The sequence below is a fragment of the Paraburkholderia domus genome (genome assembly GCF_905220705.1).
GTDB classification, from domain to species: domain Bacteria; phylum Pseudomonadota; class Gammaproteobacteria; order Burkholderiales; family Burkholderiaceae; genus Paraburkholderia; species Paraburkholderia domus.
The window spans coordinates 1,033,095-1,087,501 of record NZ_CAJNAT010000001.1 but is presented as its reverse complement, the minus strand read 5'-3'; the positions used below and the strand labels follow the sequence as shown (position 1 = coordinate 1,087,501).

57 protein-coding genes, 6 tRNA genes and 1 pseudogene (2 of these 64 cut by a window edge) are annotated in these 54,407 nt (G+C 61.6%); 28 read left to right on the top strand and 36 right to left on the bottom strand.

The window, feature by feature from the left end:
* The 4 genes from KHO31_RS04835 to KHO31_RS39810 all read left to right on the top strand — a co-directional run.
* On the top strand, positions 1-899 hold the 3' portion of the coding sequence (locus KHO31_RS04835) for a 3-(methylthio)propionyl-CoA ligase (RefSeq protein WP_201084723.1). 742 nt of this gene lie to the left of the window's left edge; the window shows 899 of its 1,641 coding nt (coding positions 743-1,641); its start codon lies beyond the left edge, outside the window; it ends in the stop codon at positions 897-899.
* 77 nt (positions 900-976) lie between these two features.
* The gene (locus KHO31_RS04830; protein WP_201070715.1) at positions 977-2,131 is read left to right on the top strand and encodes a porin; all 1,155 of its coding nucleotides are present in this window, start codon (positions 977-979) and stop codon (positions 2,129-2,131) included.
* Between the two features lie 30 nt (positions 2,132-2,161).
* The gene (locus KHO31_RS04825; protein WP_201084722.1) at positions 2,162-2,545 is read left to right on the top strand and encodes a BON domain-containing protein; all 384 of its coding nucleotides are present in this window, start codon (positions 2,162-2,164) and stop codon (positions 2,543-2,545) included.
* 160 nt (positions 2,546-2,705) lie between these two features.
* Positions 2,706-3,299, top strand: coding sequence for a PAS domain S-box protein (locus KHO31_RS39810; protein WP_201070710.1), 594 nt, complete (start codon positions 2,706-2,708; stop codon positions 3,297-3,299).
* Here the strand turns inward: KHO31_RS39810 and KHO31_RS39130 are convergent.
* Positions 3,205-3,545, bottom strand: a pseudogene (locus KHO31_RS39130) (polyamine ABC transporter substrate-binding protein); the annotation flags it as partial. The gene KHO31_RS39810 and the pseudogene KHO31_RS39130 sit on opposite strands and share 95 nt — an antisense overlap.
* Here KHO31_RS39130 and KHO31_RS39805 point away from each other — a divergent pair.
* Positions 3,457-3,714, top strand: coding sequence for a LysR family transcriptional regulator (locus KHO31_RS39805; protein WP_321207300.1), 258 nt, complete (start codon positions 3,457-3,459; stop codon positions 3,712-3,714). The pseudogene KHO31_RS39130 and the gene KHO31_RS39805 sit on opposite strands and share 89 nt — an antisense overlap.
* Before the next feature lie 342 nt (positions 3,715-4,056).
* Here the strand turns inward: KHO31_RS39805 and KHO31_RS04810 are convergent.
* Both KHO31_RS04810 and hemN read right to left on the bottom strand, forming a co-directional pair.
* A tRNA-Leu gene (locus tag KHO31_RS04810) sits at positions 4,057-4,141 on the bottom strand.
* A gap of 106 nt (positions 4,142-4,247) precedes the next feature.
* Positions 4,248-5,633, bottom strand: coding sequence for an oxygen-independent coproporphyrinogen III oxidase (gene hemN / locus KHO31_RS04805; RefSeq protein ID WP_201084721.1), 1,386 nt, complete (start codon positions 5,631-5,633; stop codon positions 4,248-4,250).
* Positions 5,634-5,854: 221 nt separating this feature from the next.
* Here hemN and KHO31_RS04800 point away from each other — a divergent pair, with 221 nt between their 5' ends.
* From KHO31_RS04800 to KHO31_RS04790, 3 genes are all read left to right on the top strand, one after another.
* Positions 5,855-6,184, top strand: coding sequence for a YkgJ family cysteine cluster protein (locus tag KHO31_RS04800; protein WP_201070704.1), 330 nt, complete (start codon positions 5,855-5,857; stop codon positions 6,182-6,184).
* Between the two features lie 91 nt (positions 6,185-6,275).
* The gene (locus KHO31_RS04795; RefSeq protein ID WP_201070702.1) at positions 6,276-6,869 is read left to right on the top strand and encodes a DUF1439 domain-containing protein; all 594 of its coding nucleotides are present in this window, start codon (positions 6,276-6,278) and stop codon (positions 6,867-6,869) included.
* Between the two features lie 81 nt (positions 6,870-6,950).
* Positions 6,951-7,787 carry an undecaprenyl-diphosphate phosphatase gene (locus KHO31_RS04790; RefSeq protein ID WP_201084720.1) on the top strand — a complete coding sequence of 279 codons (837 nt, stop codon included), beginning with the start codon at positions 6,951-6,953 and terminating at the stop codon, positions 7,785-7,787.
* Positions 7,788-7,869: 82 nt separating this feature from the next.
* Here KHO31_RS04790 and trmB read toward each other — a convergent pair whose 3' ends face one another.
* Positions 7,870-8,658: a tRNA (guanosine(46)-N7)-methyltransferase TrmB gene (trmB, locus tag KHO31_RS04785; protein WP_201084719.1), complete on the bottom strand. Its 789-nt coding sequence runs from the start codon at positions 8,656-8,658 to the stop codon at positions 7,870-7,872.
* Positions 8,659-9,054: 396 nt separating this feature from the next.
* On the opposite strand from trmB, the gene KHO31_RS04780 reads away from it, so the two are divergent.
* Together KHO31_RS04780 and KHO31_RS04775 are read left to right on the top strand one after the other, a co-directional pair.
* Positions 9,055-9,438 (top strand): aggregation-promoting factor C-terminal-like domain-containing protein, encoded by a 384-nt coding sequence (locus KHO31_RS04780; protein ID WP_201070696.1) that lies wholly within the window; start codon positions 9,055-9,057, stop codon positions 9,436-9,438.
* Positions 9,439-9,441: 3 nt separating this feature from the next.
* Entirely contained in the window at positions 9,442-9,921 is a 480-nt protein-coding gene (locus KHO31_RS04775) for a hypothetical protein (RefSeq protein WP_201070693.1), read from the top strand.
* Positions 9,922-10,096: 175 nt separating this feature from the next.
* Here KHO31_RS04775 and KHO31_RS04770 read toward each other — a convergent pair.
* The 4 genes from KHO31_RS04770 to KHO31_RS04755 all read right to left on the bottom strand — a co-directional run bounded on the left by KHO31_RS04770 (position 10,097) and on the right by KHO31_RS04755 (position 12,381).
* Positions 10,097-10,170 (bottom strand) — tRNA-Gly (locus KHO31_RS04770).
* Between the two features lie 83 nt (positions 10,171-10,253).
* Complete coding sequence (locus tag KHO31_RS04765) at positions 10,254-10,817, bottom strand: YggT family protein (RefSeq protein ID WP_074282459.1); 564 nt, start codon at positions 10,815-10,817, stop codon at positions 10,254-10,256.
* A gap of 218 nt (positions 10,818-11,035) precedes the next feature.
* Complete coding sequence (locus KHO31_RS04760) at positions 11,036-11,356, bottom strand: EthD family reductase (RefSeq protein WP_201070685.1); 321 nt, start codon at positions 11,354-11,356, stop codon at positions 11,036-11,038.
* 77 nt (positions 11,357-11,433) lie between these two features.
* Positions 11,434-12,381, bottom strand: a complete 948-nt coding sequence (locus KHO31_RS04755; RefSeq protein WP_201070684.1) for a Rossmann-like and DUF2520 domain-containing protein — start codon at positions 12,379-12,381, stop codon at positions 11,434-11,436.
* Between the two features lie 766 nt (positions 12,382-13,147).
* Here KHO31_RS04755 and KHO31_RS04750 point away from each other — a divergent pair.
* Positions 13,148-13,459 (top strand): hypothetical protein, encoded by a 312-nt coding sequence (locus KHO31_RS04750; protein WP_201070683.1) that lies wholly within the window; start codon positions 13,148-13,150, stop codon positions 13,457-13,459.
* Between the two features lie 146 nt (positions 13,460-13,605).
* A complete protein-coding gene (locus tag KHO31_RS04745) occupies positions 13,606-14,571 on the top strand; it encodes a threo-3-hydroxy-L-aspartate ammonia-lyase (RefSeq protein WP_201070682.1) in 966 nt (321 codons plus the stop codon).
* 81 nt (positions 14,572-14,652) lie between these two features.
* Here KHO31_RS04745 and KHO31_RS04740 read toward each other — a convergent pair whose 3' ends face one another.
* A complete protein-coding gene (locus tag KHO31_RS04740) occupies positions 14,653-15,330 on the bottom strand; it encodes a LysE family translocator (RefSeq protein WP_201070680.1) in 678 nt (225 codons plus the stop codon).
* Between the two features lie 125 nt (positions 15,331-15,455).
* Positions 15,456-17,024, bottom strand: coding sequence for a 4-hydroxy-3-polyprenylbenzoate decarboxylase (ubiD, locus tag KHO31_RS04735; RefSeq protein WP_201070677.1), 1,569 nt, complete (start codon positions 17,022-17,024; stop codon positions 15,456-15,458).
* A 605-nt stretch (positions 17,025-17,629) separates the two neighbouring features.
* Here ubiD and KHO31_RS04730 point away from each other — a divergent pair.
* On the top strand, positions 17,630-18,802 hold the full coding sequence (locus tag KHO31_RS04730) for a lytic transglycosylase domain-containing protein (RefSeq protein ID WP_201070674.1): 1,173 nt from the start codon (positions 17,630-17,632) through the stop codon (positions 18,800-18,802).
* Positions 18,803-18,996: 194 nt separating this feature from the next.
* Here KHO31_RS04730 and KHO31_RS04725 read toward each other — a convergent pair whose 3' ends face one another.
* The 4 genes from KHO31_RS04725 to ribBA form a co-directional block, all read right to left on the bottom strand.
* Positions 18,997-20,193, bottom strand: a complete 1,197-nt coding sequence (locus KHO31_RS04725) for a pyridoxal phosphate-dependent aminotransferase (RefSeq protein ID WP_201070672.1) — start codon at positions 20,191-20,193, stop codon at positions 18,997-18,999.
* 196 nt (positions 20,194-20,389) lie between these two features.
* The gene (gene nusB / locus KHO31_RS04720; protein ID WP_054037337.1) at positions 20,390-20,824 is read right to left on the bottom strand and encodes a transcription antitermination factor NusB; all 435 of its coding nucleotides are present in this window, start codon (positions 20,822-20,824) and stop codon (positions 20,390-20,392) included.
* Entirely contained in the window at positions 20,821-21,327 is a 507-nt protein-coding gene (ribH, locus tag KHO31_RS04715; RefSeq protein WP_006050161.1) for a 6,7-dimethyl-8-ribityllumazine synthase, read from the bottom strand. Before ribH ends, nusB begins: the two co-directional genes overlap by 4 nt.
* A gap of 50 nt (positions 21,328-21,377) precedes the next feature.
* Positions 21,378-22,514, bottom strand: a complete 1,137-nt coding sequence (gene ribBA / locus KHO31_RS04710; protein WP_201070669.1) for a bifunctional 3,4-dihydroxy-2-butanone-4-phosphate synthase/GTP cyclohydrolase II — start codon at positions 22,512-22,514, stop codon at positions 21,378-21,380.
* A 207-nt stretch (positions 22,515-22,721) separates the two neighbouring features.
* Between ribBA and ilvD the strand changes: the two genes are divergently transcribed.
* Positions 22,722-24,584 carry a dihydroxy-acid dehydratase gene (gene ilvD, locus KHO31_RS04705; protein WP_201070666.1) on the top strand — a complete coding sequence of 621 codons (1,863 nt, stop codon included), beginning with the start codon at positions 22,722-22,724 and terminating at the stop codon, positions 24,582-24,584.
* 14 nt (positions 24,585-24,598) lie between these two features.
* On the opposite strand, the gene KHO31_RS04700 is transcribed toward ilvD, so the two are convergent.
* Both KHO31_RS04700 and KHO31_RS04695 read right to left on the bottom strand, forming a co-directional pair.
* Positions 24,599-24,742: a hypothetical protein gene (locus KHO31_RS04700; protein ID WP_201070663.1), complete on the bottom strand. Its 144-nt coding sequence runs from the start codon at positions 24,740-24,742 to the stop codon at positions 24,599-24,601.
* A gap of 36 nt (positions 24,743-24,778) precedes the next feature.
* A complete protein-coding gene (locus KHO31_RS04695) occupies positions 24,779-27,019 on the bottom strand; it encodes an NADP-dependent isocitrate dehydrogenase (protein ID WP_201070660.1) in 2,241 nt (746 codons plus the stop codon).
* Between the two features lie 66 nt (positions 27,020-27,085).
* Here KHO31_RS04695 and KHO31_RS04690 point away from each other — a divergent pair, with 66 nt between their 5' ends.
* A complete protein-coding gene (locus KHO31_RS04690) occupies positions 27,086-27,592 on the top strand; it encodes an MFS transporter (RefSeq protein ID WP_321207302.1) in 507 nt (168 codons plus the stop codon).
* A gap of 75 nt (positions 27,593-27,667) precedes the next feature.
* On the opposite strand, the gene KHO31_RS04685 is transcribed toward KHO31_RS04690, so the two are convergent.
* From KHO31_RS04685 to KHO31_RS04670, 4 genes are all read right to left on the bottom strand, one after another.
* Positions 27,668-28,303, bottom strand: a complete 636-nt coding sequence (locus KHO31_RS04685; protein WP_201070656.1) for a riboflavin synthase — start codon at positions 28,301-28,303, stop codon at positions 27,668-27,670.
* Positions 28,304-28,318: 15 nt separating this feature from the next.
* Positions 28,319-29,488: a bifunctional diaminohydroxyphosphoribosylaminopyrimidine deaminase/5-amino-6-(5-phosphoribosylamino)uracil reductase RibD gene (ribD, locus tag KHO31_RS04680; RefSeq protein WP_201070653.1), complete on the bottom strand. Its 1,170-nt coding sequence runs from the start codon at positions 29,486-29,488 to the stop codon at positions 28,319-28,321.
* A gap of 72 nt (positions 29,489-29,560) precedes the next feature.
* On the bottom strand, positions 29,561-30,844 hold the full coding sequence (gene hemL, locus KHO31_RS04675) for a glutamate-1-semialdehyde 2,1-aminomutase (RefSeq protein ID WP_201070650.1): 1,284 nt from the start codon (positions 30,842-30,844) through the stop codon (positions 29,561-29,563).
* A 329-nt stretch (positions 30,845-31,173) separates the two neighbouring features.
* Positions 31,174-31,650, bottom strand: a complete 477-nt coding sequence (locus tag KHO31_RS04670) for a hypothetical protein (protein ID WP_201084718.1) — start codon at positions 31,648-31,650, stop codon at positions 31,174-31,176.
* 248 nt (positions 31,651-31,898) lie between these two features.
* On the opposite strand from KHO31_RS04670, the gene KHO31_RS04665 reads away from it, so the two are divergent.
* The 3 genes from KHO31_RS04665 (at position 31,899) to KHO31_RS04655 (ending at position 34,028) form a co-directional block, all read left to right on the top strand.
* On the top strand, positions 31,899-33,119 hold the full coding sequence (locus tag KHO31_RS04665; RefSeq protein WP_201070647.1) for a Bcr/CflA family multidrug efflux MFS transporter: 1,221 nt from the start codon (positions 31,899-31,901) through the stop codon (positions 33,117-33,119).
* A gap of 190 nt (positions 33,120-33,309) precedes the next feature.
* Positions 33,310-33,537, top strand: a complete 228-nt coding sequence (locus KHO31_RS04660; RefSeq protein WP_030101199.1) for a hypothetical protein — start codon at positions 33,310-33,312, stop codon at positions 33,535-33,537.
* Positions 33,538-33,623: 86 nt separating this feature from the next.
* Complete coding sequence (locus tag KHO31_RS04655) at positions 33,624-34,028, top strand: RidA family protein (protein WP_201070645.1); 405 nt, start codon at positions 33,624-33,626, stop codon at positions 34,026-34,028.
* Between the two features lie 29 nt (positions 34,029-34,057).
* On the opposite strand, the gene KHO31_RS04650 is transcribed toward KHO31_RS04655, so the two are convergent.
* From KHO31_RS04650 to rph, 6 genes are all read right to left on the bottom strand, one after another.
* Positions 34,058-34,519 carry a hypothetical protein gene (locus KHO31_RS04650; RefSeq protein WP_201084716.1) on the bottom strand — a complete coding sequence of 154 codons (462 nt, stop codon included), beginning with the start codon at positions 34,517-34,519 and terminating at the stop codon, positions 34,058-34,060.
* Between the two features lie 147 nt (positions 34,520-34,666).
* On the bottom strand, positions 34,667-34,840 hold the full coding sequence (locus tag KHO31_RS04645; RefSeq protein ID WP_201070641.1) for a hypothetical protein: 174 nt from the start codon (positions 34,838-34,840) through the stop codon (positions 34,667-34,669).
* A 204-nt stretch (positions 34,841-35,044) separates the two neighbouring features.
* A tRNA-Ser gene (locus KHO31_RS04640) sits at positions 35,045-35,134 on the bottom strand.
* A gap of 55 nt (positions 35,135-35,189) precedes the next feature.
* On the bottom strand, positions 35,190-36,419 hold the full coding sequence (gene hemW, locus KHO31_RS04635) for a radical SAM family heme chaperone HemW (protein WP_201084715.1): 1,230 nt from the start codon (positions 36,417-36,419) through the stop codon (positions 35,190-35,192).
* Positions 36,416-37,063 (bottom strand): RdgB/HAM1 family non-canonical purine NTP pyrophosphatase, encoded by a 648-nt coding sequence (rdgB, locus tag KHO31_RS04630; RefSeq protein ID WP_201070517.1) that lies wholly within the window; start codon positions 37,061-37,063, stop codon positions 36,416-36,418. Before rdgB ends, hemW begins: the two co-directional genes overlap by 4 nt.
* The gene (rph, locus tag KHO31_RS04625; protein ID WP_201070516.1) at positions 37,056-37,796 is read right to left on the bottom strand and encodes a ribonuclease PH; all 741 of its coding nucleotides are present in this window, start codon (positions 37,794-37,796) and stop codon (positions 37,056-37,058) included. Before rph ends, rdgB begins: the two co-directional genes overlap by 8 nt.
* 280 nt (positions 37,797-38,076) lie before the next feature.
* On the opposite strand from rph, the gene KHO31_RS04620 reads away from it, so the two are divergent.
* The 5 genes from KHO31_RS04620 to KHO31_RS04600 all read left to right on the top strand — a co-directional run bounded on the left by KHO31_RS04620 (position 38,077) and on the right by KHO31_RS04600 (position 43,096).
* The gene (locus tag KHO31_RS04620; RefSeq protein ID WP_201070514.1) at positions 38,077-39,000 is read left to right on the top strand and encodes a YicC/YloC family endoribonuclease; all 924 of its coding nucleotides are present in this window, start codon (positions 38,077-38,079) and stop codon (positions 38,998-39,000) included.
* An 18-nt stretch (positions 39,001-39,018) separates the two neighbouring features.
* A complete protein-coding gene (gmk, locus tag KHO31_RS04615; protein WP_201070512.1) occupies positions 39,019-39,699 on the top strand; it encodes a guanylate kinase in 681 nt (226 codons plus the stop codon).
* 142 nt (positions 39,700-39,841) lie between these two features.
* Positions 39,842-40,045: a DNA-directed RNA polymerase subunit omega gene (gene rpoZ, locus KHO31_RS04610; protein ID WP_006025620.1), complete on the top strand. Its 204-nt coding sequence runs from the start codon at positions 39,842-39,844 to the stop codon at positions 40,043-40,045.
* 91 nt (positions 40,046-40,136) lie between these two features.
* On the top strand, positions 40,137-42,491 hold the full coding sequence (locus tag KHO31_RS04605; RefSeq protein ID WP_201070510.1) for a RelA/SpoT family protein: 2,355 nt from the start codon (positions 40,137-40,139) through the stop codon (positions 42,489-42,491).
* 116 nt (positions 42,492-42,607) lie between these two features.
* Positions 42,608-43,096: a phage protein NinX family protein gene (locus tag KHO31_RS04600; RefSeq protein ID WP_201070508.1), complete on the top strand. Its 489-nt coding sequence runs from the start codon at positions 42,608-42,610 to the stop codon at positions 43,094-43,096.
* 106 nt (positions 43,097-43,202) lie between these two features.
* Here the strand turns inward: KHO31_RS04600 and KHO31_RS04595 are convergent.
* Positions 43,203-43,279: transfer RNA gene (locus KHO31_RS04595), tRNA-Arg, on the bottom strand.
* 94 nt (positions 43,280-43,373) lie between these two features.
* Positions 43,374-43,450, bottom strand: a tRNA-Arg gene (locus KHO31_RS04590).
* Positions 43,451-43,570: 120 nt separating this feature from the next.
* Between KHO31_RS04590 and greB the strand changes: the two genes are divergently transcribed.
* The gene (greB, locus tag KHO31_RS04585; RefSeq protein ID WP_169487307.1) at positions 43,571-44,140 is read left to right on the top strand and encodes a transcription elongation factor GreB; all 570 of its coding nucleotides are present in this window, start codon (positions 43,571-43,573) and stop codon (positions 44,138-44,140) included.
* Positions 44,141-44,415: 275 nt separating this feature from the next.
* On the opposite strand, the gene KHO31_RS04580 is transcribed toward greB, so the two are convergent.
* Both KHO31_RS04580 and KHO31_RS04575 read right to left on the bottom strand, forming a co-directional pair.
* A complete protein-coding gene (locus tag KHO31_RS04580; protein WP_201070506.1) occupies positions 44,416-45,564 on the bottom strand; it encodes a porin in 1,149 nt (382 codons plus the stop codon).
* Between the two features lie 529 nt (positions 45,565-46,093).
* Positions 46,094-46,342, bottom strand: coding sequence for a hypothetical protein (locus KHO31_RS04575; protein ID WP_211622815.1), 249 nt, complete (start codon positions 46,340-46,342; stop codon positions 46,094-46,096).
* A gap of 441 nt (positions 46,343-46,783) precedes the next feature.
* On the opposite strand from KHO31_RS04575, the gene KHO31_RS04570 reads away from it, so the two are divergent.
* Positions 46,784-46,987 carry a cold-shock protein gene (locus KHO31_RS04570; protein WP_054037310.1) on the top strand — a complete coding sequence of 68 codons (204 nt, stop codon included), beginning with the start codon at positions 46,784-46,786 and terminating at the stop codon, positions 46,985-46,987.
* A gap of 343 nt (positions 46,988-47,330) precedes the next feature.
* Positions 47,331-48,485 carry an exonuclease domain-containing protein gene (locus KHO31_RS04565; RefSeq protein ID WP_201070498.1) on the top strand — a complete coding sequence of 385 codons (1,155 nt, stop codon included), beginning with the start codon at positions 47,331-47,333 and terminating at the stop codon, positions 48,483-48,485.
* Positions 48,486-48,590: 105 nt separating this feature from the next.
* Here KHO31_RS04565 and KHO31_RS04560 read toward each other — a convergent pair whose 3' ends face one another.
* The 3 genes from KHO31_RS04560 to KHO31_RS04550 form a co-directional block, all read right to left on the bottom strand.
* Positions 48,591-49,184, bottom strand: coding sequence for a chorismate mutase (locus tag KHO31_RS04560; RefSeq protein ID WP_201070495.1), 594 nt, complete (start codon positions 49,182-49,184; stop codon positions 48,591-48,593).
* Positions 49,185-49,470: 286 nt separating this feature from the next.
* On the bottom strand, positions 49,471-49,620 hold the full coding sequence (locus KHO31_RS04555; RefSeq protein WP_028200145.1) for a hypothetical protein: 150 nt from the start codon (positions 49,618-49,620) through the stop codon (positions 49,471-49,473).
* A 508-nt stretch (positions 49,621-50,128) separates the two neighbouring features.
* On the bottom strand, positions 50,129-51,244 hold the full coding sequence (locus KHO31_RS04550) for an aldo/keto reductase (protein WP_211622814.1): 1,116 nt from the start codon (positions 51,242-51,244) through the stop codon (positions 50,129-50,131).
* A 130-nt stretch (positions 51,245-51,374) separates the two neighbouring features.
* Here KHO31_RS04550 and KHO31_RS04545 point away from each other — a divergent pair, with 130 nt between their 5' ends.
* Positions 51,375-52,286: a LysR family transcriptional regulator gene (locus KHO31_RS04545; RefSeq protein ID WP_236060638.1), complete on the top strand. Its 912-nt coding sequence runs from the start codon at positions 51,375-51,377 to the stop codon at positions 52,284-52,286.
* A 220-nt stretch (positions 52,287-52,506) separates the two neighbouring features.
* Positions 52,507-52,707 (top strand): hypothetical protein, encoded by a 201-nt coding sequence (locus tag KHO31_RS04540; RefSeq protein WP_201070487.1) that lies wholly within the window; start codon positions 52,507-52,509, stop codon positions 52,705-52,707.
* A 181-nt stretch (positions 52,708-52,888) separates the two neighbouring features.
* On the opposite strand, the gene KHO31_RS04535 is transcribed toward KHO31_RS04540, so the two are convergent.
* The 3 genes from KHO31_RS04535 to KHO31_RS04525 form a co-directional block, all read right to left on the bottom strand.
* Positions 52,889-52,964: transfer RNA gene (locus tag KHO31_RS04535), tRNA-Thr, on the bottom strand.
* 55 nt (positions 52,965-53,019) lie between these two features.
* Entirely contained in the window at positions 53,020-54,036 is a 1,017-nt protein-coding gene (locus KHO31_RS04530; protein ID WP_201070485.1) for a class 1 fructose-bisphosphatase, read from the bottom strand.
* A 121-nt stretch (positions 54,037-54,157) separates the two neighbouring features.
* A protein-coding gene (locus KHO31_RS04525) for a HigA family addiction module antitoxin (RefSeq protein ID WP_201070483.1) crosses the window boundary here: on the bottom strand, positions 54,158-54,407 show its 3' portion. The gene runs 200 nt beyond the window's last position; 250 of the gene's 450 nt are visible here — the last part of the coding sequence; the start codon falls outside the window, past its right edge; it ends in the stop codon at positions 54,158-54,160.

Sequence of the window (54,407 nt, the reverse complement as noted above, 5' to 3'; positions counted from 1 at the left end):
AGCTGGTTTTCCCCGGCCCGGGGCTGGACGGTCAATCGCTGTACGAGCTCCTTGAAGCCGAGCAGGTCACTTTCGCAGCCGGCGTGCCGACGGTATGGCAAGGCCTGCTGACTCATCTCGAACAAGGCGGCCTGACATTCTCGAGCATGAGGCGCACCGTCATTGGCGGCGCGGCCTGTCCGCCCGCCGTTTTGCGCAAGTTCCAGGACGGGTACGGCGTGGAAGTGTTGCACGCATGGGGCATGACTGAGCTGAGTCCACTCGGGACCGTTGGCGCGATGAAAGCGCGACACCATGGCATGAGCCCGGAAGAGCGTCACGCCGTGCAAGCCAGGCAGGGCCGGGCAGTGTTTGGCGTCGACATGAAGATCTTAGGCGGGGACGGACAGGAATTGCCCTGGGACGGCGTGACTTCAGGCGACCTGCTGGTACGCGGCCCATGGGTAGTGCGCAACTACTTCCGCAACGATGGCGGAAACCCGCTGCGGATTGATGCCGATGCGCATGGCTGGTTCCCGACTGGCGATATCGCGACCATCGACGCCGACGGCTTCATGCAGATCACTGATCGCAGCAAGGACGTGATCAAGTCTGGCGGCGAGTGGATCAGCTCGATTGAGATCGAACACATCGCAAGCTCGCACCCCGCAATCGCGTGCGCGGCGTGCATTGCGGCAAAGCATCCGAAGTGGGACGAACGGCCACTGCTGCTCGCGGTGAAGAAGCCTGATGCACAGGTGACAGGTGAGGAGTTGCTGGCGTTCTTCGAGGGAAAAATCGCGAAATGGTGGACACCGGACGCCGTCGTGTTTGTCGACGCGGTGCCGCTCGGCGCCACCGGCAAGGTGTTGAAGAACCAGCTACGCGAACAGTTTCAGGACTATCTGCTGGCGTCGTGAGCCAGCAGGCGATCTTTCGGGTTCTACATCGACGTACGTCGTTACGGGTTGTTTAAAGCACAAAAATTGGAGACGCAATGAAATCTAAATGGATCGCTGCGGCCGCATTGGCTGCAACTGGAAGTGCGGCTTATGCGCAATCGTCGGTGACGCTGTATGGCGTCATTGATTCCGGGTTCCTCTATCAGAGCGCGAATGCGGGGAACTTCCAGTCCAAAGTCAATCTTGGGCATGTCTACGAACTGAAGGACGGCGGCATCTATTCGAGCATCTGGGGCTTGAAAGGCACCGAGGACATCGGCGGTGGCTACAAGGTCAACTTCAAACTGCAAGGGGCCTTCAACAGCAGCAGCGGGAAAACCGGATTGGCCGATGCGCCGACCGCCACCGCGATGTTCAACCAGCAGACGACAGTGGGCGTTTCGTCTCCGTACGGCTCGCTCGACTTGGGCCGGCAGATCGTGCCGATGATCTACGCGATGGCCGACACCGACGTTCGCAACGCCCAGTATTTCGGCTCGGTCCTGACCGGCTGGCTCGGCATGAACCAGGCTGCGGGCTGGCAGGGCACAAGCACGAACGGCCCGATTGGCGCGCTCTATGACGACAACGCGATCGTCTACCGGTCTCCGAAGTTCTATGGCGCATCGCTTGCGCTCGAGTATGCGCCGGGTGGCGTCGCGGGCCAGTTCCAGGGCGGCACGCGCGAATCGGCCGTGCTGCAGTACTCGAACTACGGCCTGAACCTCGCGGCCGTGTACTACAACGGACATGACACCAACCCGTTCACGACGACGTCCACTGGCACCATCGTCACCGCGCCGTCGACTGGTCTGAACAACAATCAGTTCTACTATCTTGGTGCGCAGTACACGTTCCGTGGCCTCTCCGTATCGTCGTCATACAGCCGCGCCCGGGATCCCGTAAATACGAGCGGGCCTAAAGGATTCAACCTGGAGATGTTCTCCGGAGGGCTCGGCTACAAGTTCAGCCCGACCTTCAAGGTCACCTCGGGCTTCTATTACCTGCACGACAGGAACGTTGGAGCCAATCACTCGGCGGAATACGCTTTGGGCGCCGAATACAACCTGTCCAAGAACACCCTTACCTACGCGCAGGTCGGCTACGTCGATAACCACGGCGACATGAGCCAGACAATCATCTACGGCGCGCCAGTTCCGGAAGGCAGGTCAGCCACAGCGGCAATGATCGGCATTCGTCACACTTTCTGATTCCACTCCACACAACAAGTCGAGCATTCCATGATGACCAAGAGGATACCCACGATCGCCGGCGCCGTACTGTTCGCGCTCGCCTCCATTCATGCCTGGGCGCAGGCGGGCGCAAGCGAAACAAGCGCCGCTTCGAACGCCACCGCCGTGGCCGCCTCGAGCGGCATGACAGGCAAGGACAACCGCGCGGCCAATCGCGCCCTACGCAGGAAGGTCTACGCCGCCATCGTCGCGCACAAGGAGATCAAAGCCGGTGACATCAGCGTCGTTGCGAAGGGCGGTGCGGTGACGCTCAACGGCACGGTCGTAGACGCTTCGCAGGTCGACAAGGTCGCCGGGATCGTCCAGGGTGTTCCCGGCGTGAGGTCTGTGACCAGCAAGCTGACCGTCAAGAAGCCGTTCGGCGGCCAGTAGGCGGGATAAGCCGGTCAATCGGTGCGGCGGTGGCTTCTCGCGACTTCTGATTCCATGCATCGTCCGTTCGACGGTGCGTGTCGGAGAGCCGGCACGGAACCTCTAGCCAGGCGTCAGGGCGCACGCATCGTTCGGTACGGATACATCGGAAGGCTCGGCCATGAGCTTGATCTTGCCGACTATCGTTGCTTCAGAAACGACGATCATTCTGCTGCTAACTTTGCGAAAAAGTCGCCAGCTGGCGCCGCTGGCAAATGGGCGCGTCGAACTTCAGGATCGCTTTACGCGTTACGTCGCGCGCGTCGTCAGTGATGCCGCGGCGGTGCGGCCAAACACGTCTGCGCAGGTTGACGGAGTCGAACTTCCCGATATTTCCGTCGATCTGCCCCGACCAGTAGCGCCCTCCGAGCGCGCTCCGATGGATGCCCATGGGCGTGAAAATGGCGAAAATTATCTTCGCGAAATTCTGACATCACTGCTGGTTGCGATCCTGATTCTGAACGAGCGCGGCATGATAGTGACGCTCAGTCCACAAGCCGCGGAGTTGTTTGGGTACAGATCCGATGAGTTAATCGGCAAACCTGTTGAACTACTGATTCATGATCTTCGTTTCAACACCAACGCTGCTGATCGCGTGGAAGTCCTGGCGCTCGAACGATCACAATGTCAGCCGACAGGGGTTTGGCGAGCGTCATGCGGTTCAGGACTTCATCAGACGGATACACCGTTGCGTCCTGAATCATGGCCGGTGTGACGTACTGGCGGGCCGCACGGTTGGCTGTCGGATAGAACACCTCGTTCGTAATCTCCGCATTCACCTTCGGATCTTCGATGTAATTGATCCACTGCATCGCCGCTTCCAGGTGTGGCGCGTCCTTGGGTACGGTACGCCCATACCGTCGAACCACAGAATGCCGCCCTCCTTGACATTCGAGAGCCTGACCTCGAACGAGCGTTTGGCCTCAGCGGCACGCCGGCGCGCCATGCCGCCGTCGGCCGCGCGACTCTCGAGTTTTTCCCGCGCGGCACAAGAGCTTTGCGTCACCCAGTCGGCGGTCAGCCATCAGATACAGCAGCTCGAGAACTGGGCTGGGCAGCAGTTGTTCCGACGCGTGGGTCGTGGAGAGGGGTGTCGACTGATGCGGGGGAACTGTTCGGCAAAACCGTAGAGCAGATGTTGAGTTTGCTATCAGATGTGCGGAACCGGATCGATCCGTACGCAAACCCTGACTCGGTGATCGTATACAGCCCGTGATCCTTCGCTCACGGCGTGCTAGCGCCCGCGCTACCAAAGCTGCGGTCAGACTACCCGTCGCTAGAAGTCTGGATTGTCACCCGGCATGAGACCAGCGAGATCGATCGGGTCGACGTGGACCTGATCGTGGCAAGTCGGGGCGTGAGATCGCCAGCTGCCCACGGAACGAGCCACGCAACCGAGGAAAGAAAAAACCCGCGAAGCCTTGTGCTGTCGCGGGTTTCGGTACTTCTCCGGAACTTGCCGGAATATTCTTTGGTGCCCAGGGCCGGAATCGAACCGGCACGCCTTGCGGCGGGGGATTTTGAGTCCCCTGCGTCTACCAATTTCACCACCTGGGCAGGTCTTCAAGCGCACGCGTCAGGTTACGGCGCGCGGCGAAGACGCAGATTATGGCGGAAAATTCGACGACGGGCAAGCCGGTTGCCTTCTTCGCATGCTCAGTCATCAAACCGTGCGTGAAAAACGTTCGAGCGTCTGCTGGCCGAGATAGCGGTCAAACACCATGGCGATGTTACGCACGAGCATGCGCCCAGCCATCTGCACTTCGAGCTTGCTGCTGCTTACCGATACCAGTCCGTCCAGCTCGAAGCCGCGCAAGCGCTCCAGTTCCGGCTCGAACGAATCGGCGAAGCGGATACCGTATGCGGCTTCGAATTCATCGAAGCGCAGTTCCAGATTGCACATCAATTGCGTGATCACATCGCGACGCAGACGGTCGTCCGCGGTGAGGCGCACGCCGCGCGTGATCGCGAGCTTGCCCGCATTGATCGCCGCGGCATAGCCGGGCAGGTCCTTGATGTTCTGCGCATACACGTCACCGACGTTGCCGATCGACGACGCACCGAAGCCGATCAGATCGCATTCCGCCCGCGTGCTGTACCCCTGGAAATTCCGATGCAACGTGCGCTGTGCTTGCGCGCGCGCGAGTTCGTCGGTGGGCAGCGCGAAGTGATCCATGCCGATGTAGACATAGCCCGCGCCCATAAGCCGCTCGACTACCCGTTGCAGGATCGCGAGCCGCGCAGCGGGAGAGGGCAGCGTGGCCGCGTCCATCTGCCGTTGCATCTTGAAGAGCTGTGGCATATGCGCATACGCGAACACCGAAAGGCGATCCGGAGCGAGTTCGATCATCGTGTCGAGCGTGCGGCTGAAACTGTCGACCGTTTGATGGGGAAGCCCGTAAATCAGATCGACGCCGATCGAGTGGAATCCCGAGTCACGCGCGGCTCGCATCACCGACGCGGTCATTTCGAGCGGCTGAACGCGATTGATCGCCTGCTGCACGACCGGATCGAAATCCTGCACACCGAGACTGAGCCGGTTGAAGCCGAGCGTGCGCAGATGCGCAATAGTCTCGGGCGACGCTTCGCGGGGATCGACTTCGATGGAATATTCGCCTTCGGTATCGGGCATCAATGTGAAGTGCTCGCGCGCCGTTGCCATCAGTTCCGCCATTTCATCGTGCGACAGGAACGTTGGCGTGCCGCCACCCCAATGCAATTGCGACACGGGGCGCCGCGTGTCGAAACACGCTGCCTGCAAAGCCATTTCGCGCTTCAGCTGCTCGACGTAGGGACGCGCGTGCGCGCGGTTTTTCGTCGCGACCTTGTTGCAACCGCAGTAGAAGCACACGGTGTCGCAAAAGGGGATATGGAAGTACAGCGAGAGATCGGTGGAAGAAGCGCCTGGATCGGCGGCGGCGCGCAGATAGTCGGCGGGATCGAACGCATCGCGGAACTGCAAGGCGGTCGGATAGGACGTATACCGTGGACCGTTCGCGTTGTATTTGGCGAGCAGGTCGGGGCGGAATAGCGTGTTGGCGGTGGTCATGGGGCGCTCGGGTTTGACAGCCACCATGAAGAGGCACGAGCCGGCGGATTCTTGAGACCGGATCGAACAGCGCAGACGCCTCTTGAGCGTGGCCTTTCGTATTCGTCAAGTTTACGTGAGTGACACGCAGCCGGATTGTGTAAAAAGGTCGCACGGGATGCGATGGCACAATGCGGGTCTGGCGTTGCGTTGCCTGTTTTCGAGTTCAGGAAAAAAATGTCGTGAGTGATGTGTCGAACAACGTTGTGAAGCGCGAGTCCCCGTTCAATGTGGCCGGTCATGCGTGCCGCCCCGATTGCGGCGCATGCTGTATCGCGCCGTCGATTTCGAGCCCGATCCCCGGCATGCCGGATGGCAAGCCGGCGGGCGTGCGCTGCGTGCAACTTGGCGACGATCTGCGCTGCGCGATCTTCGGTCAGCCGGAGCGGCCGGCGTGTTGTTCCGGCCTGCAACCGCAGATGGACATGTGCGGTACGAGCCGAGGCGAAGCGCTCGCGTGGCTCACCCAGCTCGAGACACAGACTCAACCGCAAGCGGTGGTGCGTCAATAACGCGTGTGAGCGCCTCCGCTACATCATCCACTCAGGCAAGAACAGTCCAACGCAACCGCATGCTCGAGAAGGCTTCCACAGGAGATTTCGCATGACTCGACCCGCTGCGCCGACCCGGCGCCGCTTCCTGCTTGCAGCGCTGACAGGCTGCACCGCGTTTGGTATCACGGTGTCGCTGGCGGCCTGCGCGACGCCGACGTTTCCGTTCATTCCCTCGCATTACACGTTCTCGCAGCAGCAGGTGCAGGACGCGGTGCAGCGCAAGTTCCCGTATCAGCGCACGGTTTCACAAGTGTTCGATGTCGCGCTGACCGATCCGGTGGTCGGCTTGCTGCCGGACGCGAATCGCGTCTCTGTGAAGCTGAATGCGCGGCTCGTGAGCCCGTTCATGCCGCAACCGGTCGACGGCGTATTCACGCTGTCGAGCGAACTGGCCTACGACGCCGCCAGCAAGTCGGTCGTGCTGAAGTCGCCGAACGTCGACAACGTCAGCGTGAGCGGACAGGCGCAGGCCTACACGCAGCAGATCAACGCCGCCGCGGCCGTACTCGCCACCCAGTTGCTGACCAACTATCCGATCTACACCTTCAAGCCCGAACAACTCCAATTTGCCGGGGTGAATTACGAACCCGGTACAATCACAATCCTTACAAACGGCATACGCGTGCAAATCGTCGAGAAATGACGCTGCGCGCGGCCGGCAGGGCCGCGCGCGCACCGTGCAGACCCTGTTCGTTTCGACTATCTACAGCGATGAGGGTCACGGATGGACTGGCTAATGGCTTGCAAGGCGCTGATTCTGGGCGTCGTCGAAGGGTTGACGGAATTTTTGCCGGTGTCGAGCACTGGGCATTTGATCGTCGCGGGCAGTCTGCTCAATTTCACGGACGACCACGCGAAAACCTTCGATGTCGTGATCCAGCTCGGCGCGATTCTGGCCGTGTGCTGGGAGTTTCGCCGTCGCATCGGCACCGTGGTGGTCGGCTTGCCCAGCCGGCCTGACGCAAGGCGCTTTGCGCTGAACGTGATCATCGCGACGATTCCTGCGGTCGTGCTTGGCTTGCTGTTCGAGAAGGCCATCAAGGCGGCGCTGTTTTCGCCGGTGCCCGTCGCATTCGCGCTGGTGGCGGGCGGGGTGGTGATCCTGTGGGCGGAAGCGCGTCAGCGCGCGCGAGGCGGCGCGGTGGCACGTGTTCAGAACGTCGACGATTTGAGCCCGCTGGATGCCTTGAAAGTCGGCCTCGCTCAATGTTTCGCACTGGTTCCGGGCATGTCGCGCTCGGGTTCGACGATCATCGGCGGGATGCTGTTTGGCCTCGAACGGCGCGTCGCTACGGAGTTTTCTTTTTTTCTTGCGATTCCGATCATCTTCGGCGCAACGGCTTACGAGCTGTATAAAGACTGGCATCTGCTGTCTGTCGACGCGCTTGGCAGTTTCGCGCTCGGCTTCGTGGCAGCCTTTATCAGCGCCTTCGCTTGCGTGCGCTGGCTGCTGCGCTATATCTCCGCGCACGATTTCACGGTATTCGCGTGGTACCGGATCGGCTTCGGTCTGCTGATCCTTCTGGTGGGCTATAGCGGCGCATTGAGTTGGGCGGACTGAGTCTCCGCTTGCGTTCGAATCATGAAAAAAGGTCCGCGTTTGCGGACCTTTTTCTTATGGCGAGCGAGTCGTAGCCGCAGGTTTATGCCGCGGCGCGCTTCCTGAACACCAGATCCCACACGCCATGCCCGAGCCGTAGCCCACGGCGCTCGAACTTCGTCACCGGACGATATTCGGGGCGCGGCGCGTAGCCGTCGGCGGTATTTTCCAGCGCGGGATCGGCGCCTAGCACTTCGAGCATCTGCTCGGCGTAGTTCTGCCAGTCGGTCGCGCAATGCAGATACGCACCCGGTTTCAGACGCGAAACCAGCAACGCGACGAACTTCGGCTGGATCAGACGGCGCTTGTGGTGGCGCGCCTTGTGCCAGGGGTCTGGAAAGAAGATATGAACGCCGTCGAGGCTGTCTGGCGCGATCATCTGTTCGAGGACTTCGACCGCGTCGTGCTGAATGATGCGAATGTTCGACAGCGTCTGCTCGCCCATCAGCTTCAGCAGCGCGCCGACGCCTGGTTCGTGCACCTCGACGCCGAGGAAGTCGTCGTCGGGACGGTGCGAGGCGATCTCAGCGGTGGTCGCGCCCATCCCGAAGCCGATTTCCAGCACACGCGGCGCGGCGCGGCCAAACACGCTATTCCAGTCGGGTTGTTGCGGAGTGAAGGGCACGACGAAACGCGGACCGAGTTCGTCCATCGCGCGGCGCTGGCCGGTCGACACGCGACCCGCGCGCGTGACAAAGCTGCGAATGCGGCGTCGATGCAAGGCTTCTTCTTGCGGGGCGTCGGTGCCGGCATTGGCCGGTTGGCCGTCGGTTTCGGTGGAAGCCGGCGAGAGTTCGTCCGGCAGGCCGGCGTCGTTTGGATCGTGGATCATTGTCGATACTGCTACAAGGGTGAGGGCCAGGCGGCTTGCATGGCGCGTTGCGAGGCGCCGTTTGCGTTTGCGTTTGCGCTTGCGCGGCACGGGCTGCGGTTCGCAGGCGCGGTTCGCGCGAATTGCTATGCGTTGCCGCTGCCACTACAAAAAAGCCGCCTTCATAGGAGGCGGCTCGTGCTGGATTCTGCTGACTGCTTAGCAGGAAGGTGGAGCGGGCGTTGCAAGTGCGCGTAAGGTAGCACACCCGAAAAGGGTGCGTCCAGACGGTGGCCGGCTTGATGGGTGCCTGAAATCGACGTCAAGATTACATTTTCATAACCTCGATTGCTATTCGTATGATTTAATCGCGTTGCAAGTCATCCCGTCCAGCGATTATCAAAACGAAAATCCACTATGGGCAAACACGCACACAATCATCGTCAAGCAAAAACCGCCAAAACGGATTGGGTCGCTATCGATCCAACTGCGGTTCCGACTACCTCCCAGAATGCACTTCGCAAAGCCATCGGCATTGAAGGCGTTCCACTCACGGAATTCAATGATTTGTTGTGGCTCATGGCGCAAGAGTCGAGCGGCGTGGTGGACGTGCGCAATGGGAAGTCGTCCGCACGCGGGCTTTATCAGTTGTTGCGATCTCAATATGAATTGAATCCGAATGGCGAAAAATCGTTTGGTAATGCCGTTGAGGAATGTCAGGGCGGGATTCGCTATATTCTCGGACGCTATCACACCGCTGCATCAGCGCGCCTGGTATGGGAAGCAAACCACTGGTGTTGAGAATTGAAAAAGTTTCTATTGATGGGCTTCGTGTCGGCGATGTGCTGGATGAGCGTCGCGCAAGCCGCTGATGCCGGCGCACCGCGCTTTGAAGATTTCGCGGTGAAAGACACCTTTGCGGGCAAAGCGGCGAAAGTACGGCTCGTATCCGCGGACGACAAGGAATATGCGACGCGTATCCGCGAAGCCAGCCGGCAGAAGCCGAACTTCGCCGGGCACTATGTGCTGGCAAGCTGGGGCTGCGGGGCATCCTGCGTGTCCAGCGTGGCGATCGATGCGAAGACCGGCCGCGTCACGTGGCTGCCTTTTACGGTGTGTTGCTGGGACGTGGATGTGCAGGAGCCGATCGAATTCCGGCGCGACAGCCGCCTGCTGGTGGTCCACGGCAGCAGGAATGAAGAGGGTAGCGGGACGTACTACTACGCCTTGGACAAAGACAGCTTCAAACTGGTCAAGACGGTTGGGAAGGCCGCGAAGAACTAGTGGCGGCTCGCGCAAAGGCGTGTTGGCACCGCGCGTGCTCATCGCGTCTTTGTCCGACGTCTCGGATGACAGGCTGGGAGGGGTGTAGCTGGCGGGAAATGCAACAGACTCTGCGGCAGATTCAGATCCTGTCGCGAAGCCGCCTGGCCGATAACCAGGCTGACAGAAAAGAATCTGGAGCGGGCGATGGGAATCGAACCCACGGCTCTAGCTTGGGAAGCTAGGGTATTACCATTATACGACGCCCGCAGAGCGCACAATTCTACTCGGGAAGGGGCAGTTAGCGCAAATCGCGCCACCGCCCTTGCCGCCAATACGCACGGAGCGTGCGCTCAGATGACGAAGTAGGTCAACTGAACGGCAGCACGCGTCACTACCATCAGCAGCACCTGCACGATCACGAACAGCAGAATCGGCGAGAGGTCGATACCGCCGAGTTGCGGCACCACGCGGCGCAGCGGATTCAGGAACGGCGCGGTCAGCTGGTACAGAATCGGCATGGCCGGCGAGCGCGGATTGAGCCACGACAGCAGCGCCATCAGGATCGTCATCCAGATGATCAGATTCAGTGCCCACTTGATGACGGTCAGCACGGCAACGATCAACAGGGTCGGCACGAGGGTGAGCGGATCGGCGCCGGTGAGCACCACCATCAGCACCACATAAATGATTGCCGCAATCAGGGCTGCGGCAAGGCTCGCCCAGTCGATGTTGCGGGTGCTGTGCAGGATGTGCCGCAAGGGCAGCACGATCCAGTTGGTGGCTTGCAGCACGGCGTTCGTGACGGGGTTGTACGGCGGCATGCGCACGACCTGCAGCCAGGCGCGCAGCAACAACGCGGCGCCGAACAGTGTAAAGACGGTATTGAGCAGAAAACGGGCGATATCGCCAAACATCTCGTGTCCTTATCCTTCGGATGGCAGCCGTCGATCGGCCGCGGGGGCCGGCGCTGACCGATCGGTGCGCCGGCGGGTTCATTTGGATTGCCTGCGCCGTTCCCGCAGGAGGGCGCGTTGCGCATCCCAAGTGGGGACGCGGTGGATCAATTTCCAGATGTTCGAGTCAGGCCAAGCGGCAAACCGCATGCCGCCAAGCCATACCCGGCCACGGGGTGTCACACAGAAATCTTGATTTCGCTGATCAGAATCGTGCCGTTGCCACCGTCCGTGTAATTCGGGATGTCGGCAACCAACTGCTCCGAGGCCGGCTTGAACACCTTGTAGAAGTCGTCCGCGCTATCGAACAGGAAGTGACCTGCGGCGACATACGGCGGCGGCGTTCCCGGCGGCCCGGCGTTGATGCCGACATCGACCGACCAGCCTTTCAGCGACGGCCCGAACAGCTTCGCCGCAAGCGGCATGTGCGTGACGCAGTAATAGTCCACGTCGAAGTGGCCGTTTTCCCGGTACGGATAAAGGATGCTGACCTTGATCATTGTGCGTTCTCGTCTGTTGGTCCCGAAGCGCGGCGCTGGCGGATTGCGCGCGGCGCCGGACGTCACATTATCACGCCTTACTTGACGCTTGCACCTGCTGCGGCCTGATTCAGCGATCGGTTGAGCGATTCTTCCACCGCCTCGGCAATTGCCTCGATCGCGGCGGGCGGTTTGGCGCGGCGTTCGGCTAGTCCGACCGCGCGCCGCGACAGCAATCCGTACAGCGCGGCATGGTCGCCGCCGAGGCCTTCCAGCAACGCCAACTGTTTTTCCACGACGCCCGTGTCGCCGCGCGACACGGGACCCGCTAGCGCATTGGGCAAGCCCTTGTCGCGCGCGGTTTCGATGGTGCCGGAGAGCATCGGCAGCAGCGCGCGCAGCGCGTCGTCTTCGGCGAAGCCCAGCGTGCGCCACAGTGCGACGCATTCGGCGAGGCTGCACAGCGCGAAGCTGGCGGCGTAATGCGCGGCGGCGTGGTACAGCATGCGGCCGCCCGCTGGAATCGACAGCGGATGGCAGCGCAGGGCGACGGCTAGCGCTGTCAGTGCGTCCTTGAGCGCGCCGTCGGCCTCGATCGTCACCGAGCAGCCGGCGATCCGTTCGAGATCGGCGAGATCGCCGCTAAAGAGGTAAAGTGGGTGGAAGCCGCCGATCGAGGCACCCTGGTCGCGCGCCGGGGCCAGCAATTCGACCGGCGAGGCGCCGCTGCAATGCACGAGCGCTTTGCCGGTTAGGCCATTTTGACCGCTTGCCGCGTCCGCCACGAACCGCAGTGTGTGTGCTGTCGTACCGATACTGTCATCGGGAACGGCTAAAAAGATGATATCGGCGGCGTCGACGACCTGTTGTGGATCGTCGAATGCCGCGCAATGCTCAATTTGACTGGCGAGCCGGCTGGCCGAGGCCGCTGTGCGGCTCGCCACCGCCGTGACGGGATAGCCGGCGCGTGAAAAGCTCAGCGCGAGACAGCGCGCGAGCCGCCCCGCACCGACGAAGCCGAGGCGCGGCAGAGAGGGCTGGGACATGGTTACCTGCTCCAGACGTGACACTTGAACGGGAAAGCAGAAGTATCGCGCATCCGCCCGGCAATGGCGTGTCCCGGTGCTGGTATTCCTCTGATCAGTGCGCGCGCGATATGGCGCGTTGGGTCGGTCATCTGGTGGCGCGCGCCCCGGGGGTCCGAAAACTGCTCACAATTTCTTCATGAGTTGGTTTGGCAGTTGCTGTTCTGGGTTTTTCGTCTCGCAGTCAGATTCGGGAGGTAACAATGAATATTTTTTCTTACCGAAAGCACTTGCGGTTCTTGACGCACTCGCAGCGCCGTCGCTGGTGGGATCAAAAGAAGCGCTTGACGCCACGCGTGTGTATCAGCGGCGCGTATGTCCCGCCCAACGTCTCCAGAGAATTCGCCTATGTGAAGGTAGGCTGAAATACCGTCTGCTCACGGGTAAGAAATGCCCGGCGCGATTGCGCCGGGCATTTTCCATTTGGGCCGTCAGGATTGAAGCTAATTTGTAATCAAAGATTACTGGCAACTGCGTGCCTGACGCCGCAAGACCCGCAAAGCAGTGGCTTCGCGTCCGCTCAACCGCTGGCAAACCCTCAGTTCTCAGCCCGTTACGCGGCGTGTCCGAGTGGCGCTCCGCCGATGCAAATTCCGACCTATTGCCGCCAATTGCAATTTGCAACAAATGCGAACATCTATGCGCGGTCTTTTTCGATACATTGATTTCATGGCATGCAAGGCATGCGAAGTCGGCGACCTGAGTGGGCCGCGCCAGGAGAATAAAAGTGAAAAAGATCGTTCCGTTTGTCGTTGCCGCCGCACTCGGCGTGGGGTTCGCTACTGCTGCAGAAGCGCACGTTTCCGTCGGTATCGGTATTGGCATTCCGGTCGCACCGGCGTATCCGGTTTATGCCGCGCCGCCGCCGGTCTATTACGCGCCGCCGCCCCCGCCGGTGGTGTATGCGCCGGGCTATTACGCGCCGCCGGCAGTCGTGGTGGGTGGGTATTACGGTGGCTATGGCCGCCCTTATTACCACCACGGCTACTACCGCGGTTATCACGGCGGTTACTACGGTCACGGCTACTATCGCCGCTAATCGCGAGAAACGCACGGGACGTGTCGACGGCGTAACGCCGGCTTGATCGCCGGGTTACGCCGTTTGTGTTTTTGCTGCGGCATACCCAAGCACCGGCGAAGCTGGGAGAATGGCTGTTTCGCCACCGCTTCTGGAGAGTTTCGCCGATGCAAGCGCTTCCCGCTCCCACTTTCGACGACGTACTCGACGCCGCTGCGCGTCTCGACGGCGTCGCCCACCGTACCCCCGTTTTAACCTCGAGCACGTTCAATGAGCGCACGGGTGCGTCGGTATTCTTCAAGTGTGAGAATTTTCAGCGTATGGGCGCCTTCAAGTTTCGCGGCGCCTACAACGCGATTTCGCATTTCAACGCGGAGCAACGCCAAGCGGGCGTGCTGACGTACTCGTCGGGTAACCACGCGCAAGCGATCGCGCTATCGGCGCGCCTTGCAGGGATTCACGCGACGATCATCATGCCGCACGACGCACCCGCCGCCAAAGTCGCGGCGACCAAGGGCTATGGCGGCGAGGTGATCAGCTACGACCGCTACACCGAGAATCGCGAAGAGATCGGCCGGCGGCTTGCAGAAGAGCGCGGCATGACGCTGATTCCGCCGTACGACCATCCGCACGTGATCGCGGGGCAGGGCACGGCAGTGAAGGAGTTGATCGAAGAAACCGGCCCGCTCGACATGCTGTTCGTTTGCCTCGGCGGCGGTGGGCTGATTGGCGGCAGCGCATTGTCGGCGGCAGCATTGAGCCCGGCGTGCACCGTGATCGGCGTCGAGCCCGAAGCGGGCAACGACGGCCAGCAATCGCTCGCGCGCGGCGAAATCGTCCATATCGACGCGCCGCGCACGATTGCCGACGGCGCTGCCTCGACGCATCTCGGCGACTACACGTTCGCCATTATTCGGAAGCTGGTCGCGCAGATCGAAACGGTCAGCGACGAGCAGTTGATCGAGACTATGCGTTTCTTTGCGCAACGCATGAAGATCGTGGTCGAGCCGACGGGCTGCCTCGCCGCGGCTGCCGTGCTCAATGGCATCGTGCCGGTGAAGGGCAAGCGCGTCGGTGTGGTAGTGAGCGGCGGCAACGTCGATCTGGCGAAGCTGGCGCAGTATCTCGCCTGACAGGCTGCCTGATCGTTTTTACGCCGCGTTGTACACGATTGAAATCGATGGAAGACGGCTCGCCTTGGCGAGCCGTTTTTTCTAGCTCGCCACCTGGGCGGTCTGCACAATCAGATCACGATATCCGTTCACAATCACGCTATACGAGAAGTACGCGAACAGCAGTGCCGACAACACGTGACACGCACGCAACAAACCGGTGCCGGCGCGTTTGCGCCCGTGGCTGCCGAGCCCACAGATAAAGATCGTCCAGCACAAGCCACCCAGGAAGAAGCCGCCGAGGAACACCGGCGCAGTCGTCACGCTGGTGGCGCCGGCTTTCGCGATTAGCGCACCGCCGACTGCGGCAAACCACAGAATCGCCGAAGGCGACGAAATCGCCAGCAATACGCCGCGCAGGAAACCACGCCACGGGGAAAGATGCGGCGCGTTGGCGTCCGCTTCTCCGGCAACGGCAGGTGCTGACGCCGGGAACAGCGCTTCACGCGCCATCTTCCACGTGAGAAACAGCAGGATCGCTGCGCCGCCGATCCATACTACCCAGCGCACCGATTCGAACTGCAGCAGCGCAGCCATTCCCGCGAGCGCGAGCGCCGCGTAAATCAGATCGCCGATACAGGAACCGAGCCCCAACCAGAAACCTGGTTTGAAGCCGTGCGACAGCGTCAGCGAAATCATCGCAACGTTGACGAGACCGATATCCAGACACAGCGACAACGACAGAAAAAATCCATCCGACATCATTGAAAAGGCATGCATCCGCGCAACTGCTCCATCAGTTTTGTTGTTCAGACTTGTTCGAGCGCGAGCGATCCGGCGGGTGACTGGATCGTTTCAATGCCGACAGAATCATGAAATTCTACGGTGTGATTCGAGGCCGATTTTTACAGCCCCAACTCATCCCACAAGGTGTCGATGCGCTGTTTGACTGCGCCGTCCATCTCGATCGGGCGGCCCCATTCGCGATCGGTTTCGCCGGGCCATTTATTGGTCGCGTCGAGTCCCATCTTCGATCCGAGACCCGCCACCGGCGAGGCGAAATCCAGATAGTCGATCGGCGTGCGATCGACCAGCACGGTGTCGCGCGCCGGATCGATACGCGTGGTGATGGCCCAGATCACTTCTTTCCAGTCGCGGATATTCACATCCTCGTCGACCACGACGATGAACTTCGTATACATGAATTGCCGCAAGAAGCTCCACACGCCGAACATCACGCGTTTGGCGTGGCCGGGGTAGCTCTTCTTCATCTGTACGATCGCCATCCGGTAGCTGCACCCTTCAGGCGGCAGATAGAAATCGGTGATCTCGGTGAACTGCTTCTGTAACAGCGGCACGAACACCTCATTGAGCGCGACGCCAAGCACGGCGGGCTCATCGGGCGGTTTGCCGGTGTAGGTGGAGTGATAGATCGCGTCGCGCCGCATCGTGATGCGCTCGACCGTGAAGACGGGAAACCACTCCTGCTCGTTGTAATAGCCGGTGTGGTCGCCATAGGGGCCTTCCAGCGCGTGTTCGTAAGCGGCGGACGCGCCCTTGACCGGACGTGGCGGCGCGCCTGCGGGGACCGGCGAGGGCGTGCCTTCCTGCGGGTAGATAAAGCCTTCCAGAACGATCTCAGCGCGCGCGGGCACCTGCAATCCGTCGACGCCGGGCGTGATGCACTTCGCGAGTTCGGTGCGGCCGCCGCGCAACAGGCCGGCGAACTGGTATTCGGAGAGCGTATCAGGGACCGGCGTGACCGCACCGAGGATGGTCGCCGGATCGGCGCCCAGCACCACGGCCACGGGATACGGTTTGCCCGGATTCTGCAGCGCGAACTCCCTGAAATCGAGTGCGCCGCCGCGATGGGCGAGCCATCGCATGATCAGTTTGTTACGTCCGATCAGTTGCTGGCGATATATGCCTAAATTTTGTCGGCTCTTATTCGGGCCTTTTGTGACGGTCAGGCCCCATGTAATCAGCGGCCCTGCATCGCCCGGCCAGCAGGTCTGAATCGGCAGCTTGCCGAGGTCGACGTCATTGCCCTCCCAGACGATTTCCTGGCAGGGTGGGGCGCTCACTGTCTTGGGCGCCATGTCCCAAACGGCCTTCGCCAGCGTGAACAGTTTTCCGGCGTCCTTGAGCCCCTTCGGCGGCTCGGGTTCCTTCAATGCGGAGAGCAGTCGGCCGACGTCGCGCAGCGACTCCAGCGCGGCGCCATCGCCTTCACCCGCTTGCGCGTCGATACCCATGCCGAGCGCGACGCGGCGCGGTGTGCCGAACAGGTTGCCGAGGACCGGGAACGCGTGCTGCTGCCGGTTCTCGAACAATAACGCCGGACCGCCCGCGCGCAGCACGCGGTCGCACAATTCGGTCATTTCCAGGACGGGCGAGACGTTTTGCGAGATACGGCGCAGTTCACCGATCGCTTCGAGACGGCCGACGAAATCGCGCAGGTCTTTGTATTTCATCTGGTGCGGTAGAGGGCCGCGCAAGCGGCAAAAGGGACGGGCGCCGCGGGGCTTCGCGGTGCCAAAACGATTGTCGATTTTACCTGTGTTGGCAGGCGCACGTAGATTGGCCAAACAGCCATCTTTGGAAGGCGTAATTGAGATAGCTCAAGAAGCGCGCACCGCGCGGTTTTGAGCGGACTGAACACTGTTCATTATTACAATTAGTTATAGTTTTGCTCATTTGTAGTGTTGACGATCTATAAAACCCTGCATAGAATCCGTCCACATTGGTTGCAGGGCGTGAACCTTTTTACCACCGCCCCGGTCCCTTCAGACGCAACGCGTCACCGCTTACCGACCCCCTGCACGGTATTTGACGGTCTTACTGAAGTTCTCGCCAGCGCCTGTTGACGCTGGTTTTCGCGTGGGAGCCTCCGCCTGCATGTTTTTTGGCATGCCGCGGGCCTCTTTTCAAGATGGCTCCCCACAAACGGTATTTGCCGTTTTCCCGACGTCGCTGCTGCCCTAACCAGACAGAGCGCGCGATGTCTTGACTCTGCGAACGTGTGTTACCGCCTGTTCAACTGGCGGGGTTCGCGGATCATGCAACATGGGAGATCTGAATGAACGCCTGGTTATCGTGGCGTCCCGATGAGCGTATCGCGCAAGTTGTGCGTGGTGCGTTGCGTCGCGGGACGCGAATGAGTCATCACCTGTTCAGCATCGTCGGCGGTATCGCTGTCGTGCTGGCACTTACGTTGTGGCTGATGCCGGCCCTGCGCGGCACCCTTGCCGCCAAGCTGATGCCGGTCATTTCTGCCGCTGTGCAGGCCGGTCCCGCCCGTCTGCTGCAGGGACACCCGCTGCCGGCTTTCGGCCCGCCTGGCGCATCCTCTGACGATTCGCTGGCCGCGAACGCGCCCAATAGCGAGGCCGCTAGCGGTGCGAACAACGCCGTCACCGCCAGCAACACCAGCTACGACGGCGCCTTCGACGGTACCGGCACGTCCGGCATGGGCGTGGCGGCGCTGAACGGCCTCGACCCGCGCACCATGCAGAGCGTCTCCGCGCTGGCGCGGCTGATTCCGGCGCAGCGCGTCTCGGCCGACGCACGCGACGATCGCGTGCTGGTCTCGACCCGCGAGCAGGATCTGGTCGCGTCATACCTGGCGCGGCGCTACCGCGTCGCTCAGGAGCCTGTTGGCGAGCTCGTGAAGGCAGCGTTCGACACGGGCCGCGAAGTCGGTCTCGATCCGCTCCTGCTGCTGTCCGTGATGGCAATTGAATCGGGCTTCAACCCGTACGCCGAGAGCGGTGTCGGCGCTCAGGGCCTGATGCAGGTGATGTCCAAGGTTCACTCGGACAAATTCCAGTATTTCGGTGGCCAGAGCGCTGCGCTCGAACCGGTTGCGAACATCAAGGTGGGAGCGCTGGTGCTGAAGGATTGCATCGCACGCGGCGGTTCGCTGCCGGGCGGCTTGCGTCTCTACGTCGGCTCGACCTCGCCGGACGACGGCGGTTACGGCGCCAAGGTGATGGCCGAGCGTGGCCGTTTGCGCGATGTGGCGCGTGGCCGCAAGGTACCGATCAATGCACCGCAGGCTCCGGTTCTGACGGCGTCGAACACGGCTACGGCTGCTGCCGCATCGGCTAATGGCAAGCGCGTGCAGGTGACGCTCGATGGCGGTCATCCGTTGAGCGCAGCAGCGCCGGTGAAGACGCCGGTGTCCGAGCAGGACGACGCCAGCTCCAATGCCACCAAGCATGTGGCATCGGCCTCGGAGCTGGGCGCTTGAGGTTGACGTAACTCAGTTCGCCTCGCTTGAGAGCAGCCGGTATAAAAAAGGACACCCTTCGAGTGTCCTTTTTCCTTTTTGTGGCCTGCACTTGCGGCGCTCCGCGCTACTGGGAGGCGCGTGCCACACGCATTGCAATCCGCCGCCTTACCGGGTCTTTTTAGGCGCAAGCCGCAGCGCTTATGCCTGTGCGATCAATGCCGTCCGAAGAGCTTCGCCAGCCGCTCGACCGCTTCTTCAAGCTTCGGCAGGGCGGTTGCATACGATAGCCGGATGTAGTCCTTCGGCGCGTGTGTACCGAAGTCCATGCCCGGTACCAACACCACACCCGCTTCGTGCAGCATTGCTTTGGTCAGCGCTGCGCTGTCTCCAGCCGCCTGATGCGCGACCGTACGGCAATCGGCGTACACGTAGAACGCGCCGTCAGGCATGACCGGCACCGAGAAGCCCAGCGATTCGAGCGCCGGCGCAATGAAGTCGCGGCGGCGCTTGAACTCAAGGCGGCGCGCTTCGTAGATGGCGATCGTTTCCGGTTCGAAGCAGGCGAGCGCCGCATGCTGCGCGAGCGCCGACGCGCAGATGAACAGGTTCTGCGCGAGCTTTTCGAACGCGCCGACCATGCCGGGCGGCACCACCAGCCAGCCCAAACGCCAGCCGGTCATGTTGAAGTACTTCGAGAAGCTGTTCACGGTGACGACGTCGTCACCGTACGAGAGCGCCGAGACAGGCTTCGCGTCGTAGCTCAGGCCCTGGTAGATCTCGTCGACGATCGTAAAGCCGCCACGCGCCCGCACTGTCTTGACGATGCGCTCGAGCTCGGCCGGTTCGATCGATGTGCCGGTCGGGTTCGACGGCGACGCCAGCAGCACGCCACGGGTGCGTTCATTCCACAGGCGCTCGACGTCGGCGGCAGTCAGTTGAAAGCGTTCGGCCGGCCCGCTTGGCACCATCACCGGCTTGCCTTCGGCCGCGATCACGAAATGACGGTTGCACGGGTAACACGGGTCGGGCATCAGCACTTCATCGTCGCGGTCGACCAGCGCTGCGCAAGCCAGCAGGAGCGCGGCAGAGGCGCCAGCGGTGACGACGATCCGTGCCGGATCGACACTGACGCCGTAGACTTCGGCGTAATGCGCCGAGATCGCCTCGCGCAGCGCATGCAGACCAAGTGCGTTGGTGTATTGCGTGACGCCGCGGCGCAGGGCGCTCGCCGCCGCTTCGATGACCGGCTCGGGCGCGGTGAAATCGGGTTCGCCGATTCCCATGTGGATGATGTCGCGCCCGTCGCGCTCGAGCAGCGCGGCCTCCTTGGCCAGTTCCATCACATAGAAAGGCTGGATGGCGTCGACGCGGGCAGCAAGCCGCACCAAGGGTTCGGTCACGGAGTTCATACGATCAAATCCAGTTCAGAAGCAAAAGCGGGACGGCGCGCGGCGCATGGGTTCATGCGCGTAACGGCGTCCTTGCAAGCGCCCGCCAGTATGGGGCTGCATGATTCCACTTTGGGTTCAACCGGCCGGCGGATGATCCGCGGGCCAGTGAATCCGCATTAGCGTATGGCGCATGACCAGGTCACGCGCCTCACGCTCAATGCTTGCGAGCCGCCTGCGTTTCAGCAGCGCGCAGTTGTGCCGACAGCTTGTCCAGCACGCCGTTCACGTACTTGTAGCCGTCCGCCCCGCCAAACGTCTTGGCGAGTTCGACTGCTTCATTGATGACCACGCGATAGGGGATATCGACGTGATTCTTCAACTCGAACGCGGCGACCAGCAGCACAGCGCGTTCGACCGGCGAAAGCTGGTCGATCGGGCGGTCGAGGCACGGTGCGATGTCGGCGGAGAGTGCTTCCGAATCGCGGATCACGCCGTGCAGGATGGCGTCCAGATGTTCGTGGTCGGCCTTGTCGAAGCCTTGCGCGCCGCGCAGCTGCGCGTCGATTTCACCGCCGGGCGAGCCCGACAGCAGCCACTGGTAAAGCCCCTGCGTGGCCAGTTCGCGGGAGCGTCGGCGTGCGCTCTTCATGCCTCTTCCTCTTCTTCGTCTTCTTCTTCGTCGTCACCGCCGAGTTGTTCGAGCGCGACGGCGAGATTGGCCATTTCGACGGCCACGCGCGCTGCGTCACGACCCTTCTCGGTCATGCGCGCGACGGCTTGCTCGTCGTTTTCCGTGGTCAGCACGGCGTTCGCAACCGGAATGCCGAAATCGAGGCCGATACGCGTGATGCCCGCGCCGCTTTCGTTCGACACCAGTTCGAAGTGGTACGTCTCGCCGCGAATGACCGCGCCCAGCGCGATCAGTGCGTCGAATTGCGCGCTTTCGGCGAGCTTTTGCAGCGCCAGCGGGATTTCCAGCGCGCCCGGCACGGTGACCAGCAACACGTCTTCGCCGGTCACGCCGAGGCGTTCGAGTTCTTCGATGCACGAATCCGCGAGGCCGTTGCAGACGGGTTCGTTAAAACGCGCCTGGACGATGCCGATACGCAGTCCGTCGCCGTCGAGATTCGGTTGGTATTGTCCGATTTCCATGTGAATTCCGTAGTGTTTTGAGTGGGCGCTTAAGCGCGTGATTGGTCGGATCAGCCTTGTTGCGGAGCCTGTGCGGCGCTGCCCGGCATGGGCACGAAGCCGGTGACTTCGAGGCCGTAGCCCGACATGCTGCCCAGCTTGCGCGGGTTCGACAGCACCTGCATCTTGCCGACACCCAGCTCACGCAGGATCTGCGCGCCGATGCCGTACGTCTTGAAGTCGACCGGCCGGCGTTTGAGCGCCTCGGCCTTTTCTTTCGAGTCGAACGCCTTGAAAACGTCGACCAGATGATCCTTCGAATCGCCGCAGTTCAGGAGCACGATCACACCGAGGTCGCGCTGGGCGATCTCTTTCATGGCCGCGTCCAGCGTCCATGAGTGAGTCGACTTGCCGACTTCGAGCAGATCCAGCATCGACAGCGGCTCGTGCACGCGCACCGGCGTGTCGTGATCCGGGTTCGGCGTGCCGCGCACCAGCGCGATATGCGGCTGGCCGCTCGGCTGGTCGAGATACATCACCGCACGAAACGCGCCGTGCGCGGTTTGCATGGTGCGCTCGCAAATGCGCTCGACGATCGATTCGGTGCGGCTGCGGTAGTGGATCAGATCCGCGATCGTGCCGATCTTCAGATCGTGCTCTTTGGCGAATTCCATCAGGTCCGGCAGGCGCGCCATGGTGCCGTCGTCTTTAATGACTTCGCAGATCACCGCGGCCGGCGTGAGGCCTGCCAACGCGGTGAAGTCGCAGCCGGCCTCGGTGTGGCCAGCGCGCACCAGCACGCCGCCGGGCTGCGCCATGATCGGAAACACGTGTCCCGGCTGCACGATGTGCTCGGCCTTGGCGTCCGGTGCGACCGCCGTGGCGATCGTGCGGGCGCGGTCGGCCGCCGAAATGCCCGTGGTCACGCCTTCGGCTGCTTCGATGCTGACGGTGAAGGCCGTGCCGTACTGCGTGCCGTTGCGATAGGTCATGAGCGGCAGGTTCAGCAACTTGCAGCGTTCCTGCGTGAGCGTCAGACAAATCAGGCCGCGGCCGTAGCGGGCCATGAAGTTGATCGCTTCCGGGGTAACGAATTCGGCGGCGATCACCAGGTCGCCCTCGTTTTCACGGTCTTCTTCGTCGACGAGGATCACCATCCGGCCTGCTTTCAGTTCGGCGATGATCTCTTGAGTGGAGGCGAGCGTCATGTTGGCGGAGTTTTTCGAAGAAAGCGCGTATTTTACGCCACGCGCGCGCCCACGTCGCCTGCGCCAGATGGCATAGGCCGTTTGGCCAGGCGGTTGGCCTGTCTGGTGGAGGTTTGACAGGGCGCCGTTGCTATAATTCGTCGCGCCCGCGAAGGCCGCCTCCAGAAAACATTTTCCCCGCTAAACGTTCGAGACAGATCACAGATCATGCCGCACTATCGCTCACGCACATCGACTCATGGCCGCAACATGGCCGGCGCCCGCGCCTTGTGGCGCGCCACCGGAATGAAAGACGACGATTTCGGCAAGCCGATTATCGCCGTGGTGAACTCGTTCACCCAGTTCGTGCCGGGCCATGTGCATTTGCGCGACCTGGGCGCACTGGTCGCGAAGGAAATCGAAGCGGCGGGCGGTGTAGCCAGGGAATTCAACACGATTGCAGTGGACGACGGCATCGCCATGGGCCACGGCGGCATGCTCTATTCGCTGCCTTCGCGCGAGCTGATCGCCGACTCCGTGGAGTACATGGTCAACGCGCACTGCGCCGACGCCATGGTCTGCATCTCCAATTGCGACAAGATCACCCCGGGCATGCTGATGGCCGCCATGCGCCTGAACATCCCCGTCGTTTTTGTGTCAGGCGGTCCGATGGAAGCGGGCAAGGTCAAATCGCCGACGGACGGCCAGGTGATCGCCAAGATCGACCTGATCGACGCAATGATCAAGGCGGGCGACTCCAGGGTCAGCGACGCCGAAGTGGCGGAAATCGAGCGCAGCGCCTGCCCGACGTGCGGTTCCTGCTCGGGCATGTTCACCGCAAACTCGATGAACTGCCTGACCGAAGCGATCGGCCTGGCGTTGCCCGGCAACGGCACGATCGTCGCCACGCATGCATGGCGCAAGGGCCTGTTCGAACAGGCCGGCCGTCTCGTGGTGGACCTGTGCCGCCGCTACTATCAGGAAGATGACGCGTCGGTCCTGCCGCGCAACATCGCCAGCAAGCAGGCGTTCGAGAACGCCATGGCGCTCGACGTCGCCATGGGTGGTTCGACCAATACCGTGCTGCACCTGCTGGCCGCTGCGCAGGAAGGCGGCGTCGATTTCACGATGTCCGACATCGATCGCATCTCGCGCAAGGTGCCGTGCCTGTGCAAAGTGGCGCCCGCCACGGACAAATTCCATATCGAAGACGTGCATCGTGCCGGCGGCATTCCCGGCATTCTCGGCGAACTGGCCCGCGCGGATCTGCTGGACCTGTCGTGCGGCAACGTGCATAGCGGCACGCTGGGCAATGCGATCGCCAGGTGGGACGTCGCCGGCGGCGCGGGTGAAGAAGCGCAGAAACTCTTCCGCGCGGCGCCGGGCGGCATTCCGACCACGGTCGCGTTCAGCCAGGAAGCTACCTTCACTGCGCTGGACACTGACCGCAAGACCGGCTGTATCCGCAGCAAGGAGAACGCGTATTCGAAAGATGGCGGCCTCGCCGTGCTCTACGGCAACCTCGCGGAGAAGGGCTGTATCGTCAAGACCGCGGGCGTCGACGAATCGCAATGGGTCTTCTCCGGGCACGCGCGCGTCTTCGAGAGCCAGGACGACGCCGTCGAAGCCATTCTGGGCGACAAGGTCGTCGCGGGCGACGTGGTCGTGATCCGTTACGAAGGCCCCAAGGGCGGCCCCGGCATGCAGGAAATGCTTTACCCCACGTCGTATCTGAAATCCAAGGGCCTGGGTAAGACCTGCGCGCTGTTTACCGATGGCCGCTTCTCTGGCGGTTCGTCAGGGCTGGTGATCGGGCATGCGTCGCCGGAAGCAGCCGAAGGCGGCACGATCGGCCTGGTGGAAGAGGGCGACGTGATCGAGATCGACATTCCCAAACGGAAGATGCACCTGGTGGTGTCGGACGCGGAACTGGCACGCCGTCGCGAAGCCATGGAGGCTCGCGGCGACAAGGCCTGGATGCCGGTGGATCGTGAACGCGTGGTGTCGCAAGCGTTGCAGGCCTATGCGGCGTTGGCGACCTCCGCCGACCGCGGCGCCGTGCGAGACCTCTCGCAATTGAAGCGCAAGTGAGACGCAACTGAGGCTTAGCCGGCCGGCTCGTTGAAGCCGGAGCCGTGAAGACGGGCGGCGTCCGCAACGGACGCCGCCCGTTTGCAATCGTGATACAGGCTCAGGTCGAGCGTGTTGTCTTCAAGCAATGGCGCGAGCGCACTGCTGGGCAGCGGCAAGCGGCAGTCCGTGCCCGCTCGCCGTGCGACGCGACTTCAGTGTGCCTGTGCCGCCGCCAGCGCCGCGTTCAGCGTCCCGCTAGGCCGCATCACCGTATCCAGCTTGTCGAAGTCCGGCTTGTAGTAGCCGCCGATGTCGGTCGGCTCGCCTTGCACGGCCGACAGTTCCGCGACGATCGTCGCCTCGTTGTCGGCGAGCTGCTTCGCGAGCGGTGCGAACTGCGCGGCCAGTTCCGCGTCGTCCGTCTGTGCAGCTAGCTCCTGCGCCCAGTACGTCGCGAGATAGAACTGGCTGCCGCGGTTGTCGAGCTCGCCGGTTTTCGGACGCGGGTTCTTGTTGTTGTCGAGCAGCTTGCCGGTTGCGGCATCGAGCGTCTTCGCCAGAAGCTTCGCTTTCGTATTACCCGTCTTGATGCCGAGTTCCTCGAGCGACGCCGCGAGCGCGAGGAATTCGCCGAGCGAATCCCAGCGCAGATGATTTTCCTCGACGAGCTGCTTGACGTGTTTCGGCGCCGAGCCGCCCGCACCCGTCTCGTACATGCCGCCGCCCGCCATGAGCGGGACGATCGACAGCATCTTCGCGCTGGTGCCGAGCTCCATGATGGGAAAAAGGTCCGTCAGGTAGTCGCGCAGGATGTTGCCCGTGACCGAGATCGTGTCCAGCCCTCGCACGACGCGCTCGAGCGTGTAGCGCATCGCGCGGACCTGCGACATGATCTGGATGTCGAGGCCGGTCGTGTCGTAGTCTTTCAGGTAAGTCTCGACCTTCTTGATCAGCTCTGCTTCGTGCGGACGATACGGGTCGAGCCAGAACACCGCCGGCGTGCCCGAGTTGCGCACGCGCGTGACGGCGAGCTTCACCCAGTCGCGGATCGCCGCGTCTTTCACCTGGCACATGCGCCAGATGTCGCCTTGTTCGACGTCCTGCGTGAGCAACACCTCGTCCGTGGCGAGGTCGACGATGCGCGCCTCGCCGTCTTCCGGCACTTCGAAGGTCTTGTCGTGCGAGCCGTACTCCTCGGCCTTCTGCGCCATCAGGCCGACGTTCGGCACGGAGCCCATCGTGACCGGGTCGAAGTTGCCGTTGGTCTTGCAGAAGTTGATCATCTCCTGGTAGATTCGCGCGAACGTGCTCTCCGGAATCACGGCCTTGGTGTCCTTCGGACGGCCGTCGGCGCCCCACATCTTGCCGCCGATGCGGATCATGGCCGGCATTGACGCGTCGACGATCACGTCGTTCGGCGCATGCAGGTTCGAGATGCCCTTCGCCGAGTCGACCATTGCCAGTTCCGGACGGTGCTCGTGGCACGCATGCATGTCGCGGATGACTTCCTCGCGTTTCGATTCCGGCAGCGACTCGAGTTTCTCGTACAGATTGACGAGGCCGTTGTTGACGTTCACGCCGAGCTCGTCGAACAGCTTGCCGTGCTTCTCGAACGCTTCCTTGTAGAAGACCCGCACCGCGTGGCCGAACACGATCGGGTGCGATACCTTCATCATGGTCGCCTTGACGTGCAGCGACAGCATCACACCAGTCTTGCGCGCGTCTTCCATCTGCTCTTCGTAGAAAGCCAGCAGCGCTTTCTTGCTCATGAACATGCTGTCGATGATCTCGCCGTCCAGCAGCGCGACTTTCGGTTTCAGCACGATGGCCTTGCCGCTCTTCGTGACGAGCTCCATCTTCACGTCGCGCGCATGGTCGAGCGTCAGCGACTTTTCGCCGTGGTAGAAGTCGCCATGCCGCATATGTGCGACATGCGTGCGCGACGCCATGCTCCAGTCACCCATGCTGTGCGGATGCTTGCGCGCATAGCTCTTCACGGCGGCCGGCGCGCGGCGATCCGAGTTGCCTTCGCGCAGCACCGGATTCACCGCGCTGCCGAGACATTTCGAATAGCGTTGCTGGATCGCCTTATCTACCTCGGTCTTTGGCTCCTCCGGATAGTCCGGCACCTTGTAACCCTTCGCCTGCAGTTCCTTGATCGCGCTCACGAGCTGCGGTACCGACGCGCTGATATTCGGCAGCTTGATGATGTTCGTGTCGGGAAGCTGGGTCAGGCGACCCAGCTCGGCGAGGTTGTCGGGCACCCGCTGGGCTTCGGTCAGGAACTCCGGAAATTCGCCCAGGATGCGGCCCGCGAGCGAGATGTCGCTGGTCTCGACCTGAATGCCCGCAGCCGCGGTAAAGGTCCGGATGATCGGCAGGAATGAACTGGTCGCGAGCAGCGGGGCCTCGTCGGTCAGCGTGTAAATGATCGTGGGTTGCTGGGTAGTCATCGCTTGGCTCTTGGCAGGCGGTTGAAATGCCTCCCGTGCGCATCAGTCGGGCGGGAGGGGTAAACGCTGAGACGGAGCATCGGATGGCGTGCGGAACGGCGTTCATCGACGGGCCTGCGGCACGCCGACACATCCGTCCGTCCGCGACGCAGACCGGATAGCACGATTGGATTCTGCCTGATTATTCCGGGGCTAACGCACCTTACGTTCGCGACGTTTGCCGTCGGGTTCCTGGTGAGACCGATCGGTGGCGTCGTGATGGGCAGGTACGCGGACCGAGCAGGGCGCGTCAAGGCGCTGTCTTGGATCATGCTGGCGATGTCGGTGGGTTCGCTGCTGCTGGGTTTGACGCCAGGATCCGCGACACTGGGGCTCGCTGCGCCGATCCTGGTTGTGATCGGCCGGCTCGCGCAAGGCTTTGCCGTCGGTGCGCAGTTTGCATTGTCCTCGGTGACGATTTACGAGCTGGCGCCCCCGGACAAGAAGATGTTCTACGGCAGTTTCAATATGCTGTCGTTGGGCATCGCGGCGATGTTGTCCTCGGGGCAAAACTGCTGCATTCACCGATCGTGACGGTATAGCTGTCGTGCAAATCGACGGCATACCGTCAACCAATCGCAGAACTGGCTGGTTGCTTCAAACGCCAGACTATTTCAACGGATTGGAGCCGTCCTGAGACGTGCTCAACATCCGCTCCACATACCGTGCAATCAGATCGATCTCCAGATTGACCTGCGAACCCTCGCGCAAATTCTTTAGCGACGTCACCTGCACGGTGTGCGGGATCAGGTTGATCGAGAATTCGCAGCCGCCGTCGCGATCGCTGACCGAGTTGACCGTCAAGCTCACGCCGTTGACCGTGATCGAGCCTTTGAAAGCCAGATAGCGGCCGATGTCTCGCGGCGCCAGCACGCGCAGTTCGTGCGACTCACCGACCGGCGCGAAACGCGTGACCGTGCCGAGGCCGTCGATGTGGCCGGAGACGATATGGCCACCGAGCCGGTCGTGCGCGCGCAGGGCTTTCTCCAGATTGACTTCGCCAGGCTCGCCGAGACCGACTGTGCAGTTCAGGCTTTCGCGCGACACGTCCACTTCGAACGAATGCGCGGCTTTTTCCACGACCGTCATGCAGGCGCCCTGGATCGTGATGCTGTCGCCAAGCTGGACGTCTTCGAGATCGAGGCCGCCGGCTTCGACGTTCAGGCGCACGCCCGCATCGCCATCGGTGCCGAGGGGTTTGACTGATTCGATGCGGCCGACCGCCGCGACGATTCCTGTAAACATCGTGCTAATCCTTGATCAATTCGAAGTGGGTTGAGGGGCGGAATCGGTCCCGCCTTCGGGTGCCGGATGCGGCTCGGTGCGGGGCACAAAGCGCGCGAGAATCCGTAGATCGTCGCCGATCCGGTCGACCGCGTGGAAATTCAGTTGCATGCGGCCTTCGAGCGTTTCCGGCGCGTTCAGATTGAACATACTCATCGAGTCTACGCCGAGCAGGCTTGGCGCGAGATAGACCAGCAGTTCGTCGACGCAGCCCTCACGCAGCAGCGAGCCGTTCAGCTTGTAGCCCGCCTCGACGTGCAGTTCGTTCACGTTACGTTCGCCGAGCACTTTCAGCACGGCGGGCAGGTCGACCTTGCCCGCCGCGTTCGCCAGTTGCACGATCTCCGCGCCGCGATCGCGCAGTGCGCTTGCCCGCTCAGTATGACGTTCGTCGAGATTGCCGCAGAAAATCAGTGTGGGTGCACCGGCCAGGATCTGCGCTTCGGGCGGCACATCGAGCTGGCTGTCGATCAGCACGCGTTGCGGCTGGCGCGGGGTGTCGACAGCGCGCACGGTCATGCGCGGATCGTCTTCCCTGACGGTGCCGATGCCCGTCAGGATCGCCGACGCGCGGGCGCGCCATGCGTGACCATCGGCGCGCGCCGCTTCGCCGGTAATCCATTGACTGACGCCCGACGGCAAGCCGGTGCGGCCGTCCAGCGAGGCCGCCACTTTCATGCGGACCCACGGGCGGCCGCGCGTCATGCGCGACACGAAGCCGATGTTCAGCTCGTGCGCTTCGTTGGCGAGCAGCCCGCAACGCACTTCAATGCCGGCGTCGCGCAGCATCTTGAGGCCACGCCCGGAGACCTGCGGATTCGGATCTTCCATCGCCGCAACCACGCGCTCGACCTGCGCTTCGATCAGCGCATTCGCGCACGGCGGCGTGCGGCCGAAATGACTGCACGGCTCGAGCGTCACGTAAGCCGTGGCGCCGCGCAGATCGTGGCCGCGCGAACGCGCGTCTTTCAGCGCGCGCACTTCGGCATGATCCTGGCCGGCTGGTTGCGTGAAGCCTTCGCCGATCACCTCGCCGTTCTTGACGAGCACGCAACCGACGCGCGGATTCGGGTCGGTCGTATACATGCCGCGCTTGGCCAGCGCGAGCGCGCGCTCCATATGGACGAAGTCGGTTTGCGAAAACATCGGGATCCGGTCGGGTGCGGTGGCTAGGCAGTATGGAGTTTGGGTTTTGGCGGTTTCTATGGCGCGGCGGCCTCAGGCCGCGAGCGAGGCGAACGCGCCGCGCGCTGCGTCGATCGTGGCGTCGATGATCGCGTCGTCGTGAACGATCGAAACGAAGCCCGCTTCATACGCGGACGGCGCGAAGTACACGCCCGCGTCGAGCATCTTGTGGAAGAACGCGTTGAAGCGCGGCACGTCGCTCTTCGTGACTTCGGCGAAGCTGGTCGGAACCGACTCGGTGAAGTAAAGGCCGAACATGCCGCCAAGCGAATCGGCCGCAAACGCTACCTTCGCTTCGCGCGCAACATTCGCGAGACCCTGCGCGAGACGCGTGGTGCGGGTAGCGAGCGTGTCGTAGAAGCCCGGCGCCTGGATCAGTTGCAGTGTCTTCAGGCCCGCGGCGACGGCGATCGGGTTGCCCGACAGCGTGCCCGCCTGGTAGACGCCGCCGAGCGGGGCGAGGTGAGCCATGATGTCGCGCCGGCCGCCGAAGGCTGCCGCCGGCATGCCGCCGCCGATCACCTTGCCCAGACACGTCAGATCCGGCGCGATGCCGTAGACCTCTTGCGCGCCGCCCAGGGCGACGCGGAAGCCGCACATCACTTCGTCGAAAATCAGTACCGAGCCGTACTCGGTGCACAGGCGCCGCAAGGCTTGCAGGAATTCAGGCGTGGCGCGCACGAGGTTCATGTTGCCCGCAACCGGCTCGACGATCACCGAGGCGATCTCGTTGCCGAACGCCTTGAACGCTTCTTCGAGTTCAGCGACGTTGTTGTACTCGAGCACGGTGGTGTGCTTGGCGATATCGGCCGGCACGCCTGCCGAAGTCGGATTGCCGAACGTGAGCAGGCCCGAGCCGGCTTTGACCAGCAGGCTGTCCGCGTGGCCGTGATAACAGCCTTCGAACTTGACGATGCGGCTGCGGTTCGTGAAGCCGCGCGCGAGACGCAGCGCGCTCATGGTCGCTTCGGTGCCGCTCGAGACCATGCGGACCTGTTCGATCGACGGCACCAGTTTGCAGATTTCTTCGGCGATTTCGATTTCGGATTCCGTCGGCGCGCCAAAGGAGAAACCCTTGGCCAGCACGCGCTGGACCGCTTCGAGCACTTCCGGGTGGACGTGGCCAAGAATCATCGGGCCCCATGAGCCGATGTAGTCGATATAGCGTTGGCCGTCCGCGTCCCAGAAATAGGCGCCTTCCGCGCGCTCGATGAAGCGCGGCGTGCCGCCTACCGAACGGAATGCGCGGACCGGCGAGTTCACGCCGCCGGGGATGGTGCGCTGCGCGCGCTCGAAGAGGGTCTGGTTTTTGGACATGGTGATGGCTGGAATTTGGGTTGCGCAGCGGCGCGAGCGGCCTGGAGGCGGCTCGCGCGGCGCTGGGATGAGTAGAGAAATTGTACCGGAGTCAGCGTGAAGAGGTTTCGGGCTTGCCCATGCTGGGGCGGTGTTGCTGTTTCCCGTGCCTATCCTTGATTTCTTAGTGGTCTATTGGCGTCGCCCCTGTGCGGGGCGGCACCTACTTTTCTTTGCATGCCGCAAAGAAAAGATAGGCAAAAGAAAGCGGCTTCCAACCGCTAGCTTATAAGCGGGTCCCCTTGCTTGGAGGAGGTAGAGGTGCATCTGGAATCGGTGTTCTCGCACATTCAGCCTTGGTGACAAAGGGTATCAAGCGTCGGTGGTTTGCGCTTGCCTGTGAGTTCGGCCCAGCGCTTTTCGAGTGCGCCTTCGGCTATCGGCTTGATCACGGTGCCCGAACTCTGCGCGTCCCATGTCTGCACCGAAAACGGATGCGTGCGCAACCTCTCGCGGGGAATGACGACGCCTTCGTGTGCGTCGACCACCCAGTCGTACACGAAGTCGATGCACAACCGATAACCGCGCTTCGTCGCCGGGTCGGGGACTTCGTACGGTGCGCGGGTCACGTAGCCGGAGCCGAAAATGCCCTTGGGTTCCTGTGCAACACGGTGCAGGAACACGCGGTCGCCCGGCAGGATGCTGCGGGCAAATCCGCAACCCCACACGTCGGTCACCGCTACGCCTGCGGCGACCCGCTTCGCCACGTCGGGTAACTCGGGCCACGGCCATTTCTTGGGGCTCCAGATCAGCAGGAAGGCAGTCATGACAGGGTCGGGGCGGGGCAGTGGAAGAGGGCGTGGCTGACGGGTTTGGGTCACGCCAGGCAGCGTTCTGGCGGCAGCTTAACTGATCGGCGGCGTGCTTGTCGCGGAGCGCGGGTGGCCCGCCCAGCGAGGCCCGGGTGCGGCGGATGACTTAACCGTCGCGTACAATTGGGGCTGTCAAGTTGCTGTTTTCCCCGTTTCAATGCGTTTCGCTGCCGATGACGGCGCGGCGCTTCATCTGGATTCCCATGTCTCACGTCACCAGAAGCCGGCCCGATGGCCGGCTGATTCTGTTGCTCGGTGCGCTTGCCGCATGCGGGCCGATTTCGATCGATATGTATCTGCCAAGCCTGCCGACTATCGCGCAGGCGTTCGCCATCAGCAACGGCGCCGCGCAAACCACGCTCACCAGTTTCATGTTCGGCTTTTCGATCGGCATGTTGCTCTACGGTCCGCTCTCGGACACCTATGGTCGCCGGCCCGTGTTGCTGGGCGGCATCATCATGTATGCGCTGGCTAGCGTGGCATGTGCGCTGTCGTTTTCGATCGGATCGCTGGTGACGTTCCGCTTCGTGCAGGCGCTCGGCGCGGGCGCAGCCTCGGTGCTGGCGCGCGCGATCGCCCGCGACGCGCACGGGCCGACCGATGCCGCACGCGTGCTGTCGATGCTCGCCATCGTCACGTCGATCGGGCCGTTGCTCGCGCCGCTGATCGGCGGGCAGTTGTTGTTGCTTGGCGGCTGGCGTGTCGTTTTTGTCGTGCTGACGCTGTTCGGTACGGTGTGTGCGGTGACCGCTTTCCTCAAGGTGCCGGAAACGTGGCCGCCAGAAAAGCGTGCGCACTCGGCGCTGCTGAAATCGTTCGGTGCGTACGGCAAGTTGCTACGCGATCCGGTCGCGTGGGGGCACATGCTGTGCGGCGGCATGGCGTTCGCGTCGATGTTCGCGTACATCACCGCGACGCCGTTCGTGTACATCGAATATTTCCATGTATCGGCGCAGCATTACGGCTTTCTGTTCGCGCTGAATATCGTCGGCATCATGTTCGGTAACTTGATGAATACTCGCCTCGTCGGCCGGCTCGGCTCGCTGCCGATCATTTCTTTCGCCGCGACCGTGAGTTGCATTGCGTCGCTGTTCGTCTGTCTCGTCTCGCTGACGGGGTGGGGCGGGTTGTGGTCGATCGTTTTCGGTTTGTTCTTCGTGGTTGGCGTGGTGGGGCTGTTGTCTGCTAACTGTACGACCGATCTGATGCATCGCTATCCGATGAATGCCGGCGCCGCGGCCGCTGTGTTCGGCGCAGTGCAGTTGGCGCTCGGCGCGTTGGCGAGCCTCGCAGTCGGACTCTGGCAGGACGGCTCGCCCAAGGGGATGGGCGTCGTCGTAGGCGTCGCGGGCGTGCTGTGTTACGCCGGCCGGATTCTGGTCATCAAGTGGCACGGAATGAAGGTGCCTGTCGCTGCCGCTTGACGGCATCGTGGGGCAGGCATTCTTCGCGGAACGCGGATCATGGTTCCATACCCGAAACGCGCGGTACGCTTGCTTGTCCGTCCCGCGCTAACCAAAGCGCCTACGGAAAACACCAGGTGTTGCGCGCGCGCGACCGTGCGTTTCAATTGGCATTGCTATGATGGCGTCACTGTTCCTCGGAGCGGCAATCATGGCGATCAGAGATTTGATGAACGGCGAGCGGCAACATGCTGCCTTCGCTGAAGCGCAGAAGCTGGCAGACAGCGGCGCCTATCACGATTACACAGACATCGAATACGTCTTGCGCTTTGATTACGGTTTGTCTGATGTATCGGCGCTGCTCGACAGCCAGTTGATGCATCGCGACCTGAATCGTCGCTGCGCCGATGCGCGTGAGAAGCTGGACGTGCCTGCTTAGCGTGTGACACGCGCGGCGAGTGCCATGCAGTGTTCCGCGCGTAGCCATGCGCCGTGCAGGCGCCATCCCCCTTTGGAGTTGCATTCATGGCTGTTAGCCAGCACGACCCGCATTTGCCGCACACCGACAATCCCGCTGCGCTGGCAAAGCCGGGTGGCCACTACAGCCATGTCGCGATCGCCAATGGTTTTGTTTTCGTCTCGGGACAGTTGCCGATCAACGCACAGGGCGAGAAGCTCGCTGAGGCCTCGTTCGAGGTGCAGGCCGAACAGGTGTTGGCCAATGTGCAGGCGGCGCTTGAAGGCGCTGGCAGCAGCATTGCGCAACTGGTGCAGGTGCGAGTCTATATAGCCGATGTCGAACATTGGGCGAGCTTCAATCATATCTACGCGCGTTGGGCGGGCGAAGCTCGGCCGGCGCGTGCTGTCGTGCCGGTTCCCCATCTGCACTACGGCTTGAAGGTCGAGGTCGAGGCGACCGCGCTGGTTTAAGGGGTTGCCGGTATCGAGGCGTTGCGGGCTCAGTGAACCACGAGCCCGTTGTACTGCGCATTGCCCACTCCGGACGCGATATTCACGCCGACGTTGCCGCTCACTGCCGCCAGCGAACCGGCACCGAGTTTTGCGTTGGTGCTGCCCGTCAACTGCGCGACGGTATGCAGATTCTGTTGTGAGCTGATCGCGGTTTGCGATGTGGTGACGAGGGCGATCTGGTTGGCCTGCGCATTCAGCGCACCGGCTGCGAGGTTCACGCCAATGTTGCCGCTTGCGCCTCGTAGCGCGTAGGCGCCCACGGTAGCTGCGGACGCACCTGCTTTCGCGCTGCCGCCGACGTCTTGCAGACTCGATAGCCTGGCTGAGGAGCCGAACACGGCTGCGCTATCGTCGTCGGACAGCGCCGTTGACGTGCCCGCAAACGCGGACGATACGCCCGTGCTCGCGGCAACCGAAATCAGCGCAACGGCTAAAGTACGGACTTTCATGAGCAATTCCCTGGCGTGTGCTGACGGCACAGATAGTCTTGATATCGACCATGGGAGCGAGATGTTGAGGGAGGGGTTCCCCTTAATGCGGGCGGTGCCGAGAGATTGACTGATACGAACTTGGCCAAGAACGAGCTTGGCCAGAAATTACCATCTCCCGTGGCCGCCGTAATAACCGCCGACGCCAACACCCACGCTGACGCTCGGGGCGGCGTAGTAGCCGGGAGCATAACCGTATGCCGGCGCATAGCCGTACGGCGGTGCGACGATGCATCCGGACAGGCCTAAAGCAATACCTATCGCAAACAGTAACTTGACCATGGTTCCTCCCTCTTTGTAAGTTGGAGGAGCTGGGGGCGGCATTCGTTCGGCCTGCCTTGTGACAGCAAATTACGGAGCCGCGGTTTGATCGGGCTTCATTTACAGTTGCTTACCCGTTCGACGCGTTGTGCAATCGCCGATTAGCGGATTCATTGGCGGCCAGAAATGAAATACGAGCCGAAAGGCCCGTATTCATTGATTGTCTGGCGGAGGCGGTGAGATTCGAACTCACGGAAGGATCACTCCTTCGCCGGTTTTCAAGACCGGTGCCTTAAACCGCTCGGCCACACCTCCAAGCCCTAAATTGTAACCTGAAAAATCCTCGTTGCGGCGCTCTGCTGGTCAGCAATCACTGCGGATCTTTCAGAAAGAGCCCCTGCAGGTCATTCAGAAACGCCTGGCCAAGCGGCGTCGGTGCGATCTTTTCGTGGTCGCGCGTAATCAGCTTGCGCCGTTCGGCCTCCTGCAAAGCCGGTTCGATCGAGGTCATCGACAGCCCCGTGCGCTCGATGAAGCGATGCACTGGAAACCCTTCCGTCAGCCGCAGGGCGTTCAACATGAACTCGAACGGCAAATCGCGCGGCCCGACCTCATGCTCTTCCTGCACGGCTGTGCCGGCCATCGCCTGTTCGATGAAGGTGGTCGGATGCTTGTAACGCACCTGACGCAGCACACGGTTCGGAAACGACAGCTTGGTATGCGCGCCCGCACCGATGCCGAGATAATCGCCGAAGCGCCAGTAGTTCAGATTGTGCTTGCTTTGCCGATGCGGTTGCGCATACGCGGACACCTCGTAGCGTCCGTAGCCGGCGGCTGTCATGCGTTCATGAATCCAATCCTGCATGTCGGCGGATGCGTCGTCGTCGGGCAGGGCAGGCGGGAATTTCGCAAACAGCGTGTTCGGTTCGAGTGTGAGGTGGTACAGCGACAAATGCGGCGGCGCGAATGACAACGCCGTCTCCACATCGGCCTGACATTCCGCGAGCGTCTGCTGCGGCAGCGCGAACATCAGGTCGAGATTGAAATTGTCGAAGGTAGTCGCGGCCACGTCGACCGCATGGCGCGCTTGCGTCGAGTCGTGAATCCGGCCGAGCGCCTTCAGATGCGCTTCATTGAAACTCTGAATGCCCACCGACAGGCGATTGACGCCGCTCGCGCGAAACTGCGCGAACTTGGCGGCTTCGAATGTACCCGGGTTCGCTTCGAGTGTGATTTCCGCGTCGGCGTCGAGCGGCAGCAGCGCGCGCACGTCGGACAGCATCCGGTCGAGCCCGGCCGCCGACAGCAAGCTGGGCGTGCCGCCGCCAATGAACACCGTATGCACCTGGCGGCCCCACACGAGCGGCAGCGCCAATTCGAGATCGGCGCGCAAAGCGTCGAGATATTCGGTCTCCGGGAACGTGTCGCCTTTCCATTCATGCGAGTTGAAATCGCAGTACGGGCACTTGCGCACGCACCAGGGAAAGTGCACATACAACGCCAACGGTGGCAACGACGTCAGGCGAATGCTGCCCGGCGACGTAAATGCCTTGATGACGCCGTTGCCGATCTCGGCAGGCGCCGGTTTAATCGGAATCACGCTTCCTCCGTCAAACGCGCAAGCAGGTGGCGCAATGCAATCGCGCGATGGCTGCTGGCGTTCTTTACCGCTGGTTCGAGTTCCGCAGCGCTTGCATTCAGCGACGGCAGGAAGAAGTACGGGTCGTAGCCGAAGCCATGCTCGCCACGCGGCAAGTCCAGCATTTCGCCGTGCCAGCGGCCTTCGGCGATCAGCGGTTCGGGATCGTCGGCATGACGCACAAGCGCCAGCACGCAGTAGTAATACGCGCGACGATCGGTTTCGCCCTGCAAGGCCGAAACGAGCTGAGCGTTGTTCGCCGCATCGCTCTTTTCGCCGCCGGCAAGCTGCGCGTAGCGCGCCGAATAAACGCCTGGCGCACCTCGCAGCGCTCGCACGCACAGGCCGGAGTCGTCGGCGAGGGCGGGCAGGCCGGTGAGCTTCGCCGCATGACGCGCCTTGGTCAGCGCGTTTTCGACGAAAGTCGGATACGGCTCTTCCGCTTCCGGCACGTTCAACGCGCCCTGCGGAATCAACTCGATGCCGGCCGCGCCGAGCAGCGCCGCGAACTCGCGCAGCTTGCCCGCGTTGTTCGACGCCAGCACGACTTTCTTCAACGGCGAGTCAGACGCAACAGCGCCGTTGTCTTGACGAACCTCACTCACTCTTTTGCTCCAACGCTTCTTTCTGCATCGCGATCAGGGTGTTGATGCCGTCGCTCGCCAGATCCAGCAGCGAATTCATTTCATCGCGCGAGAACGGCACGCCTTCGGCCGTGCCCTGAATTTCGACGAAGCCGCCCGCGCCCGTCATCACCACATTCATGTCGGTGTCGCATTGCGAGTCTTCGTCGTAATCGAGATCCAGCACCGGCAGGCCGTCGTACACGCCGACTGAAATCGCTGCGACGTAATCGGTGATCGGCGAGCTTTCGATGCGGCCCGTAGCCAGCAATTTGGCCACCGCGTCATGCGCGGCCACGAACGCACCGGTGATGCTGGCGGTGCGCGTGCCGCCGTCGGCCTGGATCACGTCGCAATCGATATGCAGCGTGCGCGCGCCGAGCTTCTCGAGATCGAACACCGAGCGCAATGCGCGGCCGATCAGACGCTGGATTTCCTGAGTGCGGCCGGTTTGCTTGCCACGCGCCGCTTCACGGTCGCTGCGGGTATGCGTGGCACGCGGCAGCATGCCGTATTCGGCGGTCAGCCAGCCCTGGCCGCGGTCGCGCAGGAACGACGGCACGCTCTCGGCGATGCTCGCCGTGCAGATGACCTTGGTGTCGCCGAACTCGACCAGCACCGAGCCCTCCGCATGCTTCGTGTAGTGGCGCGTGATGCGCACGTCGCGCAGCTGATTGGCCTGGCGGCCGCTGGGGCGTTGGGTGTTGTCGGTCATGTTGGGATCGGTGTGGAAGAAAAGCAGGAGGGAAAGCGCAATTTTACCGCCGATCGCGCCAGGCGCGGGGCAGCCTGTCCGGCGGACGGCTGCCCGCATGCGCCGGAGCGCTGCGGGGAGTAGCGCTTCATGCGCGGCGAGCCTCGTGCTGCCTTGGTGTGCAGAGGCCTTGCCGGTAAAAATGGGATAATGCGCATTCTCCGCCCCGCGTCTCGTACACGCCGGGCGATTCGACTCTTCGGCCATCGTCAAACGCATGGCCACAATCGCGAGAAATACGATGATCTACAGCATGACTGGCTATGCGAGCGCCACGCGCGAACTCGTCGCGGCCTCAGGCACGGGTGGCGTGAGCGTATCGGTCGAACTGCGCACGGTGAACTCGCGCTTTCTCGATCTGAACTTCCGCATGCCGGAAGACGTGCGCGTCTGCGAACCGACGCTGCGCGAAATGCTGATGAACAAGCTCTCGCGCGGCAAGGTCGACATCCGTATCAACCTGCAGCGCAGCGAACAGTCGGCTAACGCCGGCTCGCTCAGCCGCGACGCACTGACCCAACTGGCGCTGCTCGAACGCACGGTGTTGTCGACGTTCCCGGAAGCCGGGCGTCTGCGCACCGGCGAAATTCTGCGCTGGCCCGGCGTGCTGGCCGAAAGCGGCGTGGCGCCGGAAGTGCTGCGCGACGCAGTGCTTGCGTGCGGCAAGCAGGCGATTACCGATCTGATCGACGTGCGTGGCCGCGAAGGCGCGCAACTGGCGACGATGCTGCTCGCCAACGTCACCGAGATGGAAACGATCGTCACGAAGATCACGCCGCTCGTGCCGGAACTGATCGCCAAGCATCAGCAGAAAATCGTCGAACGTCTGCAGGAAGCGCTCGGCATCGCCGCGCCCGATACGGCGGCGCCGAGCGTCTCGCGCGAAGAAATCAACGAACGGATTCGCCAGGAAGTGACGATGTACGGCATCCGCATCGACATCGCCGAAGAACTGTCGCGCCTCACGGCTCACCTGAACGAAACGCGTCACGTGATCGAGAAGGGCGGCAAAGTCGGCAAGCGGCTCGACTTCATGATGCAGGAACTGAATCGCGAAGCGAACACGCTCGGCTCGAAGGCGGCCGCGAAGGAACTGGCCGATTCGTCGATGACCCTGAAGCTGCTCATCGAACAGATGCGCGAGCAAGTACAGAATCTGGAGTAAGGCAGGAGCCTCGATAACATGACCGACCACACACGCGAAACCAGCGCACCGCGCAACCCTTACGCCGGCGCTTATCCCGGCAACCTGTTCATGGTGGTCGCGCCTTCGGGCGCGGGCAAGTCGACGCTCGTGAACGCGTTGCTCGCCGGCGACGACGCGATCCGCCTTTCGATTTCGTACACGACGCGCCCGCCGCGTCCGAAGGAGCAGGACGGCGAGCACTATCACTTCACGACGGTCGACGATTTCCTCACGCGTCACGCGGCTGGCGAATATCTGGAAAGCGCCGAAGTGCACGGCAACTACTACGCGACTTCGCGTGTGTGGATCGAAGAGCAGATGAAAAGCGGCCATGACGTGCTGCTCGAAATCGACTGGCAGGGTGCGCAACAGGTGAAGAAGCAGTTTCACAACGCGGTTGAAATTTTCATCTTGCCGCCGTCGCTGGATGCGCTCGAAGAGCGTTTGAAAAAGCGCGGCCAGGACGAACCGAACGTGATCACGCGCCGCCTGCTCGCAGCCGGCAGCGAGATGGCGCACGCGGCCGAAGCGGAGTACGTCGTGATCAACGACAACTTCGATCGCGCGCTCGGTGAACTGCGGTGCCTCGTGGCCGCGACGCGTTCGCGCTTCGCCTCGCAATACGCGCGCCACACGCAGCTTTTCGTGCAGCTCGGAATCCACCTGCCACACGCGTGAGCGCGGCGGTGGTTCGAGCACATAAGGTAGAATAAGCAACATCAATTAACACCCCCCAGACCTGTCGCTTCGCGCCAGGCCCCCCGAGGGGGACAAGAAAACTTGGGGCGGCCCAGCGTTTTCTTGCAAGAAGGAACCCAACATGGCCCGCATTACCGTCGAAGACTGCCTCAAACAGATTCCGAACCGTTTCGAACTCGCGCTTGCCGCGACCTATCGCGCGCGTCAGCTCGCTCAAGGCCACACGCCGAAGATCGAAAGCCGCGACAAGCCCACCGTCGTCGCACTGCGCGAAATCGCAGCCGGCCAGGTTGGCGTCGAAATGCTGAAGAAGGTGCCGGTTTAAGGCGCACTGTTCCGTTTTCGATTGCCTGCATTTGCTGTAATTGCATCAACGTGCTGACCGGCGTCCAACCCTAACCGCTACGGAGGCGAAAATGAGTGCTACCCCGCCCACCGCCACGGAAGTGGAACACGACGCCGACTCGCCCTCGTCCGCACGGAAGTACATCGATGCGGTCCTCGAACAGTCGTTTCGCCATCTGTTCGGGCCGACCGCCACGCCGGAGCAACCGCGCCGGCATGACGTCGTTTCGATCGCCAAGCTGACGTCCGCCTTGTCCGGCTATCTGCAGCCGGAAGAGATCAAGGACATCAAGGCGGCGTTCCATTTCAGCGACGAAGCCCATCTCGGCCAGTATCGCCAGAGCGGCGAGCCCTACATCACGCATCCTGTCGCTGTCGCGGAAATCTGCGCCGGCTGGAATCTCGACGCCCAGTCGATCATGGCGGCGCTGCTGCATGACGTGATGGAAGACCAGGGTGTGACTAAGGCCGAACTCGCCGAGCGATTCGGCGCGAAGGTCGCGGAACTGGTCGACGGGTTGTCAAAGCTGGACAAGATGGAGTTTCGCAATCGCGAAGAGGCGCAGGCGGAAAACTTCCGCAAGATGCTCCTCGCGATGGCGCGCGACGTCCGCGTGATTCTGGTCAAGCTCGCCGACCGGCTGCACAACATGCGCACGCTGGGTGCGGTGCCGCACGAAAAGCGCCGCCGTGTGGCGCGCGAAACGCTGGACATCTACGCACCGATCGCGCACCGGCTTGGCCTGAACAATACCTATCGCGAGCTGCAGGACCTGAGCTTCGCGAACTTCAACCCGCATCGCTACGCCACGCTCGAAAAAGCCGTCAAGGCCGCGCGTGGCAACCGGCGCGAAGTGGTCGGCAAGATTCTGGAGTCGGTGCAGCGCGCGATTGCTGACGCGAAGCTCAACGCCGAAGTCACCGGCCGCGAAAAAACCATCTTCAGTATCTATAAGAAGATGCGCGACAAGCAGTTGTCGTTCTCGCAGGTGCTCGATGTGTACGGCTTCCGTGTGGTGGTCGAAAGCGCGCTCGAGTGCTACACCTGTATCGGCGCGCTGCATGCGCTCTACAAGCCGGTGCCGGGTAAATTCAAGGATTACATCGCGATCCCGAAGGTGAACGGGTATCAGTCGCTGCACACCACGCTGGTTGGCCCGTTTGGCGCGCCGATCGAGTTCCAGGTGCGCACGCGCAAGATGCACGAGATCGCCGAAGCGGGCGTCGCCGCGCACTGGCTGTACAAGAATGGCGGCGCGGATCTGAACGATGTGCAAAAACGCGCGCACCAGTGGCTCAAGTCGCTGCTCGACATTCAGAGCGAAGCAGGCGATTCAAGCGAATTTCTGGAGCACGTCAAGATCGATCTGTTCCCGGATGCGGTCTACGTGTTTACGCCAAAGTCGAAGATCATGGCACTGCCGCGCGGCGCCACGGCCCTCGACTTCGCGTATTCGATCCACAGCGACCTGGGCAACCAGTGCGTCGCAGTCAAGATCAATAACGAACTGCTGCCGCTGCGTACTGAGTTGAAGAGTGGCGACATTGTCGAAGTGATCACGGCGCCGTATTCGAAGCCGAATCCGGCGTGGCTGGGTTTTGTGCGCACCGGCAAGGCACGTTCGGCGATCCGCCACTATCTGAAGACGATGCGTTTGAACGAGTCTGTACAGCTCGGCGAGCGTCTCGTCGACCAGGCGCTGAAGGGCTACGGGCTGGCGTTGTCGGACGTGACGCCGGAAGCCTGGGAAAAGCTCGTGCAGTGGACGGGTAACAAGAACCGCCAGGAAATCTTCGCGGATATCGGTCTCGGCCGGCGCGTCGCAGCGGTCATGGCCAAGCGTATCGAAGTGCTGATGAGCGGCCGCGATGCCGACGACGACGGTTCGCGCGACGGCACGGCGCCGCATGCGCCGCCGGTCGTCATCACGGGCACCGAAGGCATGTCGGTGCAGTTGTCTGCGTGCTGCCGTCCGATTCCGGGCGACGACATCATGGGCTACATCGGTATCGGCCTCGGCATGGCCATTCACACCACGGATTGCCGCGTCGCGCAGCGTATCCACAAGCGCGATCCGGGCCGCTGGATCGACGTGGCGTGGGCGCCGCAGCCGGGGCGTCTGTTCGACGTCGCGGTGAAGGTGCTGGTCAAGAACACCAAGGGCGTATTCGCCCGCGTGGCTGCCGACATCACGTCGGCGGATGCGAACATCGTCCACATCGCGATGGACGAGGACCTGTCGCAGGAATCCACGGTGCTGCGCTTCGTGATCCAGGTGAGCGATCGCGTCCATCTCGCCAACGTCATGCGCCGCGTGCGTACGAATCCGGACGTGATGCGTATTGCGCGCGAGCGACCGAGTGAAGAAGGGCATCACCGTCACGACGGCGGGATGCGGATCGACCGCGAGCGAGCCGATTACTGATCTGAGGCTGGCTTAGGCCTGCTCGACGAGAGCGTCTGGCTGCTTCAGGCGGTCCTCGTTCGAATCTGAACGCACCTGCGCCAGCGAGTCTCACTGGAACTTCAGGGAGAACGCTTATGAAAGTGGCTGACCTCACCGGCTTGGCGCTCGACTATTGGGTCGCCCGCAGCCTGCACGACTTCGTGCGTGAAATCTTCTTTACCGACAGCGGCGAAACTGTCTCGATTCGCGGCATCGACCGCGGCCGCCCATGGGATGGCCGTTTCACGCCGTCCACATCATGGGAAGCGGCATCTGCGGTGCTGGAACGCGCGCAGCGGCTAGAGGTGCGTGAGCGGACCGTGCATGGCGCGGCACATTGCATCGCCGAATTCGAAGGCGGCCATCGAACCGTTGAAGGGCGGGGCGACTCGTTACGGGTCGCGCTGCTGCGGGCGTTTGTCGAGAGCCGTTTCGGCGATAGTGTGGACGAGATGTTGTGGCAGGCGCAGGCTGTGACTGGCCCGCGAGCGGCGCTGATCGGCGAGGAAACGGAGGAGGATTCTTTTGAAGACGTGCCGAGTCCCGACGGACAGATCGGTGATATTCAGTCGATACCGCGATAGCAGCGGCGACACCGCCCAGGCCCGCGGGCTTGGCGGGGCGGACCGGATGACGCAGATCCGGCCACGAAAAAACAAAGGGCCTTCCGATCGGAAGGCCCTTCATAGGTGGTGCGGCTGGCAGGATTCGAACCCACGACCCCTTGGTTCGTAGCCAAGTACTCTATCCAACTGAGCTACAGCCGCACGCTAAACAGGTGACGCTAATCTAATTTCAATGATACCGCGATGAAGCCGGGGTAAAACATAGGGCCTCCCCGGAGGGAGGCCCTCGAACAAGTGGTGCGGCTGGCAGGATTCGAACCCACGACCCCTTGGTTCGTAGCCAAGTACTCTATCCAACTGAGCTACAGCCGCACGCAGAAACGAGATTATAGCAAAGGTTTTCAAAAAGGGAAGCATGTAACTGCGATTTGTCTCATTGCTCTGATCGTGTACCCTTGATAGGCAGTCGCTTGCTGCAGTTACTGGACCATCATGAACAAGGCCTTTGTCAAAGAGTCGAGTGAAGAGAATGACGACGATCTCGACGTCGCCCAGCCCGAAATCCCTCCGGGTACGAAAAACTACATTACGCCAGCCGGATACCGGCGTATGCGCGATGAACTGCTGCATCTGATCGATGTCGAGCGGCCGGAGGTGGTCAGACTGGTGTCGTGGGCTGCCTCAAACGGCGATCGCTCCGAAAACGGCGACTACATCTATGGCAAACGCCGACTACGAGAAATCGACCGGCGAATTCGCTTTCTGACCAAGCGCCTCGACATCGCCGAAGTGGTTGACAGCAGCAAACAGGAAAACGTCGATCAGGTTTTCTTCGGCGCAACCGTCGAATACGCAACGGAAGACGGCGAGGTGCATACCCTGACGATTGTCGGCGTCGACGAGGTCGATCTGGATGTCGGCCATGTGAGCTGGATCTCGCCGATCGCGCGGGCGCTGCTCAAGGCGAAAATCGGCGATACGGTGACGCTGTACACGCCGGCCGGCCCGCAGCCGATCGATATCCTGGACGTCAAGTATCCGCTGCCTGATACCGGTGGCTAGGCCGAAGCATTGATGTGTCGGATGTGGCGGGAGAGGGCGCAGGCCTCAGGCCTCAGGATATTTCGACGCAAGCCCTGGCGCTCGCGGATCGAAACAATCGCGGGAATTGGCGGCTGGTCGGTGATCTTTCGGGCGCCTGTGTTCGGGAACATAGGTTTGATTCGCTGCCGTTCGGCGTCTGACAGTCGGTCGACCTTGCAGAGCGTGCTTTCGGTACGGCACAAAAAAAGGCGCCGCGAACGGCGCCTTCGATATTGCAGGTGTTGCCAACCGCTTTAGAAGCGGTGACGCAGACCTGCGGTCACAGCGATTTGCTTGTTGTTGCTCGAAGCGCCCAGACCGTTGATGTCGGCATCGACAATGGCGTTTTCGTTGATCTGCTGGTATTCGCCTTGCAGGTACACGTCCGTACGCTTGGACAACGCGTACGCCGTTTGCAAGTTGAACTGATTCCAGTGCGGACGCGTGCCAGCAAGGCTTGCGCGCGTGTACGTGTACGAGCCGGCGATGCTCACTGCCGGCGTCAGAGCGTAGCGAGCGTTAGCTTCGAAGTTCTGGAAGTGAGCGCTGCTGGGGTTGGCGAATCCGATGCCAGCCGATTGACCCGACGCGCCCGCGCCGATGCCAGCCAGACTCGACAGATTCGTTTGCGAGTACACGAGGCCGACCGTTGCCGGGCCGAACGCATAGTTGGCACCTGCGCCCCACGTTTGCTGGCGGCCAGCAAAGAACGTGTTGTCGCTCGACACTGCGCCGCCCGAATTGAACGCCGCCGCCGCACCAGTCGCGCCGTTGCTGTTCAGTTGCAGGTAAGCAGCAGCGAGGTTCAGGCCGCCCCAGTTATACGACGCGCCCGCGCTGTAAGCACGGTTGTTGGCGAAGCCGTCAGCCTGGTTCGAGAAGCCGTACAGGGCGCCGAACTTGAAGCCGCCGTAGTTCACGCTCTGGTACTTGACCGAGTTGTTGACGCGGAACGAGTTGTTCAGGTTGTCGTTGTCGAACGGATGCGCGAACTGCGTGCCGCCGTATTGCGTGCCGGTGAGTGCGAGCGGACCAACGTAGTCGACCATGCTGTCGTATTGACGGCCGAGGGTCACGGCGCCGAACTGGTCGCTCGTCAGACCGACGAACGCTTGACGGCCGAATTCACGGCCGCCTTGTTTCAGCGTGCCGTCATTGATGCCGAAGCCGTTTTCCAACGTGAAGATAGCCTTGAGGCCGCCACCCAGATCTTCAGAACCACGCAAGCCCCAACGGCTGCCGTTCACCGAACCGCTCGTTTCTTGCCAGTTGCTGTGGCCGTGCTGGTTATTCGTATAGGTGATGCCGGCGTCGATCAAGCCATACAGCGTGACGCTGCTCTGGGCCTGTGCTGCCGTTGCAAAAACGCCCGTGAGGGCCGCGACCATGAGAGTCTTTTTCATCTTGTAACTCCGAGAGCGAGAGTGGGTATTGAACCCAGGCTTAAGGAGACCTTCACGCGGGCGCTGCGAGAGGCGAAATCCGCATGAGAAGCGCGCTGTACTTCTGACGCGCCGGTTTCCGATTAGGCAGAGTGTAGATAGACGCTCACGAGGCGGGCATTCCGATTCGCGCAATAAAGTATTACTAGATATGAAACGATGGATGAACGCTGTTCAAGCCTTGCTGATAAAGGCTTTCAGCGTTATTGAGGGAGGGCGAAAAGCGAGTCAATCGAGTCGCGTTGCTCATTTGCTACAGTAATCGATGCAAAAAAACAACGTGATAAATCGTAAAAAATGATTGTTGTCGTAATGGCAACAGATGATTGTTGATTATGTGAATAATCGATATCGTCCAAGCCGCTATACTGAAATCTCTGCTTTCCGAAGCAGACTTTTTCGTTGACGAAAAAGATCTCCAAACCTTTGTCGGCGCGACTTCCCAGTCGCGCTTTTTTTTGCCTTCCGGTTGCGGACGCGCGGACGTTGGTTAGTGCGCGGGCGCAACTCCGTCCACTTCGCTCCAATCGGTCACCACCGAGACGCTCCAGTCTTCCATCACATAGTGACGCGCGTCCATGGGGGACGACAGCAGGTTTTGCCAGTGATCCCCATGCCACATGGGATCGAACTCGAAGGCCGACGGCGATGCGGCGATCGGCCCGGATTGAGCGGGCACTGTTTTTACTTGCGATTGGGCGAGCCAGGTGATGAGGCTGCGGAATTTACTGAACAGCATGGCAATCTCCAGACGCGTATTACTTCTCGCTACTGATTTCCATCATGCTGCCATGAGTGCGGCGCAGCAACTCGGACAAACACTTACTAAAAACACGTCTTGTTACATTTACTCGCCGGCATGCTGAAATTTTTTCCGATATCGGCAGAATTCGGCATTGAGTGAGTAATATTGACGTGACGGTTATTCGGTTTTCGCTGAATATGTCGTCGTGATCTTCGACTCATTTGGCATCGATTTATCGCGTTGCGTGCTAAGGGCATATGAAAAATTCGCTTGACGTTGATTTTTCGTTCCCCGTATAACGGCAATGCTGAATTTCAAACGCCAGATCTGGTGGTGCAGAGGCCTTCAGAAATACCCGATCACAGATAAAGTGACCATGAAATGCAGTTTGAGGGCAATGCCCGAATTTGATAACTCCTCGAGGGAAACCGGAATATGGAAACTGGTATCGTCAAATGGTTCAACGATGCTAAGGGCTTTGGCTTTATTACATCGGATTCGGGTGGCGAAGACCTGTTCGCGCACTTTTCGGAGATCCGCACCGAAGGGTTCAAGTCGCTGAAGGAAAGCCAGCGTGTCTCCTTCGAGGTCAAGGCAGGCCCAAAGGGGAAGCAAGCGGCGAACATTCAGCCGCTTTAAGCCGCACTGCGCTGCTCCGCACGCACCACCGGGCAGCTCGATCAAAAAAGCCTTCGCGAGACGCGGAGGCTTTTTTGTGTTTATTCGTTATTATCGCTGCGGCTGATGCTATTAACTAGCTGGTCCGGATTAATTTGAGGATGGCGGCAAACTGGCATCGTTGGAATTTCAATTCGATGTCGTAAAAACATAATAACTCGCGGATTTCGAACAGCTTGTTGAGCGAGCAGGAATGCCGTCTTTGCGTCGCACGGCGCCGAGGGCAAAGTAAGGTCGGACGGGTGTGCGGCGGCTAACTGGTGCATACTTGCCGCAAAGCCACGCGTCCAAAGTATTCCTTTCCATGTCTGAACAGTTTCTGCCAGAACCGGCCCTAGATGTGCCGATTGTCTTCGTCGATCTTGAAACCACCGGCGGCTCGACCAGCGAGCATCGCATCACCGAAGTCGGCGTGGTTGAAATAGGACCGGCCGGTGTGTCGCGCTGGAGCAGCCTGGTCGATCCTCAGCAACCGATTCCTTCATTCATTCAGCAGCTCACCGGCATCACGAACGCGATGGTGCGAGGCGCGCCGACGTTCGAGGCCATCGCGCCGGCATTGTTCGAGCGCCTGAACGGCAAACTGTTCGTCGCGCACAACGCCAGTTTCGATCGCGGTTTTCTGCGCGGAGAGTTCCGCCGGGCCGGATTCGCGTTCGATCCGGATGTGCTGTGCACCGTACGCCTGTCGCGCGCGTTATTTCCGGCCGAAAAGCGTCATGGACTCGACGCGTTAGTGCAGCGTCATGGTCTCGTCCCGTCCGATCGTCACCGCGCACTCGCCGACGCAGATCTGATCTGGCAGTTCTGGCAACGTCTGCATGGCGGTCTTGTGCCGCTGGACGTTTTGCAGGCGCAGATCGAGCGCACTACCCGGCGCTACCGGCTTGCCGGCGATATCACCGAAGATCTGCTCGACACTGCGCCGGCCGGATGCGGCGTTTATGCGTTCTATGGAGAAGGCGATCTGCCGTTGTATGTCGGGCGAAGCGTACGGGTGCGTCAGCGGCTGCGTTCGCATTTGACTGGCGAGCGGCGTTCGGCGAAGGATATGCGGCTCGCGCAGCAAGTGCGGCGTGTCGAGTGGCGCGCGACCGGCGGCGAGCTGGGCGCCATGCTTGCGGAGGCGCAGTGGATCGCGACGCTGCGCCCAGGGCATAACCGGGTGCAGCGCGTCACGAAGAGCGATCCGGTGGATGCGCCCTGGCCGTTCGAAGGCCCAGTCGTATTTGAGGAGCGTGAAGAAGCGTCGCACGCGCGCGCTTTTCACGTTGTCGACCGATGGCGTTACCTCGGGCATGCGCCTTCGCTCGCGCAGGCGGCGGCGTTGCATGCGTCGAGCGCGGCCGGACCGTTCGAGCTATCGACCTATCGTCTTCTGCAGAGCCATCTTGCGCGCGGCTTGCGCATGATGCCGTTGAGCGTCTCGAGTGGCTCGCAGGTGCCGAGTCTCGCTTAATGAGCTTTGCGCAGCGGCCCGCTGCTCAGGGTGAGCTCAATCCACGCCCCTGAGAGCGGCGGACCGATGGGGGTTCCAGGTTCCTGGTTCGACCGCACAGACCAATCAGCCCGTCGCACCAACCCCACCCGCTTCGCACACGTGGCCGAGAGCGCGCGTCAACGCGCTCGAACGGGTCGAATCGTAGCGCGTCAGCGATTTCCAGTTAGCAAGCGATTGCGCCACGCGTGACGGACAATCCTGCGCCGTACGCAGCGGTTGCACGCGCGCGAGTGCGGCCACGAGTGACTGCGTTAGCCGATCCAGCTGCGGCCTTGTGCTGGTGGCCAGGTCGGGCGCGGGGCCTTCGGGTGGCCGCGTGCTGCGCCAGCTGGCAAACAGCGCGTTCTGCACGTCCTTGCTGGCGTCGATTTGATCCTGAAAGAAGGCGTGCGCAAATTCCGGATCGACGTTCGCGGCTACGGCGCGCTTTTCGACATCGGCGAGCAATGCGTTCTCACGCGGCGTATCCGTAATCGCCTGATGGTTCGCCCACTTCCAGCGCGCAACGGGCTCCGCGAGGGCGAGACGCTGCGAAGCCAGTGCGATCAGATTGGTAAGCGCGGTGTCGTCGCCGTCCGCGACGGCGGCGGGAGTGAGCACAAGCGCAGTGAACAACGCGAGCGCACATGACGCTCCAAAGCGGTACGAGCGATTCATGGAAGGCGGGAGTGGCCGGTCGGCCGCGGAAGAAAAACCAGAAGAATAGACGATGCGCGGATCGAGCGGGTACGTCGATTGACCGAACAACTAACGGCCGAAACATTTAAAGACGTCTGCTAGAGACGTGCACCACCCCCGCGCAGGGCTACATCAGCCAGGCGCAGCAATCAAGCATGCGTATCTCGCGCCGCGAAAGCAGCGAAAGATAATCGTAGGGGCGCGTGCGAACCTTCGCCGCGCGCCGGACGCGCGGACGGCGATGCTGCATCGCGCCACTGCACAATTACTTCGAGTCGCACGACTTACGTTGTTCGTCGAAAAAAGCGCGAACGTGCTCAGGCAGTTCGGCACCCAGAAACTCGACGCCAGCGGGTTCAGGATCCGGGCTAAAAACTTTATCCGGGGTCGGAATCTTCGGTGGTTTGGCATCCATGATCTTTCTCCTTTACAAACCGATTATCTGCCTCGGTCCCCGTTTTGCACCAGCGTCTGATGCGGCTCACATGTTCTTTGTTGCTTTAACGGTACAGCCCAACATGGGAATGGAATGTTTGAATAGAATTTATCGGTTGACTGCGAACAGCTGAATTCGCCGCGCTCAATCAGAACCGTTCGATATCCCACGCACTCCCTTCCCAGCCTTCCCCCGCACACCTTCCGCGGATTATCTTTGTTGCATCACAACACCGCCTGTTCATATCTGTTGGTATGAACAAATCACGGTTATTTTTGTGCGCTGCCGCATTGGCGGATTTACTCCGCGTTAGTCCGAACGTTCGTTAATTACCGAGTGGTTCAGGGCGTTTATTCAGCCCCCCAATTGTTGGTAAACGAACCATTGCGCAACTTCGTTGACGAGCGAGAATACTTTTCAGGATATTTTTCGCAAATAAAATGGCGCCGCGTTCTGGACGAAGCGCGGCGCTCGCGGCGAACGATTTTTACGCGCTCGGCGCCGGAATTCTCACGGGGGCGGAATAGGCCGCGGGTTTGTCTGCGACTTCGACCTGTCCGTGAATCCGCGCCTGATGACCGTCTGCAAACATGTAGTACGGGAACGGACGAGCGGGTTCCGACACAGCGTCGAGCCGCGCGATCAATTCCGGCGCGAGCGTGAAATCGAGCGAGCCGAGCGACTCCTGCAACTGCTCCGGCCGGGTCGCGCCGACAATGATGCTCGAGACGCCGCGCTTTTGATGCAGCCAGTTCAGCGCGACTTGCGCCATCGGCCGTCCCGCCAGATTCGCAACCGCTTCCAGTTCAGCAACGATGCGAAAGTTGCGCTCGGTCAGCTTGTCGCATCCCGGCGGCGGCGCGCTCGCCATACTCGCGAGGCGCCCGTCTCCGGAAACGGAGTTTGCCGTTCCACCTTGCGAAGGACGGTATTTGCCCGACAGCACACCCATGCCCAGCGGACTCCAGGGTACGAGCCCCATACCCAGATGGGCGGCGAGATCGGCGAACTCGTTTTCGGCGTTGCGCTCGATCATCGAGTATTCGAGCTGCATCGCCGCGACCGGTTCGAAGCCGCGCCAGTCGGCAAGCGTCTGCGCGCGCCCGGCGAACCACGCAGGCGTATCCGACAGGCCGACGTAGCGGATCTTGCCCGCGCGCACCGCGTCGTCCATCGCGCGCATCACTTCGTCTACCGGCGTGACGCGATCCCATGTGTGCAGGTAATACAGGTCGATGTAGTCGGTGCCCAGGCGCTTGAGCGATCCGTCAAGCGCACGCAGCAGATTTTTGCGATGGTTGCCACCCGCGTTCGGATTGCCGGTCTCCGCGTTGTAGCCGTACTTGGTGGCGATCACGAGCCGGTCGCGCAGACCGCGCGCCGCGACGAATTTGCCGAGCCATTTTTCGCTGGTGCCTTCGGTGTACAGGTCAGCGGTGTCGACGAAGTTGCCGCCGGCGTCGACATACAGGTCGAACAGACGTTGCGCCGATTGTTCGTCAGCTCCCCAGCCCCATTCGGTACCGAAAGTCATCGTGCCAAGTGCGATCGGGCTCACGCGAAGGCCTGAACGGCCAAGCAGATTGTAGCGGTCCATCGTCATATCAGTCTCCTTGAGTGGTCAGGCGGGAAAGCGTTGAATCGATGGGGGCTATCGTGCGCCGATTTTTTCCTTGGAAAAATGCCGTCAGTCTGCAAGGATTATGAAGTGTGACTTAATAATGGAGATCGCGATGGACCCCGCCCAGTTGCCGGCGCTGATGGCGTTCACGTGCGTGGCGCGCCACGGCAGCTTCACACACGCGGCCGCTGAAACCGGTGTGACGGCGTCGGCGCTGTCGCAAAGCATTCGCTCGCTCGAGACACAGTTGAATGTGCGCCTGTTCAACCGGACCACGCGGCGTGTCGCGTTGACGGAGGCGGGAGCGCAGTTTCTCGCGCGCGTGCTGCCTGCGCTGGGTGAGCTGCAGGCGGCCTTCGAGGCGCTCGATGAAACCCGCGATCAACCCGCCGGCACGCTGCGCATCAACTTGCCGAGGGTCGCGAGCGAGTTGTTGGTGCTGCCACATCTGGCCGAGTTTACGCGCCGCTATCCGCAGATCCGTCTCGATCTGACGCTCGACGATGGTTTTGCCGACGTGGTCGGCGAAGGTTTCGACGCGGGCATCCGGCTTGGCGAACGGGTGGCGCAGGACATGGTGGCGGTGCCGCTGGGTGGGGATATCCACATTGTCGTAGCTGGCTCCCCAGACTACTTCGAACGCTATCCAGCGCCGGCGACGCCGGCCGATCTCGCTGCTCACGATTGCTTGCGCTACCGATTCTCGACTAGCGGCGGAATCTATCGATGGGAGTTTGCGCAGCCTGACGATCCGTCGCGCGTGTTCGAAGTCGAGACGCGCGGGAGTCTCGTTACCAACGATTTGCGCACGATGGTGCAGGCGGCGGAGCAGGGCGTGGGTCTCCTGCACGTGATCGACGACTACGTGAGCGAGCAACTGGAAGACGGCAGGCTGGTGCGCGTGCTGGACGCGTGGTGTCCGAGCTTTCCGGGCTTTTATCTGTACACGGCCAGCCGCGTGCAAATGCCGTTCAAGTTGCGCGCACTGATCGATTTCCTGCGGGAGAAGCGCGGAGTTTCGTAGATCTCGCGCGTTGCTTCAGTTTCAGGCCGCGAGCCGTTGCTTCGAATTGATCGCTGCGCGGCTCTCCACGGTGCATCCAGCTTCAACCGATGTGCTGCTCGCCACGATCGTGCCGCCGCCTATCGTTGAAGCAACTATCCGCGGCGCAGAGTGCGGTGGATAACGGACGTGCCGGCACCGGCGCGGAAGATGGCTGTCTTCGCCCATAAGAGAGTTCGCCATGGAAAACGCTGTCTACTGGAAAGGACGTCAGGTCGGTATCGAGTGTGCCGGCCGGATCTTGTGGTTTTCGTCTGCGCCGCAGGAAGCGGTGTTCGCGTACGGCACGAAACCGGCTGAGAACGTGATCGTTGAAGATGCAGTGGTCGCGCGCAATCTCGGTATGACGGCGCGATGCGATCGATTGGATTTTGGCGCATGAGCTTGCGCGGCTGCTTGTTACGATCGCGGTTGGCGTTGAAGCAGCGGCAGTCGCGGCGACCACGACCGAGGCTGAAGTGAGCACCCGCGTATTTCAGAAAGAAGTAGTAGGGGAAAGCAAAAAGCAGCGCCAGAAAGCAAAAAGCCCAGTCACGAGGACTGGGCTTTTTGCTTGAATGTTGTGGTGCCGGAAAGAGGAATCGAACCCCCGACCTTCGCATTACGAATGCGCTGCTCTACCGTCTGAGCTATTCCGGCATCAGGAGAAACGAGATTATAGGGACTTCTTTACGAACTTGGCAAGCCCCTGCGATCACTTTTTTGTTTCGAGATGGTAGCGGGTGACGCGGTCGACTTCGTTCTTCGAACCGAGGAACACGGCCACACGCTCGTGCAGGCTTTTCGGCTGGATGTCCAGAATCCGCTTCTCGCCATTGGTCGCGGCGCCGCCCGCCTGCTCGACGATGAAAGCCATCGGGTTCGCCTCGTACATCAGGCGCAGCTTGCCCGGCTTGTCCGGCGTGCGCTTGTCGGCCGGGTACATGAAGATGCCACCGCGGTTCAGGATACGATGCACATCGGCCACCATCGACGCGATCCAGCGCATGTTGAAGTCGCTCTGGCGCGGCCCCTCCTTGCCTGCCTTCAACTCGCCAATGTATTTCTCGACCGGCGGATACCAGTGGCGCTCGTTCGAAGCGTTGATCGCGTATTCACCCGTTTCGACTGGAATGCGCATATCGCTTTGCGTGAGCACCCACGAACCCAGTTCGCGGTCGAGCGTGAAGCAGTTCACGCCGTTGCCGGTGGTCAGCACCAGCACGGTTTGCGGGCCGTACACCGCATAGCCTGCCGCGACCTGCTGCGTGCCGGGTTGCAGGAACGACTGTTCGGTGGGCTGCTGGCCGTCTGGGCAGCGCAGTACCGAGAAGATCGTGCCGATCGACACGTTGACGTCGATGTTCGACGAGCCGTCGAGCGGATCGAACACCAGCAGGTATTCGCCCTTCGGGTAGTTGGCCGGGATCGGGAAGAACTGTTCCATTTCCTCGGACGCCATGCCCGCCAGGTTGCCGCCCCATTCATTCGCTTCGAGCAGGATTTCGTTCGACAGGATGTCGAGCTTTTTTTGCACTTCGCCCTGGACATTCTCGCTGCCCGCCGTGCCGAGCGCATCGCCCAGCGCGCCTTTGCTGACGTGGTAGCTGATCGCCTTGCACGCACGCGCGACGACTTCGATCAAAAGGCGCAGGTCGGCCGGCAGGTTGTTGGTCTCGCGCTGCTGCTCGATCAGGTACTTCGTGAGAGTGGTACGACGTTGCAAAGCCATTGCTGTACTCCGGGAAGGCTTGAGGAATGTCTCGATTTTAACCGTTCGCTGTGTCGGTTCCGTGCTTTTGAGATGGAAGCTGTCATTCGTTATTGGTTTGCGGACCGAGGATTTCGAAAAATCAGTCCTTCCGCCGTGTCTTGATCTGGCCACGCGCGTCGACTGCCGATCCCCGGCGAGGCGCTGACTGTGGCTTGGCTTCTGCGGCGGTCCCGATTGTCGGCGGTCTTTGCAAAGGCTCGATCTCGCGTTTGATCTGTTCTCCTGCGGCCGCGGTAGCGATGCGCAGGTCGTAAGCGTTCTGAAGATTGAGCCAGAACTGCGTACTCGTGCCGAAATAACGAGCCAGCCGCAAGGCGGTTTCAGCGGAA

Excerpts from the sequence above, each read along its gene's own strand:
- KHO31_RS04830 (WP_201070715.1), top strand. The coding sequence starts at position 977 with ATGAAATCTAAATGGATCGCTGCGGCCGCATTGGCTGCAACTGGAAGT.
- KHO31_RS04825 (WP_201084722.1), top strand. The coding sequence starts at position 2,162 with ATGATGACCAAGAGGATACCCACGATCGCCGGCGCCGTACTGTTCGCG.
- KHO31_RS39810 (WP_201070710.1), top strand. The coding sequence starts at position 2,706 with ATGAGCTTGATCTTGCCGACTATCGTTGCTTCAGAAACGACGATCATT.
- KHO31_RS39805 (WP_321207300.1), top strand. The coding sequence starts at position 3,457 with ATGCCGCCCTCCTTGACATTCGAGAGCCTGACCTCGAACGAGCGTTTG.
- hemN (WP_201084721.1), bottom strand. The coding sequence starts at position 5,633 with ATGACCACCGCCAACACGCTATTCCGCCCCGACCTGCTCGCCAAATAC.
- KHO31_RS04795 (WP_201070702.1), top strand. The coding sequence starts at position 6,276 with ATGACTCGACCCGCTGCGCCGACCCGGCGCCGCTTCCTGCTTGCAGCG.
- KHO31_RS04790 (WP_201084720.1), top strand. The coding sequence starts at position 6,951 with ATGGACTGGCTAATGGCTTGCAAGGCGCTGATTCTGGGCGTCGTCGAA.
- trmB (WP_201084719.1), bottom strand. The coding sequence starts at position 8,658 with ATGATCCACGATCCAAACGACGCCGGCCTGCCGGACGAACTCTCGCCG.
- KHO31_RS04780 (WP_201070696.1), top strand. The coding sequence starts at position 9,055 with ATGGGCAAACACGCACACAATCATCGTCAAGCAAAAACCGCCAAAACG.
- KHO31_RS04765 (WP_074282459.1), bottom strand. The coding sequence starts at position 10,817 with ATGTTTGGCGATATCGCCCGTTTTCTGCTCAATACCGTCTTTACACTG.
- KHO31_RS04760 (WP_201070685.1), bottom strand. The coding sequence starts at position 11,356 with ATGATCAAGGTCAGCATCCTTTATCCGTACCGGGAAAACGGCCACTTC.
- KHO31_RS04755 (WP_201070684.1), bottom strand. The coding sequence starts at position 12,381 with ATGTCCCAGCCCTCTCTGCCGCGCCTCGGCTTCGTCGGTGCGGGGCGG.
- KHO31_RS04745 (WP_201070682.1), top strand. The coding sequence starts at position 13,606 with ATGCAAGCGCTTCCCGCTCCCACTTTCGACGACGTACTCGACGCCGCT.
- KHO31_RS04740 (WP_201070680.1), bottom strand. The coding sequence starts at position 15,330 with ATGCATGCCTTTTCAATGATGTCGGATGGATTTTTTCTGTCGTTGTCG.
- ubiD (WP_201070677.1), bottom strand. The coding sequence starts at position 17,024 with ATGAAATACAAAGACCTGCGCGATTTCGTCGGCCGTCTCGAAGCGATC.
- KHO31_RS04730 (WP_201070674.1), top strand. The coding sequence starts at position 17,630 with ATGAACGCCTGGTTATCGTGGCGTCCCGATGAGCGTATCGCGCAAGTT.
- KHO31_RS04725 (WP_201070672.1), bottom strand. The coding sequence starts at position 20,193 with ATGAACTCCGTGACCGAACCCTTGGTGCGGCTTGCTGCCCGCGTCGAC.
- nusB (WP_054037337.1), bottom strand. The coding sequence starts at position 20,824 with ATGAAGAGCGCACGCCGACGCTCCCGCGAACTGGCCACGCAGGGGCTT.
- ribH (WP_006050161.1), bottom strand. The coding sequence starts at position 21,327 with ATGGAAATCGGACAATACCAACCGAATCTCGACGGCGACGGACTGCGT.
- ribBA (WP_201070669.1), bottom strand. The coding sequence starts at position 22,514 with ATGACGCTCGCCTCCACTCAAGAGATCATCGCCGAACTGAAAGCAGGC.
- ilvD (WP_201070666.1), top strand. The coding sequence starts at position 22,722 with ATGCCGCACTATCGCTCACGCACATCGACTCATGGCCGCAACATGGCC.
- KHO31_RS04695 (WP_201070660.1), bottom strand. The coding sequence starts at position 27,019 with ATGACTACCCAGCAACCCACGATCATTTACACGCTGACCGACGAGGCC.
- KHO31_RS04685 (WP_201070656.1), bottom strand. The coding sequence starts at position 28,303 with ATGTTTACAGGAATCGTCGCGGCGGTCGGCCGCATCGAATCAGTCAAA.
- ribD (WP_201070653.1), bottom strand. The coding sequence starts at position 29,488 with ATGTTTTCGCAAACCGACTTCGTCCATATGGAGCGCGCGCTCGCGCTG.
- hemL (WP_201070650.1), bottom strand. The coding sequence starts at position 30,844 with ATGTCCAAAAACCAGACCCTCTTCGAGCGCGCGCAGCGCACCATCCCC.
- KHO31_RS04670 (WP_201084718.1), bottom strand. The coding sequence starts at position 31,650 with ATGACTGCCTTCCTGCTGATCTGGAGCCCCAAGAAATGGCCGTGGCCC.
- KHO31_RS04665 (WP_201070647.1), top strand. The coding sequence starts at position 31,899 with ATGTCTCACGTCACCAGAAGCCGGCCCGATGGCCGGCTGATTCTGTTG.
- KHO31_RS04660 (WP_030101199.1), top strand. The coding sequence starts at position 33,310 with ATGGCGATCAGAGATTTGATGAACGGCGAGCGGCAACATGCTGCCTTC.
- KHO31_RS04655 (WP_201070645.1), top strand. The coding sequence starts at position 33,624 with ATGGCTGTTAGCCAGCACGACCCGCATTTGCCGCACACCGACAATCCC.
- KHO31_RS04650 (WP_201084716.1), bottom strand. The coding sequence starts at position 34,519 with ATGAAAGTCCGTACTTTAGCCGTTGCGCTGATTTCGGTTGCCGCGAGC.
- KHO31_RS04645 (WP_201070641.1), bottom strand. The coding sequence starts at position 34,840 with ATGGTCAAGTTACTGTTTGCGATAGGTATTGCTTTAGGCCTGTCCGGA.
- rph (WP_201070516.1), bottom strand. The coding sequence starts at position 37,796 with ATGACCGACAACACCCAACGCCCCAGCGGCCGCCAGGCCAATCAGCTG.
- KHO31_RS04620 (WP_201070514.1), top strand. The coding sequence starts at position 38,077 with ATGATCTACAGCATGACTGGCTATGCGAGCGCCACGCGCGAACTCGTC.
- gmk (WP_201070512.1), top strand. The coding sequence starts at position 39,019 with ATGACCGACCACACACGCGAAACCAGCGCACCGCGCAACCCTTACGCC.
- rpoZ (WP_006025620.1), top strand. The coding sequence starts at position 39,842 with ATGGCCCGCATTACCGTCGAAGACTGCCTCAAACAGATTCCGAACCGT.
- KHO31_RS04605 (WP_201070510.1), top strand. The coding sequence starts at position 40,137 with ATGAGTGCTACCCCGCCCACCGCCACGGAAGTGGAACACGACGCCGAC.
- KHO31_RS04600 (WP_201070508.1), top strand. The coding sequence starts at position 42,608 with ATGAAAGTGGCTGACCTCACCGGCTTGGCGCTCGACTATTGGGTCGCC.
- greB (WP_169487307.1), top strand. The coding sequence starts at position 43,571 with ATGAACAAGGCCTTTGTCAAAGAGTCGAGTGAAGAGAATGACGACGAT.
- KHO31_RS04580 (WP_201070506.1), bottom strand. The coding sequence starts at position 45,564 with ATGAAAAAGACTCTCATGGTCGCGGCCCTCACGGGCGTTTTTGCAACG.
- KHO31_RS04575 (WP_211622815.1), bottom strand. The coding sequence starts at position 46,342 with ATGCTGTTCAGTAAATTCCGCAGCCTCATCACCTGGCTCGCCCAATCG.
- KHO31_RS04570 (WP_054037310.1), top strand. The coding sequence starts at position 46,784 with ATGGAAACTGGTATCGTCAAATGGTTCAACGATGCTAAGGGCTTTGGC.
- KHO31_RS04565 (WP_201070498.1), top strand. The coding sequence starts at position 47,331 with ATGTCTGAACAGTTTCTGCCAGAACCGGCCCTAGATGTGCCGATTGTC.
- KHO31_RS04560 (WP_201070495.1), bottom strand. The coding sequence starts at position 49,184 with ATGAATCGCTCGTACCGCTTTGGAGCGTCATGTGCGCTCGCGTTGTTC.
- KHO31_RS04555 (WP_028200145.1), bottom strand. The coding sequence starts at position 49,620 with ATGGATGCCAAACCACCGAAGATTCCGACCCCGGATAAAGTTTTTAGC.
- KHO31_RS04550 (WP_211622814.1), bottom strand. The coding sequence starts at position 51,244 with ATGACGATGGACCGCTACAATCTGCTTGGCCGTTCAGGCCTTCGCGTG.
- KHO31_RS04545 (WP_236060638.1), top strand. The coding sequence starts at position 51,375 with ATGGACCCCGCCCAGTTGCCGGCGCTGATGGCGTTCACGTGCGTGGCG.
- KHO31_RS04540 (WP_201070487.1), top strand. The coding sequence starts at position 52,507 with ATGGAAAACGCTGTCTACTGGAAAGGACGTCAGGTCGGTATCGAGTGT.
- KHO31_RS04530 (WP_201070485.1), bottom strand. The coding sequence starts at position 54,036 with ATGGCTTTGCAACGTCGTACCACTCTCACGAAGTACCTGATCGAGCAG.